At 66.3% G+C, this 56,108-nt stretch carries 53 protein-coding genes, 1 tRNA gene and 1 pseudogene (2 of these 55 only partly in view); 35 read left to right on the top strand and 20 right to left on the bottom strand.

The features are described from left to right. Positions 1–715 (bottom strand): annotated as a pseudogene (gnd, locus tag CXY78_RS06205) (phosphogluconate dehydrogenase (NAD(+)-dependent, decarboxylating)); it reaches 172 nt to the left of the window's first position. A 1,502-nt stretch (positions 716–2,217) separates the two neighbouring features. On the opposite strand from gnd, the gene CXY78_RS06200 reads away from it, so the two are divergent. After that, positions 2,218–2,622: a VOC family protein gene (locus CXY78_RS06200; protein ID WP_092341560.1), complete on the top strand. Its 405-nt coding sequence runs from the start codon at positions 2,218–2,220 to the stop codon at positions 2,620–2,622. A gap of 122 nt (positions 2,623–2,744) precedes the next feature. Here CXY78_RS06200 and CXY78_RS20975 read toward each other — a convergent pair whose 3' ends face one another. After that, complete coding sequence (locus tag CXY78_RS20975) at positions 2,745–2,900, bottom strand: hypothetical protein (protein WP_158252850.1); 156 nt, start codon at positions 2,898–2,900, stop codon at positions 2,745–2,747. An 83-nt stretch (positions 2,901–2,983) separates the two neighbouring features. Then, positions 2,984–3,298 carry a hypothetical protein gene (locus CXY78_RS06195; protein ID WP_104088598.1) on the bottom strand — a complete coding sequence of 105 codons (315 nt, stop codon included), beginning with the start codon at positions 3,296–3,298 and terminating at the stop codon, positions 2,984–2,986. A 133-nt stretch (positions 3,299–3,431) separates the two neighbouring features. Between CXY78_RS06195 and CXY78_RS06190 the strand changes: the two genes are divergently transcribed. From CXY78_RS06190 to CXY78_RS06180, 3 genes are all read left to right on the top strand, one after another. Continuing rightward, the gene (locus tag CXY78_RS06190) at positions 3,432–7,379 is read left to right on the top strand and encodes a Pls/PosA family non-ribosomal peptide synthetase (protein WP_104088597.1); all 3,948 of its coding nucleotides are present in this window, start codon (positions 3,432–3,434) and stop codon (positions 7,377–7,379) included. Positions 7,380–7,397: 18 nt separating this feature from the next. Further along, complete coding sequence (locus CXY78_RS06185; RefSeq protein WP_104088595.1) at positions 7,398–8,723, top strand: M1 family metallopeptidase; 1,326 nt, start codon at positions 7,398–7,400, stop codon at positions 8,721–8,723. Between the two features lie 709 nt (positions 8,724–9,432). Beyond that, a complete protein-coding gene (locus CXY78_RS06180) occupies positions 9,433–10,422 on the top strand; it encodes a hypothetical protein (RefSeq protein ID WP_092341564.1) in 990 nt (329 codons plus the stop codon). Positions 10,423–10,835: 413 nt separating this feature from the next. Here CXY78_RS06180 and CXY78_RS06175 read toward each other — a convergent pair whose 3' ends face one another. Beyond that, positions 10,836–11,444 carry a 4'-phosphopantetheinyl transferase superfamily protein gene (locus tag CXY78_RS06175; protein ID WP_158253280.1) on the bottom strand — a complete coding sequence of 203 codons (609 nt, stop codon included), beginning with the start codon at positions 11,442–11,444 and terminating at the stop codon, positions 10,836–10,838. Between the two features lie 89 nt (positions 11,445–11,533). Here CXY78_RS06175 and CXY78_RS06170 point away from each other — a divergent pair, with 89 nt between their 5' ends. The 3 genes from CXY78_RS06170 (at position 11,534) to CXY78_RS06160 (ending at position 16,615) form a co-directional block, all read left to right on the top strand. After that, a complete protein-coding gene (locus CXY78_RS06170) occupies positions 11,534–12,550 on the top strand; it encodes a magnesium and cobalt transport protein CorA (protein WP_092341566.1) in 1,017 nt (338 codons plus the stop codon). A 79-nt stretch (positions 12,551–12,629) separates the two neighbouring features. Beyond that, positions 12,630–16,400: an ATP-binding protein gene (locus CXY78_RS06165; RefSeq protein WP_104088592.1), complete on the top strand. Its 3,771-nt coding sequence runs from the start codon at positions 12,630–12,632 to the stop codon at positions 16,398–16,400. After that, on the top strand, positions 16,397–16,615 hold the full coding sequence (locus tag CXY78_RS06160) for a hypothetical protein (protein ID WP_092341568.1): 219 nt from the start codon (positions 16,397–16,399) through the stop codon (positions 16,613–16,615). Before CXY78_RS06165 ends, CXY78_RS06160 begins: the two co-directional genes overlap by 4 nt. Here the strand turns inward: CXY78_RS06160 and mscL are convergent, their stop codons facing one another. The 3 genes from mscL to CXY78_RS06145 form a co-directional block, all read right to left on the bottom strand. Then, positions 16,616–17,101 carry a large conductance mechanosensitive channel protein MscL gene (gene mscL, locus CXY78_RS06155; protein WP_233206106.1) on the bottom strand — a complete coding sequence of 162 codons (486 nt, stop codon included), beginning with the start codon at positions 17,099–17,101 and terminating at the stop codon, positions 16,616–16,618. It abuts the gene before it with no gap. A 4-nt stretch (positions 17,102–17,105) separates the two neighbouring features. Further along, the gene (locus CXY78_RS06150; protein ID WP_104088590.1) at positions 17,106–17,456 is read right to left on the bottom strand and encodes an FmdB family zinc ribbon protein; all 351 of its coding nucleotides are present in this window, start codon (positions 17,454–17,456) and stop codon (positions 17,106–17,108) included. A gap of 107 nt (positions 17,457–17,563) precedes the next feature. After that, positions 17,564–18,142 (bottom strand): 5-formyltetrahydrofolate cyclo-ligase, encoded by a 579-nt coding sequence (locus CXY78_RS06145; protein ID WP_092341571.1) that lies wholly within the window; start codon positions 18,140–18,142, stop codon positions 17,564–17,566. Between the two features lie 34 nt (positions 18,143–18,176). Between CXY78_RS06145 and galU the strand changes: the two genes are divergently transcribed. From galU to CXY78_RS06125, 4 genes are all read left to right on the top strand, one after another. After that, positions 18,177–19,070: a UTP--glucose-1-phosphate uridylyltransferase GalU gene (gene galU, locus CXY78_RS06140; protein WP_092341572.1), complete on the top strand. Its 894-nt coding sequence runs from the start codon at positions 18,177–18,179 to the stop codon at positions 19,068–19,070. A gap of 40 nt (positions 19,071–19,110) precedes the next feature. Next, positions 19,111–19,770 carry a GNAT family N-acetyltransferase gene (locus CXY78_RS06135; protein WP_104088588.1) on the top strand — a complete coding sequence of 220 codons (660 nt, stop codon included), beginning with the start codon at positions 19,111–19,113 and terminating at the stop codon, positions 19,768–19,770. 105 nt (positions 19,771–19,875) lie between these two features. After that, the gene (locus tag CXY78_RS06130) at positions 19,876–20,805 is read left to right on the top strand and encodes a hypothetical protein (protein WP_092341574.1); all 930 of its coding nucleotides are present in this window, start codon (positions 19,876–19,878) and stop codon (positions 20,803–20,805) included. A 100-nt stretch (positions 20,806–20,905) separates the two neighbouring features. Next, positions 20,906–20,981 (top strand) — tRNA-Ala (locus CXY78_RS06125). A 118-nt stretch (positions 20,982–21,099) separates the two neighbouring features. Here CXY78_RS06125 and CXY78_RS06120 read toward each other — a convergent pair. Then, positions 21,100–21,972, bottom strand: coding sequence for an IclR family transcriptional regulator (locus CXY78_RS06120; protein WP_104088587.1), 873 nt, complete (start codon positions 21,970–21,972; stop codon positions 21,100–21,102). 167 nt (positions 21,973–22,139) lie between these two features. Between CXY78_RS06120 and CXY78_RS06115 the strand changes: the two genes are divergently transcribed. Together CXY78_RS06115 and CXY78_RS06110 are read left to right on the top strand one after the other, a co-directional pair. Further along, a complete protein-coding gene (locus CXY78_RS06115; RefSeq protein WP_092341575.1) occupies positions 22,140–22,856 on the top strand; it encodes a CoA transferase subunit A in 717 nt (238 codons plus the stop codon). A gap of 11 nt (positions 22,857–22,867) precedes the next feature. After that, positions 22,868–23,515 carry a CoA transferase subunit B gene (locus CXY78_RS06110; RefSeq protein WP_092341630.1) on the top strand — a complete coding sequence of 216 codons (648 nt, stop codon included), beginning with the start codon at positions 22,868–22,870 and terminating at the stop codon, positions 23,513–23,515. Between the two features lie 50 nt (positions 23,516–23,565). Here CXY78_RS06110 and CXY78_RS20970 read toward each other — a convergent pair whose 3' ends face one another. The 3 genes from CXY78_RS20970 to CXY78_RS21570 all read right to left on the bottom strand — a co-directional run bounded on the left by CXY78_RS20970 (position 23,566) and on the right by CXY78_RS21570 (position 24,703). Next, positions 23,566–23,736 carry a hypothetical protein gene (locus CXY78_RS20970; protein ID WP_158252848.1) on the bottom strand — a complete coding sequence of 57 codons (171 nt, stop codon included), beginning with the start codon at positions 23,734–23,736 and terminating at the stop codon, positions 23,566–23,568. Then, the gene (locus CXY78_RS21575; protein WP_233206105.1) at positions 23,717–24,055 is read right to left on the bottom strand and encodes a serine protease; all 339 of its coding nucleotides are present in this window, start codon (positions 24,053–24,055) and stop codon (positions 23,717–23,719) included. Before CXY78_RS21575 ends, CXY78_RS20970 begins: the two co-directional genes overlap by 20 nt. A 126-nt stretch (positions 24,056–24,181) precedes the next feature. Then, positions 24,182–24,703, bottom strand: a complete 522-nt coding sequence (locus CXY78_RS21570) for a hypothetical protein (protein ID WP_233206104.1) — start codon at positions 24,701–24,703, stop codon at positions 24,182–24,184. Positions 24,704–25,210: 507 nt separating this feature from the next. On the opposite strand from CXY78_RS21570, the gene CXY78_RS06100 reads away from it, so the two are divergent. The 7 genes from CXY78_RS06100 to CXY78_RS06070 are packed head-to-tail and all read left to right on the top strand — an operon-like array spanning position 25,211 to position 32,762. Next, positions 25,211–25,930, top strand: coding sequence for a DUF969 domain-containing protein (locus tag CXY78_RS06100; protein WP_104088585.1), 720 nt, complete (start codon positions 25,211–25,213; stop codon positions 25,928–25,930). After that, a complete protein-coding gene (locus tag CXY78_RS06095) occupies positions 25,927–26,895 on the top strand; it encodes a DUF979 domain-containing protein (RefSeq protein WP_104088584.1) in 969 nt (322 codons plus the stop codon). Before CXY78_RS06100 ends, CXY78_RS06095 begins: the two co-directional genes overlap by 4 nt. A gap of 23 nt (positions 26,896–26,918) precedes the next feature. Beyond that, complete coding sequence (locus CXY78_RS06090) at positions 26,919–27,992, top strand: DUF2891 family protein (RefSeq protein WP_104088582.1); 1,074 nt, start codon at positions 26,919–26,921, stop codon at positions 27,990–27,992. A gap of 5 nt (positions 27,993–27,997) precedes the next feature. Next, positions 27,998–28,756: a LamB/YcsF family protein gene (locus CXY78_RS06085; RefSeq protein WP_104088581.1), complete on the top strand. Its 759-nt coding sequence runs from the start codon at positions 27,998–28,000 to the stop codon at positions 28,754–28,756. Between the two features lie 3 nt (positions 28,757–28,759). After that, positions 28,760–30,322: an urea amidolyase family protein gene (locus tag CXY78_RS06080; RefSeq protein WP_104088579.1), complete on the top strand. Its 1,563-nt coding sequence runs from the start codon at positions 28,760–28,762 to the stop codon at positions 30,320–30,322. A gap of 3 nt (positions 30,323–30,325) precedes the next feature. Further along, positions 30,326–32,056 carry a biotin carboxylase N-terminal domain-containing protein gene (locus CXY78_RS06075; RefSeq protein ID WP_104088577.1) on the top strand — a complete coding sequence of 577 codons (1,731 nt, stop codon included), beginning with the start codon at positions 30,326–30,328 and terminating at the stop codon, positions 32,054–32,056. 25 nt (positions 32,057–32,081) lie between these two features. Continuing rightward, the gene (locus tag CXY78_RS06070) at positions 32,082–32,762 is read left to right on the top strand and encodes a GntR family transcriptional regulator (RefSeq protein WP_104088576.1); all 681 of its coding nucleotides are present in this window, start codon (positions 32,082–32,084) and stop codon (positions 32,760–32,762) included. 147 nt (positions 32,763–32,909) lie between these two features. On the opposite strand, the gene CXY78_RS06065 is transcribed toward CXY78_RS06070, so the two are convergent. Next, positions 32,910–33,284: a DUF6855 family protein gene (locus CXY78_RS06065; RefSeq protein WP_233197441.1), complete on the bottom strand. Its 375-nt coding sequence runs from the start codon at positions 33,282–33,284 to the stop codon at positions 32,910–32,912. A 31-nt stretch (positions 33,285–33,315) separates the two neighbouring features. On the opposite strand from CXY78_RS06065, the gene CXY78_RS06060 reads away from it, so the two are divergent. The 14 genes from CXY78_RS06060 (at position 33,316) to CXY78_RS05995 (ending at position 48,218) form a co-directional block, all read left to right on the top strand. Then, positions 33,316–34,134, top strand: a complete 819-nt coding sequence (locus tag CXY78_RS06060) for an IclR family transcriptional regulator (protein ID WP_104088573.1) — start codon at positions 33,316–33,318, stop codon at positions 34,132–34,134. A 115-nt stretch (positions 34,135–34,249) separates the two neighbouring features. Further along, on the top strand, positions 34,250–35,431 hold the full coding sequence (locus CXY78_RS06055) for a 4-hydroxybenzoate 3-monooxygenase (protein WP_104088571.1): 1,182 nt from the start codon (positions 34,250–34,252) through the stop codon (positions 35,429–35,431). Positions 35,432–35,578: 147 nt separating this feature from the next. Continuing rightward, positions 35,579–36,076, top strand: a complete 498-nt coding sequence (gene aroQ / locus CXY78_RS06050; protein WP_092341579.1) for a type II 3-dehydroquinate dehydratase — start codon at positions 35,579–35,581, stop codon at positions 36,074–36,076. Beyond that, the gene (locus CXY78_RS06045) at positions 36,073–36,975 is read left to right on the top strand and encodes a shikimate dehydrogenase (protein WP_104088569.1); all 903 of its coding nucleotides are present in this window, start codon (positions 36,073–36,075) and stop codon (positions 36,973–36,975) included. The genes aroQ and CXY78_RS06045 overlap by 4 nt, the downstream gene beginning before the upstream one ends. After that, positions 36,975–38,852 carry a bifunctional sugar phosphate isomerase/epimerase/4-hydroxyphenylpyruvate dioxygenase family protein gene (locus tag CXY78_RS06040; RefSeq protein ID WP_104088568.1) on the top strand — a complete coding sequence of 626 codons (1,878 nt, stop codon included), beginning with the start codon at positions 36,975–36,977 and terminating at the stop codon, positions 38,850–38,852. The genes CXY78_RS06045 and CXY78_RS06040 overlap by 1 nt, the downstream gene beginning before the upstream one ends. Positions 38,853–38,907: 55 nt before the next feature. Beyond that, positions 38,908–40,263: an MFS transporter gene (locus CXY78_RS06035; protein ID WP_174774994.1), complete on the top strand. Its 1,356-nt coding sequence runs from the start codon at positions 38,908–38,910 to the stop codon at positions 40,261–40,263. A gap of 92 nt (positions 40,264–40,355) precedes the next feature. After that, positions 40,356–41,063 carry a TetR/AcrR family transcriptional regulator gene (locus CXY78_RS06030; protein ID WP_092341583.1) on the top strand — a complete coding sequence of 236 codons (708 nt, stop codon included), beginning with the start codon at positions 40,356–40,358 and terminating at the stop codon, positions 41,061–41,063. Positions 41,064–41,140: 77 nt separating this feature from the next. Further along, on the top strand, positions 41,141–41,950 hold the full coding sequence (gene pcaH, locus CXY78_RS06025) for a protocatechuate 3,4-dioxygenase subunit beta (protein ID WP_233197439.1): 810 nt from the start codon (positions 41,141–41,143) through the stop codon (positions 41,948–41,950). Further along, positions 41,943–42,506, top strand: a complete 564-nt coding sequence (gene pcaG, locus CXY78_RS06020) for a protocatechuate 3,4-dioxygenase subunit alpha (protein ID WP_092341584.1) — start codon at positions 41,943–41,945, stop codon at positions 42,504–42,506. The genes pcaH and pcaG overlap by 8 nt, the downstream gene beginning before the upstream one ends. Beyond that, positions 42,499–44,043: a lyase family protein gene (locus CXY78_RS06015; protein WP_104088567.1), complete on the top strand. Its 1,545-nt coding sequence runs from the start codon at positions 42,499–42,501 to the stop codon at positions 44,041–44,043. Before pcaG ends, CXY78_RS06015 begins: the two co-directional genes overlap by 8 nt. Beyond that, complete coding sequence (locus CXY78_RS22075; RefSeq protein WP_092341586.1) at positions 44,040–45,374, top strand: alpha/beta fold hydrolase; 1,335 nt, start codon at positions 44,040–44,042, stop codon at positions 45,372–45,374. The genes CXY78_RS06015 and CXY78_RS22075 overlap by 4 nt, the downstream gene beginning before the upstream one ends. A gap of 12 nt (positions 45,375–45,386) precedes the next feature. Further along, on the top strand, positions 45,387–46,181 hold the full coding sequence (locus CXY78_RS06005; RefSeq protein ID WP_092341587.1) for a CoA transferase subunit A: 795 nt from the start codon (positions 45,387–45,389) through the stop codon (positions 46,179–46,181). Continuing rightward, a complete protein-coding gene (locus CXY78_RS06000; protein WP_092341588.1) occupies positions 46,181–46,855 on the top strand; it encodes a 3-oxoacid CoA-transferase subunit B in 675 nt (224 codons plus the stop codon). Before CXY78_RS06005 ends, CXY78_RS06000 begins: the two co-directional genes overlap by 1 nt. Before the next feature lie 136 nt (positions 46,856–46,991). Next, the gene (locus tag CXY78_RS05995) at positions 46,992–48,218 is read left to right on the top strand and encodes an acetyl-CoA C-acetyltransferase (RefSeq protein WP_104088566.1); all 1,227 of its coding nucleotides are present in this window, start codon (positions 46,992–46,994) and stop codon (positions 48,216–48,218) included. 83 nt (positions 48,219–48,301) lie between these two features. Here CXY78_RS05995 and CXY78_RS05990 read toward each other — a convergent pair whose 3' ends face one another. The 5 genes from CXY78_RS05990 to CXY78_RS21850 form a co-directional block, all read right to left on the bottom strand. Beyond that, positions 48,302–49,126 carry a hypothetical protein gene (locus tag CXY78_RS05990; protein ID WP_104088564.1) on the bottom strand — a complete coding sequence of 275 codons (825 nt, stop codon included), beginning with the start codon at positions 49,124–49,126 and terminating at the stop codon, positions 48,302–48,304. A gap of 113 nt (positions 49,127–49,239) precedes the next feature. Then, positions 49,240–49,428: a hypothetical protein gene (locus CXY78_RS20700; protein WP_140425668.1), complete on the bottom strand. Its 189-nt coding sequence runs from the start codon at positions 49,426–49,428 to the stop codon at positions 49,240–49,242. 432 nt (positions 49,429–49,860) lie between these two features. Then, complete coding sequence (locus tag CXY78_RS05985) at positions 49,861–51,114, bottom strand: acyl-CoA dehydrogenase family protein (RefSeq protein WP_092341591.1); 1,254 nt, start codon at positions 51,112–51,114, stop codon at positions 49,861–49,863. Positions 51,115–51,420: 306 nt separating this feature from the next. After that, positions 51,421–52,290: a metal-dependent hydrolase gene (locus tag CXY78_RS05980; protein ID WP_104088563.1), complete on the bottom strand. Its 870-nt coding sequence runs from the start codon at positions 52,288–52,290 to the stop codon at positions 51,421–51,423. Positions 52,291–52,437: 147 nt separating this feature from the next. Then, positions 52,438–52,560 carry a hypothetical protein gene (locus CXY78_RS21850; protein WP_255408738.1) on the bottom strand — a complete coding sequence of 41 codons (123 nt, stop codon included), beginning with the start codon at positions 52,558–52,560 and terminating at the stop codon, positions 52,438–52,440. 179 nt (positions 52,561–52,739) lie between these two features. Here CXY78_RS21850 and CXY78_RS05975 point away from each other — a divergent pair, with 179 nt between their 5' ends. Next, positions 52,740–52,985 (top strand): hypothetical protein, encoded by a 246-nt coding sequence (locus CXY78_RS05975; protein ID WP_134505318.1) that lies wholly within the window; start codon positions 52,740–52,742, stop codon positions 52,983–52,985. A gap of 51 nt (positions 52,986–53,036) precedes the next feature. Here CXY78_RS05975 and CXY78_RS05970 read toward each other — a convergent pair whose 3' ends face one another. The 3 genes in view from CXY78_RS05970 to CXY78_RS05960 are tightly spaced (at most 10 nt apart) and all read right to left on the bottom strand, a layout consistent with a single transcriptional unit that may run on beyond the window. Next, positions 53,037–54,383, bottom strand: coding sequence for a threonine/serine exporter ThrE family protein (locus CXY78_RS05970; protein ID WP_104088561.1), 1,347 nt, complete (start codon positions 54,381–54,383; stop codon positions 53,037–53,039). After that, entirely contained in the window at positions 54,380–55,603 is a 1,224-nt protein-coding gene (locus CXY78_RS05965; RefSeq protein ID WP_233206103.1) for an acyl-CoA dehydrogenase family protein, read from the bottom strand. The genes CXY78_RS05970 and CXY78_RS05965 overlap by 4 nt, the downstream gene beginning before the upstream one ends. Positions 55,604–55,613: 10 nt before the next feature. Continuing rightward, on the bottom strand, positions 55,614–56,108 hold the 3' portion of the coding sequence (locus CXY78_RS05960) for a DUF4349 domain-containing protein (RefSeq protein ID WP_104088560.1). The gene runs 366 nt beyond the window's last position; the window shows 495 of its 861 coding nt (coding positions 367–861); its start codon lies off the right edge, out of view — the gene reads right to left on this strand; its stop codon occupies positions 55,614–55,616.

The raw sequence follows: 56,108 nt of genomic DNA, 5'->3' as shown, positions 1-56,108 counted from the left end.
CCGGAATCATCGACGTATCCTTCGATACTGGTCAGGGCCGGATCCTCCTCGAGCGCCTGAACGAGGAGCTCGAGCAGCCAGGACCGAACAACAGCGCCGCGCTGCCAGGCCTTGAACGTTCCGGGAACATTCTTGACGATGTCCTCGCGCTTGGCGAGTAGCTCGTATCCCTCGGCGTAGGCCTGCATGAGGGCGTATTCGATGCCTTATGCACCATTTTGGCGTAGTGACCGGCACCGACCTCGCCGGCGTGTACGAAGCTTTCCTCGCGCGGTCCGGCCGGACGCAGGGCGTCGAATACCGGCATGAGCCGGTCAACGGATGCCTGGCTACCACCGACCATAAGCGCAAAGCCGTTCTCCTGGCCTCAGACTCCGCCGGAGACACCGGCGTCGATGTAGTCGATTCCCTTTTCAGCGAGGAGGGCCGCGTGCACGAAGTCGTCGCTGAAACGGGAATTACCGCCGTCAATGACCAAATCACCGGTGCCCAAGAGCTCGCCGACCTCAGTAATGACGGCCTTCGTGATGGCGCCGGAAGGAACCATCACCCAGACGGCCTTGGGCGATGGGAGGGCATCGACGAGGTCTTGCAGGGTCGCGACGTCGGTGACGTCGGCGTTGCGGTCGTAACCGGTGACCTCCACGCCGTTTTCGCGGAGGCGGGTGCGCATGCTGGCGCCCATTTTTCCGAGGCCGATGAGGCCGATGTGCATGTTCATGGTGCTCATTTCAGCCGTGTCCTGTTGGGCCGAGATAGCTTGAGGTGTGCTCATCAAACGTATGCATAAAGATCGACGCCGTCGGGGATTCGGGTGTATTCGTTGTGCTCCAACACCACTGAGCCAGGCTACGCTTCCGTCCCCGGCTGTGGTGAGTGCAGTGAGAACGGTACGTTCGCCGGAATTGGACGCAAGCTCGTGGCGACCGCGCAGAAGAATCCTTTCGTTTAAGCCAAGGCACCGAACCGCAGGGTTACGAGATGCTGCGTTCAGCAAGTCCGCAACGCCAAAAGTTCCATCGAGTGTGAGCCCGAACATTTCAAGATCTTGGCCAAAATAGGCGCGGACCGTCGGCAACACCGTCTGCGGGAAGTCTTTGCGCAGCACTGCCCCGATAACGACAATTGGGCGGTGCATTTGCCGGCAACGGCATGCTGTCATGGGCGGGGGTATGTTGGGTGGTGATGCAAGCGGCATCCGAGCTGGTCGAGGTACCGCCGGTTTGGACCGCTCATCATGAGGAGATTCAATGTCGCATCAGGGTCATATACCGTGCGCAACGGGAGATCTCGAGATCCGCAGCCTATCCGATCATGAATGGCGTGTGGGTGATCGACGCTGCCACGAAAGGTCGCCCGAGAAGGTGCTGGGTTACATCGAGAAACGTGGTTCCGCTTATGAAGTCATGAACATAGAGACACCGCGACGACATGTCATGTTCGATCATTTCGAGTCAGCGGTCGCCTCATTTGCTTCAGTCTTCTCGACTTAGATTTTATTCATGGCCTCGATGCCAACTTGCCGATTCGCTCAGCTTCGGAGCGCGGTACCAACATGTCGACACTGCGACGCTCAGATGGAGCCGGAGCGCCTCAGCGCACCCTTCTTGACGCTAAGCAGCAGCCGTGTCAGAACACTTTCTTCGGCGAATTCTGCACCGAATACATTGCTTGTTGACATAACCATTAGTATCGACCGCAGCGCCCTGTGGGGACGCGTGAGGGTGATGAACTGAGGGGCTTTCTGATGGACCCAGCTTTGTTGTTGTGGATGACAACACACGTGTGGGGCTCGAACGGTTTAGAGCCGTCGACTGATCCCGCTGAACGTTTCCGTCGAGGGTACTTCGCTGGAGGATACACCGGTGCCGCGTAACGGCTGCGACGCTGGCAAGGTAACGCGTGACGCTTCGCAAGCGTGCCCACGATTTGCCCACACTTGAAAAAACTTTGAGTGAATCTGGATGCCTCATTGTGACTCAAAAACGTTGAATCCACGCGGCTCTTGACGCCATCGATGACACCGCGCGGACGGTTATTGGAGTTCGAATCCCTCCAGGGGCACCACGGGAACACTGCAAGAACCGCGTGATCACGGGACCCCCCCCCGTTAGGTGGTGCTTTGCCGTGATGCCCACATGAGCGCACACATGGTAAATATCGCTCCCGCTGTTGCTGCTGGGAGAGGTGCCCTGGCGTTCATGGAACGATGGTTGCATGGCAGCTGGCGTGCATCACATCGAGATTTGGGTCGTTGACTTGGACAGCGCCCGACATTCGTGGGGCTGGCTGCTGGTAGCTCTTGGTTGGTCCGTCGACCAGGAATGGAGCATGGGCATCTCCTGGCGATGCGGCGAGGTGTACATCGTGGTCACGCGACCGCCTGCCATCTCTGGCCGGGAGCATGACCGGCGACTTCCTGGACTGAATCACATTGCCCTTCATGGAGGGAGCACAGCTGATATTGACCGCATCGTTGGTCAGGCATCAGCCCACGGATGGAATGCGCTGTACGGCGATCGGTACCCCTACGCGGGAGGCCCCGACCACTACGCCGCGTATCTCGAAAATGAAGCCGGTTTCAAAGTTGAAGTCGTCGCGTCAACGCCGCGTAGCGGCTGAGACGTGCTGTACGGTTGGCCGTTTCTGCGGTGCGCTTGGGTCGGGCATCCGTTTGGAATATCGTGCCGAAATCGAGCAGGAGATCAAGGACCGCAGGGGCCGGCCGGGCACCGATCTCGGGGTCAGGAATCCACGGGGCGTTGCACCGTGATCGGTGAAGTCTCCGGATCGGCAACGGCAGCGCTGGCGTCCTGCGCAACGTGATGCAGCTCGTCGTAGAGATGAACGGCCGACTCTTCTTTCAGGCGCTCCCACGTGGAGTTCGATACATGCTTCATGGTTCAGCGCTCCGTTCGTCCCCCGACGGGATCAACGCTTATTATCCTCGCCCGCCAACGGGAATTGAGCCGGGAGAAGACACTCAATGCCCCGGGAAGACACCCCGAACGGCCGCGAACATGGGCGTACGCCGTCCGACAGACTGGGGAGTGCCAGATAATTCGGCTGCGATGGATGCGTGACCCCCGTGCGTATTCGTCATCACCGCCGACTTGGCCCGCAGGCTCGTGAGATAGGGCTCATTGGCGACCTGGCTGTACGAGTGGTTCTCGAGCACAACGATCACGACGTGAGCGGGTCGCGGCGGAGTCATGGCGAACGCCGCCTCCGGCTGGCCAGCCCAGAGTCCAACGCACAGCAATGCCAGCAGGGCAGCGGATGCGAAAACTCGTTTCATGAAAACTCCTCACGCAAATACTATTCCCGGGCTGAGCGGAGAGCGCCGCACAGTTCACCCGTCCGTTACCCGCGAGTTCTAGACTGATACTTTCGCGGCGTGCCGTACTGCCACGACCTGAACGAGGAGGCGTGTGAGCGAGCACCAGCACAGCCCAGCGGGCGCCAGCGGGCACTCCCAGTCGGTGCTCGCGGCAGGCCACCGGGCCAAGCCGGCTCGCACCCTGGCCGACATTCTTGCGGTAACCGCAGCGCAGCATCCGGATGCTTTAGCGCTGGAAGACGCGGCCGGCACGATCAGCTACCGCGGCCTGCTGCGGCGGGTGCAGGCCCAAGCCAACGCGCTGAGCCTGGCCGGCGTGCGACGCGGCGACACCGTGGGCATTCGCATCCCCTCGGGCACCCGTGACCTGTACGTGTCCATTCTGGCGACTCTGTTCGTGGGTGCCGCCTACGTTCCGGTCGATGCCGACGACCCCGAAGAACGCGCCCGGCTGGTCTTCGCCGAGGCACACGTGGTCGGCATCATCGGCGAGAGCAGTGTGTTCGCGCCGCGTGACGGCCTCGACCTGCAGTCCCTGCGCGCTCGCCGCATCGAACCGCAGGAGGATCCCGCGCTGGTGTTTCCGACCGCGAATATTCCCTCGCCCGACGATGATGCCTGGGTCATCTTCACCTCCGGCTCGACCGGCGTGCCCAAGGGCGTCGCCGTCACCCATCGCTCGGCGGCCGCCTTCGTCGATGCCGAGGCCGGCTTGTTCCTGCGATCTGAACTGATCGGCCCCGCAGACCGGGTGCTCGCCGGACTCTCGGTGGCCTTTGACGCGAGCTGCGAAGAGATGTGGCTGGCCTGGCGAAACGGCGCCTGCCTCGTGCCGGCCCCGCGCTCCCTCGTGCGCAGCGGCGCCGACCTTGGCCCCTGGCTGATCACGCACGGCATCACCGTGGTGTCGACCGTGCCGACCCTCGCCGCCCTATGGCCGGAAGAATCGCTCGAAGCCGTGCGCTTGCTCATCTTCGGCGGCGAAGCCTGCCCGCCCGAACTGGTCGCTCGCATTGCCACCCGCGGCCGCGAAGTCTGGAACACGTACGGCCCGACTGAGGCCACCGTCGTCGCCTGCGGCGCCCTCGTCGACGGCGTTGGCGAGATGCGTATCGGCCTGCCGCTCGACGGCTGGGACCTCGCCGTCGTTGACGCGCGCGGCGAGCGGGTTTTAGAGGGTGAGATCGGCGAGCTCATTATCGGCGGCGTCGGCCTGGCCCGCTACCTCGACGCGGCCAAAGACGCCGAGAAATATGCGCCGCACCCTCAGCTCGGCTGGGCGCGCGCCTACCGTAGCGGCGACCTCGTGCGCTTCGACCGCGCCGGCCTGGTGTTCGCTGGGCGCGCCGACGACCAGGTGAAACTCGGCGGCCGACGCATTGAACTCGGCGAAGTGGATGCCGCCCTCAACGCCCTGGACGGGGTGGCCGGCGGCGCCGCCGTGGTGCAGATCACCCCGGCCGGCAATCACGTCCTCGTCGGGTATATCGCGCTCACCAGCGCGAACGCTCCGCTCGACCGGAAGGCCGCTCTAACCCGGCTGCGCGAGGAACTGCCCGCCGCGCTCGTGCCACTTCTCGCCGTGGTCGACGCGCTGCCCACCCGCACCTCGGGCAAGGTTGACCGGGCGGCGCTGCCGTGGCCGCTCCCGGCCTCGGACGACGACGCGGCCGCGCTGTCACCGACGGCGGCGTGGCTGGCCGAGGCGTGGGCATCCATTTTGGGGGTGCCGGTGACCGGGCCCGACGACGACTTCTTCGCCCAGGGCGGCGGCTCACTCTCGGCCGCCCAGTTCGTGTCGGCCGTACGCGCCCGCCATCCTGAAACCACCGTCGCCGACCTCTACGACCACCCGCGCATCGGCTCGCTCGCCGACGAACTCGATGCCCGCACCCCCGTCACACCCCCGGTGCTGCGGAACGTTTTGCCGACGCCGGCCCGCAGCCAGCTGGCCCAGACGGTGCTCGGCATTCCGCTGCACGTGTTGAGTGGCGCGCGCTGGCTGGTCTATCTGGCCATTGCCAACAACCTGCTGAGCGTGAACGGTGCCAGCTTTGCCCCGACGCTGTCGTGGTGGTGGGTGGCCCTCGGGTTTGCGCTGTTCGTCACCCCGCCTGGCAAGATGCTCATCGCCGTGATTGCCGCACGGCTGCTGCTGCACGACGTCATGCCGGGCAACTACCCGCGGGGCGGGTCGGTGCACCTGCGGCTCTGGCTGGCCGAGCAGATCGCGCTGCTCGTCGACGCCGCAAGCCTGGCCGGCGCGCCCTGGATCAGCTACTACGCCAGAGCACTTGGCGCAGAGATCGGCCCCGACGTCGATCTGCACTCGCTGCCGCCGGTGACCGGACTGATGACCATCGGTGCCCAGGCTTCGATCGAACCCGAAGTCGACCTGGCCGGGCATTGGATCGACGGTGACGTGCTGCGCATCGGCCACCTGCACGTCGGCGCAGATGCTCGCATCGGCTCCCGCAGTACCCTGCTCGGTGGCGCCCACGTAGGTAACGGCGCCGAGATCGACCCGGGCGCCGCCGTCTCGTCGCGGGTGCCGGCGGGGGAGCGCTGGGCCGGTTCCCCGGCGCGTCGGGTGGGCTCAGCTCGCCGCCCGTGGCCGGCCGAACGACCGCCGCGGGCCAGTCGCTGGCTCGGCGCCTTCGCGGCCGGGTCGGTCGCGATGATCGCGATCCCCACGGTCGCCCTCGTACTCGGCACGCTCATCGTGGGTGCCGTCGTCGGTCACGCGGACAGTCTCGCCGTGGCCGTGTTGCGCGCCGCCCTGATCATGCCGGTCGCCGTCATCGCGGGCGGTCTCGTCTACGCGCTGCTCGTGATCGGCTTCGTGCGCGTCCTCGGCGTGGGCCTGCGCGAGGGCTACTACCCGGTGCGCAGCCGCATCGGCTGGCAGGTCTGGATGACCGAACGCATCCTCGATGGCGCCCGCACCGTGCTGTTTCCGGTCTATGCGAGCCTGCTCACCCCCACCTGGCTGCGCCTGCTCGGCGCCAAAGTAGGAGCGGACGTCGAGGCATCGACCGTGCTGCTGCTGCCGTCGCTCACGACCATCGCGCCCGCCGCGTTTCTCGCCGACGACACCATGGTGGCCTGTTACGAACTCGGCGGCGGCTGGATGCACATCGGCCCGGCCAAAGTTGGCCGCCGGGCTTTTCTCGGCAACAGCGGCATGGCCGGTCCCGGCCGCACGGTACCGCGCAACGGACTCGTCGCGGTACTCTCCTCGACCCCGCGCAAGGCCAAGCGTGGGTCGAGCTGGCTCGGCAACCCGCCCTCGCGACTGCGTCGCAAGCAAACGGATGCCGACGACTCCCGCACCTTCCACCCTCCCGTGCGCCTGAAAGTAGCCCGATCGCTGTGGGAACTCCTGCGCATCGTGGCCGGCTTCACCAGCGCCTGGATCGCGTTGCTCGCGCTCACCCTGCTCGACCTGCTCTGGCTGCAGCTCGGCCTCGGCGCGGCGATCGCGCTGTCCGGCGTGGTCATGCTCGCCGCCGGCGCCGTGGCAGCCGGGGTGACAACGGTGGTCAAGTGGATGCTGGTAGGGCGGATCGACGCGTCGGAGCATCCGCTCTGGTCATCGTTCATCTGGCGCAACGAGGTGTCGGACAGTTTCGTCGAGATGGTCGCCCGCCCGTGGTTTGCCGAGAAGGCCTCCGGCACGCCAGCGCTCGCCGTGTGGCTGCGCACGCTGGGGGCTTCGGTGGGGCGCGGCGTCTGGTGTGAGACGTACTGGTTGCCCGAGGCAGACCTGGTGCGGCTGGGCGACGGCAGCACCGTCAACCGCGGCTGTGTCGTGCAGACCCACCTCTTTCACGATCGCATCATGCAGCTTGACGCGGTGGAACTCGCCGACGGATCGACGCTCGGGCCGAACGGCGTCATTCTCCCGGCCGCGTCGATTTCAGCTGGGGCGACCGTGGGGCCCGGCTCGCTCGTGATGCGCGGCGAACGGGTACCCACCGGGTCGCTCTGGTCTGGCAACCCGATCACGCCGTGGCATCAGCCGCCGTGGCAATGGTGAACGTGGAATAGTGGACCGATGGCCCCTGTGCAGACGACCTACGGCTCGGCCAGCGCTGGCGACCCCTATATTCCCACCGGCGGCAACGGCGGTTACGTTGCCGAACACTACGATTTGAACTTGTCCTACCGGGTGGCTACCAACCGGCTGAACGCGACCGCGATCATCACCGCGCGCGCCCTCATACCCCTCGACCGGTTCAGCCTTGACTTCGCCGGGCTGAGCATGGAGAAGGTCACGGTCAACGGCGAGCGGCCGACCAAAGTGACGCACAGCGCCCGCAAACTCGTGATCAGCGTTGCCACTCGGGTTGAGGCCGGGGCGGTGTTCGAGGTGACGGTGCGCTATCGCGGGGCGCCGCATCCGGTTCGCAGCGCCTGGGGCGACGTCGGCTGGGAAGAACTCGACGACGGCGTGCTGGTCTCCGGGCAGCCGTGCGGGGCCGCATCCTGGTTTCCCTGTAACGATCATCCGAGTAACAAAGCCACCTATCGCATCGAGATCGCCTGCGAATCCGGCTACACCGTGGTGTCGAACGGGGTGTTGTCGGCCAGGTCGAGCCGGTCGGGCCGCACCAGCTGGACCTTCGATGTGCGCGAGTCGATGGCGACCTACCTCGCCACGGTGCTGATCGGCCGCTACCGTCGCCGCGACCTCGCCGCAGCTCCGGTCGCGCACAGTCTGTTCTTTCCGGCCCAGCTTGCGACCCGGGTCGGCACCGACTTCGCTCGCCTCACCGAGATGATCGCGTTCTTCGCCGACCGGTTCGGCCCGTACCCGTTCGCGTCATACTCGGTCGTGGTGACCGACGACGAGCTGGAGATCCCCCTCGAGGCGCACGGCCTGGCCGTGTTCGGCAGCAACCATGTCGACGGGGAGCACGGCAGCGACCGCCTGATCGCCCACGAGCTGGCACACCAGTGGTACGGCAACAGCCTCACCGTGGCCCGCTGGCAGGACATCTGGCTGCAGGAGGGTTTCGCCTGCTACGCCGAATGGCTCTGGGAGGAACAGCGCGGCGGTCGCACCGCCGACTCCCTTGCCGTACTGCACCGCGGCAAGGTGGCGGCCCTGCCGCACGACATCGTCGTCGGCGATCCCGGCCCGCACGCCATGTTCGACGACCGGGTCTACAAACGCGGCGCGCTCGCCCTCCACGCGATTCGCAAATCGCTCGGTGACGAGGCCTTCTTTGCCGCCCTGCGCGCCTACACCGCGGCCCGGCGGCACGGTCAGGTCTCCACCGAGGACTTCGTGGAGTTCTTCTCCGAACACACCGGCAGCCGGGCGATCGGCGGGTTTGTGGCCCGCTGGGTGCAGCAGAGCGCGCTGCCGAGTCTCTAGCCGAGCCTCGTGGGCGTGGGCGTGGTTGCCCTGCGCGGGAATTCGAGGTTGGCCGCCTCGACGGCGCCGAGGTGCTGACGTGCGCCAGCGCGGTCAGCTGCGGGGTTTGCTGCGCCGGTGCTGCGCCGGTGCGCGGGTGTTCGATGCCCGCCCACTCTGAGGTGCTGAGGTGCCGTGCGCGGGTGCTGCGCCGGTGCGCGGGAGTTCGAGTGAGGTGCTGGCCCCCGCAGCGTGGGCTACGCGGGTGTTGCGCCGATTCGCGGGAGTTCGGGCTTGGCCACAACTCCAGCGCGACGCGATGGGCTGGACCTGCGCCAGTGCGCGGGAGTTCCGCCTGCCGCGCACTGGCGCAACTCCCGCGGCGGCGTGAAACGGACGGCCGCGAACGGCCGAGGGCCGGCATCCGTCGCCAGACAGATACCACGCCGGTGCGGCGCCCCTCCACAACGTGGGCGGCTCTGCACGAAGACGGCGAACGCTCACCTGCAGCGCAAGACGGATGACTCGGGTCGGCCAGACGCGGGCATCCGTCGAATGCGAGCTTCACGAGAAGGGTGGCGGCCGGGCGCGACTCCTCCACAGGCGGGCGTGAGGCCGGTTATTGGCCAGAATGAAGATCTCTGGCCCGCTGTGTTCGCCGTCCGGGCACGCTGGCTCTATGTCTCAACCGAGCTTCGACCCGAGCGCGAGCCTCAGCCTGACATCCCGAATGAGCACCAGTCCCGATCCCGGCGACGGCCTCATCCTCGCATCTGACCTCGGCAACGCTTTCGGCGTCGACTTTCGCCTTCGACGCGAGTCGTCACGCGGCCGACTGCAGCGAGTGAGCCGCGGCCTGTACTATCCCAGCGCGCGCTGGGATCAATTGCGCGACGACGAGCGCTACCTGATCCGGGTGCGCGGGGCAGCCCTCACTCGTCGCGGTCAGGCGGTGCTCTGCCACCAGTCGGCCGCCGTGCTCTGGGGGCTGCCGATGCTCGTCGGCTGGCCGAACGAAGTGCACCTGCTCGTCGAACGAGCCTCCGGCGGACGCTCGGATCCGGGAGTCCGCTGTCACGCACTCGGTGTGGATGCCCGGGACGTCACTACAACCGATGGACTGCTCGTGACGACCATCGAACGCACGGTGGTCGATCTGGCCGCGACCCTCGATCTGAAATCCGCCGTGGCATTGGTCGACCGCGCGCTCTATCAGGACCGATTTGGACGCACCCCAACCCTGACCACCAAAGACGCACTCCTCGCCACCCTCGAGCGGATGCTTCCCTTCCGCGGTTCGCGCCGCGCCCGCGCGATCATCCAGTTCGCGACGCATCTCTCGGGTTCGCCAGCGGAGTCGGCCAGCCGGGTGAACATCGCCCTGAGCGGATTTCCTGAGCCGGAGTTACAGCATCCGTTCATCGTCGATGGCAAGGAGTGCGAGACGGACTTCTACTGGCGCGAGATCGACAGCGCGGGCGAGTGCGATGGCAAGGTCAAATACTTCAACCCGGAATATCTGGCCGGCCGCTCTCCTGAGCAGGTACAGTACGACGAGAAGCAGCGCGAGGACGGGATTCGGCGCCAGGTACACGGATTCGGCCGGTGGCCGGCCTCGGTCGGGATGAGCCAATTCTCCTTGCGTCGGCGGCTGCTGGAGCTTGGATTGCGGCCTGGGCCACAGCGCGTTCTGCGCGGCCTCGAACGCCCCTCGTCGTAGCGGATTTTCTCGCCCGGCGCCTCAGCTCCAGCGTCACGCGACGGGCTCGTGTTGCGCCGGTGCGCGGGAGTTTGATATCGGGCCGCTCGGAGGTACCGAGGGAGCTGCGCGGGTGTTGCGCGGCTGCGCGGGAGTTGAGCCGGTACGCGGGAGTTCGACGTCGCGCCGCTCGGACCTGCCCAGGGGGCTGCGCGGGTGTTGCGCCGGTGCGCGGGAGTTCCGGCGGAGGGGCGCCCGTGCAGCGTGGGCTACGCGGGTGTTGCGCCGATTCGCGGGAGTTCGGGCTTGGCCACAATTCCAGCGCGACGCGACGGGCTGGACCTGCGCCAGTGCGCGGGAGTTCCGCCTCCCGCGCACTGGCACAACTCCCGCGGCGGCGTGAAAGGGATGGCTGCGAGCGGAAAGAGTGAGTTTTAAAGCATCGAAAGGCTCGGGGCTCTCGGACCGAGCAAGGCCAGGGTGCCCACCAGACCGGGGCCCGCGTCGAAGCCCACGACGTGCACCCGGCTCAGATCGAGGGTGGCGGTCGGCCAGCTCAGCAGAGCGGATGCCCCACCCGGCCCCAACGCCACGGTCACCTCGCGCGGGTCCACCGTCAGCCCCTCGCCGGAGAGCTTGAGCAGAGCCTCCTTGGTGGTCCAGAGCGCGGCGCGCGCCCGATCGCGCTCGTCGACCGGCAGCTCCGCTAGGGCGGTGCGCTCGTCGGCGTTGAACGCGACGTCGTCGAATCCGGCCCGGGCGACCGAGGCCACGCTCTCCAGGTCGACCCCGATCGGTCCGACCTGCGACACGGCAACGACAACGGTGCGACCGGCGCGGCTCAGGCTCACGTGCACCCCGCCCGGTGTCAGCACGCGAGGCCGCCCATGCGCGCCGCCGCAGCGTTCGCAGCGTTGTTCGATGGTGACGGCCGCCAGGTCAACGGCGCAGACCCGGGCGACAGCGGCGGCGAGTAGTAGCCGGTCGGTCTGGGGAAGCGGCGCGCGCGGTTGTAACAAGAGGGAAAAAAACGTTTGCGGCACGATCTAACCGTACCCGCCGGCAAAACTGCACCGGCGTTACCGCGCAGCTACGCCGAGTGGCACACTGGTAGATCGGAGAAGGAGAGCCAATGGCGCTGGTGGACAACGCGGTCTACGTGGACGGGCACCGGGTTGCCACGCCGCCGAGCCTCGACGAGACCTTCGAAGTGATGAAAGAGAAGAAGGGCTTCGCCTGGATCGGGCTGTACCGGCCGAGCGAGGAGGAAGTGCGGGCCGTCGCGACCGAGTTCAGCCTGCACCACCTGGCCGTGGAGGACGCCCTCAAGGGGCACCAGCGGTCGAAGATTGAACGGTACGCAGACATCCTGTTCATTGTGTTGCGCCCGGCCCGCTACATGGACGACGAAGAGCGCGTCGAATTCGGTGAGCTGCACGTGTTCGTCGGCCCCGATTTCGTGGTGACCATTCGCCACGCCGAATCGCCCGACCTCGCCCTGGTGCGGGAGCGGATGGAGAGCACCCCGCACCTGCTCGCCCTCGGCCCGGAGGCCGTGCTGTACGCCATTCTCGACCAGGTCGTCGACGAATACGGGCCGGTCGTGGCCGGGCTGGAGAACGACATTGACGAGATCGAAGACCAGCTGTTCGACGGCGACCCGGAGGTCAGCCGACGCATCTACGCACTGTCCCGCGAGGTGATCGAGTTTCAGCGGGCCACCCAGCCGCTCGTGAGCATGTTCGAGGCGATGCAGCGGGGCTTCGACAAATACAACGTGGACCTCGAACTGCACCGGCACCTGCGTGACGTGCTCGACCACACTCTGCGCATCGTGGAGCGCGGCGACGCGTTTCGGCAACTGCTGCAGAACGCTCTGACCGTACACAGCACCCTGGTGGGCCAACGCCAGAACGACGAAATGCGGCACCTGTCCGAGACGAGCCTCGCGCAGAGCGAAGAAGTGAAGAAGATCTCCAGCTGGGCGGCTATCCTTTTCGCCCCGACCTTGGTCGGCACCATCTACGGCATGAACTTCGACAACATGCCCGAGCTGCACTGGCCGCTCGGCTATCCCTTTGCGATCGCTCTGATGCTCGCCATGGGGTTTACCCTGTACACCGTGTTCAAACGGCGAGGCTGGCTGTGAACGGCCAGATTGGGGCACAAACACGCGAAACCCCGGCCGCCTCAGGGCAAACCGGTGATTTGCCAATTAGGGTATCCCTGTGTGGCACCTCGATAGAAAACAAGACGACGACGACGTGCTTTCCAAGTACCTGGACGTCGTTCCCGTCGACCCTCAAAACGTGACGAGTCCACACAACCTCAGTCTGGGCGATCCGGCGTTCACCGCCGGTAACATCGCCGAGCCGGTCTGGCAGCGCTGGCGCGACGAACTCGCCGCGCTCGGCGGCCGCTCCCCGCTGCTGCACTTCACCGATGAAGCCCGCACCCGCATCGAGCTGAGCGCCACGCATCCCGGCGGTCTGCCGCAGTTCATCATCGGCAAGACCACCCTGCTGTCCAACCTCATTCGCGATGAGCTTGCGCTGCGTAACGCCCGCCTGGCCGCGAACGAGATCACGCAGAAGGGCATCGAACTGCGCTCCATGCGCGGCCTCGAATCGGTCAATCTCGCCATCGGCCTCGCCGAATGGCGCTATCAGGATGTGGACTACAGCGCCCCGGTGCTGCTGCGCCCCCTCGCCATTCGCCGCTACGGCCGCGACTACGAACTCAAGCTCAAGGGCCAGCCCTTTCTCAACCCGGAACTCGCCCGTGCCCTGAAGGACCAGTTTCAGATCGTGCTCGACGCCGACGCTTTTGTGGCGCTCGCCGTGACTAACGGCGCGTTCAAACCGCAACCGGTCATCGACCGTCTGCGCGGGTTGACCTCACACCTGCCCTGGTTCAACGTCGTGCCGCGCCTGGTGGTCTCAAGCTTCGCCGACGTGGGGCGGGCGCTGGCCGCCGACGCGTCGAACCTTGACCATCCGCTGCTCGACGCCGTGGCCGGCAACAAGACCGCCCGCCGCAACATCGAGACGGCGTACAACCCGGTGGTTCCGATCGGACAGGATGCCAGGCCGCCGGCCACCGACACGCTGCTCGGCGACGCCGACTCCGAGCAGGAGAACGTTGTCGCGCAGATCGCGGCCGGCAACTCCCTCGTCGTGAAAACCCTGCCCGGTACCGGCGGCACTCAGACCATCGTCAACGCGATCGGCTCGCTCGTGGCCCAGCACAAGCGGGTGCTCGTGGTGAGCGCCCGCCGTTCGAGCCTCGACGGCATCCACGGCCGCCTCGTGCAGGTGGGCCTGCCCGGCATCGCCGTGACCCCGCGCACCCTGCGCCGCGACCTGATCCAATCGATCACCCGCAATGAGAAGGCCGCCCAGCCGCGCGTCGGCGACGTCGACGACGCCCTTGTGCGCCTCCGCAAGGTGCTGCTCGACTACCGGTCGGCGCTCACCCGCCGCGACTCGGCCCTCGGAGTCTCCGTGCTCGACGCGCTCGGTGAACTGGCCCGCCTGGCCCAGCTGCCCGAGCCGCCGTCGACCACCGCCCGCCTCGACCGCCAGGCCCTCGAACTGCTCGCCCATTCCCGGTCAGCCGCTGCCAACACCCTGATCAAGGCCGCCGTGCTCGGCGAGTTCCGCTACGGTCCCGGCGACTCGCCCTGGTACGGTGCCTCGTTCACCTCCACAGCGGATGCCTCCAACAGCCACCAGCTCGCCAAACGCATCAACCAGATCGAACTGCCGCGTTTGCTTGAACGGGCCAACGGCCTCATCGGCCAGACCCGGCTGCGCCCGTTCGAGACCATCAACGAGCTCGGCATCTACCTGCGTCTGCTGCTGGATATTCGCGAAACGCTCGACAAGTTTCAGCCCGGGGTTTACGACCGGTCGCTCACCGAGCTGATCGCCGCCACCTCGTCGCGCCGCGAATCGTCGGAGATGAGTTCGGCCAGCCGCAGAAGGCTGCGTAAGCTCGCCGAGGAATACCAGCGCCCCGGCGTGCGGGTCAACGACATGAACGAGAGCCTCCGCCGCATCCAAAGCCAGCGCACGCTCTGGCAGCGCTATGCCGCCGCCGGTGTCACGCCCGAGGTGCCGGTCGGCATCAACGATGTGCACGTCGCTTTTCAGCGAGTCTCCGAAGACCTCGGTCTGCTCGACGTTCCGCTCGGCACGATTGGCACGACGCGCGCTCTCGCCGGGCGCCAAATCAATGAGCTCGTGTCGATGATTTCCGGCCTCGCCGCCGAGAGCGAGGTGCTCGCGAACCTGCATGAGCGCACCGCACTGCTGGCAACGCTGCGCGAGCACAACCTCGACCCGCTGATGACCGATTTGTCCCAGCGACATGTCTCGGAGGAGAACGTCGCCGCCGAGCTCGAGCTGGCCTGGTGGCAGTCCGTGCTCGAGATCATGCTCGCGAGCGACCGGGCGTTGCTCGGCGCCAACACTGCGGTATTGGACCGCCTCGAGGCCGATTTCAAACTCGTCGACGAGGCGCACGCATCCGCTACCGGCAAGCTTTTGGCCTGGCTGCTCGCCGAAACGTGGAAGATCGGCGTCGTCGACTTTCCCGAGGAAGCCGACCAGCTGCGCCGCCTGCTGCGCGCCGACCGCGCCACCCCGGCCCGGCTGAACGAAGTTGCCCCGCACCTCGGCCGCGTCCTCGCCCCGGTCTGGCTGGCCTCGCCGTATGAGATCGCCGGCATCAGCGACCAGATCACCTTCGACACCGTGCTGCTCGTCGACGCCGGCGCCACAACCCTCGCCGAAAACGTCGGCGCGATTCGCCGCGGCCGCCAGATCGTGGCGTTCGGCGACCCGGTCACCCAGACCCCGTCGGCCTTCGAGACCGGTATCGCCGGCTCAGGGGAGACGGCCGCGCCCGAGGTCTCGGTGGACGCCCTGCACGCCGACTCCGCCCTGGCCCGCCTCGGCGAACTGCTGCCGACCCTCACCCTGACCCGCAGCTACCGGGCCGGCGGCGAAGACCTCGCCGAACTCGTCAACCACCGTTTCTACGGCGGACGCATCGACTCCCTGCCCTGGGCCGGCAGTTTTCTCGGCCACGGCAGCCTCACCATCAACTATGTGGCCGGCGGCCGCGGCATGCCCGACGCCGACAGCGGTGCCATCGAGAGCGTCGACGCCGAGGTTGTCAAGGTCGTCGACCTCGTGCTCGACCACGCGTCAAAGCGCCCGCGCGAATCGCTCATGGTGATCACCGCGAGCACCCGGCACGCCGTGCGCGTGCAGCAGGCCGTGCTCGCCGCGTTCGCCAAGCGCACCGACCTCTCGGACTTCATTTTGAAGGACCGCAGCGAACCGTTCACCGTGCTCACCCTCGAGCAGGCCGTCGCGCAAAGCCGCGACCGGGTGATCTTCTCGATCGGCTACGGCCGCACCCCGCACGGTCGCCTGTTGTCGAACTTCGGTTCGCTCGGCGAGCCCGGCGGCGAACGCCTGCTCGCGATCGGCATGACCCGCGCCCGCCGCGCGCTCGACATCGTCTCGTGCTTCCGGCCGGCCGACATCGACGAGGACCGCCAGCGCCACGGCATCCTCGCCCTGTCCCAGGTGCTCAGCGAAACTGAAGCGCGGCGCGACGAGGTGCAGGTGCCCGACGCGAGCGAGGCAATGCTGGTCGACCTCGGCGGCCGCCTCGAAAAGCTCGGCCTCACCGTGCGCCTCGGCCACCGCGGCAAGCTCGCCCTCGCCGCGTCCTACGGCACCCGCGCGATCGTCGTCGAAACGGATGCCGTCGTCGGCCGCGCCAGCCTGCGCGAGTCCCTGCGGCTGCGCCCCGAAGTGCTGCGACGCCTCGGCTGGCACTACCTGCGCGTGCACAGCTTCGAGCTGTTCAGTAACCCCGACGCCGTTGCCGCGCGCGTCGCTGCGATCGCCGGTATGCCCAAAACGGATGCCGCTCCCTTTTCGACCGGCGACCCGATCGCTCCGAAGCGGCCTGGCGCGTGAATGCTTCTGACGGTGTGCCGCCTCTCGGAACGGCTCGTCAGCCGATCGTGAAGGCCGCAGGCAAGGCTCGGCGCGCCAAGCTGCTGCCGGCACCGGACACCGACCCCAACCCGCACCCGCCCGTGCTGCGCGAAGAGGGCGGCGTCGCGCACACCGGAAGTGCGCCCAGCGCCAACGAGTCGCAACTGCGGCAGGATCGCCCGCCGCACTGGTAGTTAGTGCTTGGGGCCCTGGTCAGCGGCGGCGTTCTTGGCCAGAAGATCACGGATCTCCGTGAGCAGGTCGAGCTCGGTGGTGGGGTCCACGACGACGGCCGCGGGAATACCCGCGTTGCGGCGGCGGTCCTGCGACTCCTTCAGCTTGTTGAGCGGCAGCACGAAGACGAAATACACCACGGCAGCGATCAGTACGAAGTTGATGATCGCTGCGATGACCGCTCCGAGCATAAGCGTCGGCGGATTCTCGCCGGAGCGCAACGGAATCGGCAGGGCTTCGGCGAGGGTCGCGGCATCGAATAGCGCGGCGATCAGTGGGTTGAAGATGTTAACGACGATGGCGGTAACCACGGCGGTGAACGCCGTGCCGATGACGACCGCGACGGCGAGGTCGATGACGTTGCCGCGCATGATGAATTCTTTGAAACCGTTGATCACGGGGTGCTCCAATCGAATGACTTGGGAGACCGTCTTTGTCAGCGCCATCTACCTAAGACGCCTTCGCGGCCGGAACGGAGGAGGACGGTGTCGACGACTTGGCGGGCGTGCTGTCGGGCTTCTTCTCGGATTTCTTCTCGGCCGGCTTACTCGCCGACGAGTCGGACGTGTCGGCAGACTTCTCGGCCGGCTTGCGATCGAGGTTGGGATTGGACCGCTTCGAGTCCGACTTGGAGTCGTTGCTGTAGAAACCGGAGCCGCTGAAGGTCACGCCGATCGAGGAGAACACCTTGCGCAGCTTTCCCTGGCAGGTCGGGCACACCGTGAGCGAGTGGTCGGTGAAGGCCTGCTGGATATCGAAGGCGGTGTCGCACTCGGTGCAACGGTAAGAGTAGGTAGGCACTGCATCTCCAGCTGGTTGAGCCGACAGGCAAACGCCTGCCAGTACTAAGGTTATGCGCGCCCAAGGGCCCGCACGTTCAGAATGCGCGTCATGAGCGGTAAAAACGGTCAGAAAGCGATGATTCTGGTCGGCGTTACGAGGCCGTTGACCGGCTGATCGTGCACCTCGCGAGGAACTTCCTGCAGATATTCACTGTCGAACACCACGGCGTAGACCGGCGGGCACTTCTCCATCGATCCGAGGGTCTTGTCGAAGTAGCCGCGACCCCAGCCCATGCGCAGTCCGTCCTCACCGACGGCCGCCGCCGGAACGATGATGAGGTCGACATCGTTGATGGCGATCGGGCCGAGCAGGGTTCCGACGGCTTCTGGCACCCCCGAAATGCCGGTGAATTCTTCCTCACCGTCGCCGACGGTCCAATCGAGCAGGCCGTCTTCGCGTGAAATCGGAAACAGAATCCGGATGCCTTCTGCCGTGGCCCAGTTGAGAAAAGGTCGAGTATCTGGCTCGTTGCGAGCTGATAAATAACAGGAGATCGACCGCGCCGACAGGTCGAGCACGAGGCTTTGCAGGTTTTCGGTGAAGCCGGCCGTGGCGGCCTCGCGTTCCGAGGAGGTCATGTTCTGGCGGCGTTCGCGCAATTCCGCTCTCAGCGCACGCTTGTAATGACCTGTGTCGGAGTCCATATAAGGCATCCTACTTGCCACTAACCTAGTGCCCATGGGTACCCCGATAACTAAAGCCGTCATTCCCGCAGCTGGACTCGGAACACGCTTCCTCCCAGCGACCAAGGCCATGCCGAAGGAGATGTTGCCGGTCGTTGACAAGCCGGCGATTCAATATGTCGTCGAAGAAGCCGTCGCGGCCGGCCTCAGCGACGTACTGATGGTTACCGGTCGCAACAAGAATGCCCTGGAAAACCACTTCGACCGCATGACCGAACTTGAGGCCATGCTCGAACGCAAGGGCGACCAGACCCGGCTCGCCAAGGTGCGCGAATCCAACGAACTCGCCGACATCCACTATGTGCGTCAGGGCGACCCGCGCGGACTCGGCCACGCCGTGCTGCGCTCGCGCATGCACGTGGGCAACGAGCCCTTCGCGGTGCTGCTCGGTGACGACATCATCGACGCCCGCGACCCGCTGCTGACCCGCATGCTCGAGGAACAGGTCAAGCGCGGTGCCAGCATCGTGGCTCTGCTCGAGGTGGACCCCTCGCAGATTCATATGTATGGCGCGGCCGCGGTCGAGTCCACCGACGATCCCGACGTCGTGCGCATCACCGGCCTGGTCGAAAAGCCGAGCGCCGCCGATGCCCCCTCGAACCTCGCCATCATCGGTCGCTACGTGCTGCGCCCCGAAGTCTTCGATATTCTGGAACACACGGCGCCCGGCAAGGGCAACGAGATTCAGCTCACCGACGCCCTGCAGGAGATGGCCGTCAACCCCGAGTCGACCGGCGGCGTATATGGCCTGATCTTTCGCGGTCGGCGCTATGACACCGGCGATCGGCTCGATTACATCAAGGCCATTGTGCAACTCGCCGTCGATCGTGAAGATCTCGGTGCCGACCTGAAACCGTGGCTGCGCGAATTCGTCGCCACGCTCGACTAAATCATCACCCAGCTTCCATTCCAGAACAGACAGGCGAACCGTGCCGATCGCAATTCCGACCCTTCGTGAGGGCGCCATCACCCTGCGCCCCATCCGCTTGCGCGATGCGCGCACCCTCGAGGGCGAATTGCTGGCCAACCGGTCGTGGCTGCGCAAGTGGGAGGCGACCAATCCGTACGCGCCGATGTCCTTCGACACGCGGGCGAGTATCCGTAGTCTGTTGACGCACTCACGGTCGGGCCACGGTCTGCCGTTCATCGTGGAGCAGGACGGTGAACTGGCTGGCCAGCTCAACGTCTCGTCGATCACTTGGGGATCGCTGTCGTCGGCGACGATCGGATACTGGGTGAGCGAGAAATTCGCTGGCCAGTCGGTTACTCCCACGGCCGTGGCCCTCGCCACCGATTACTGCTTCTACCAGCTCGGCCTGCATCGCATGGAAATCTGCATCCGCCCCGAGAACAAGGCCAGCCTGCGCGTCGTCGAGAAACTCGGCTTTCGGTACGAGGGACTGCGCCGCCGCTATATCCACATCAACGGCGACTGGCGCGATCACTTTTGCTTCGGTCTGGTCGCCGAGGAACTCGGCCAGGGCGTCATGCGTCGCTGGCAGGATGGCCTGGTGCCAGCGGATGCCGCGAGCGTCACCACGGCAGATCTCGAGTCGGCCGCGCATCCGGTGCGTGTCATCACCCGATGACGGTGAAGAATTTCCCTGTTCGGGGGCAGGATCAGTGCATTAAGTTGGGTGACACACCGAGAGTAATCCTCGGCGGATGCGCCCGCGCCTCTTACCGTTGTCAACATGAGTAGTGAGGCATTGGGCGGCGGGGTCATGGTGGCGGTGGCTGCCGTGCTCTGGGTTGCCTATCTGATGCCCACCTGGTCGCGGCGCAAGCAGTATCAGGCGACCGAACGAAATGCGGTGCGATTGCAGCAGACACTGCGTATTCTGGCGGAAACAGCCGAGGTTCCTCAGCAAGTGCGGCTTGAGGCGACGGCTCGCACCGTGGCTGAGCAGCAGCGGGTTCTGGCCCGGGTCGAGCAGTCCGAACGGGTTGAAGCGCAGGCGGTAGCGGATGCTGCTCGCGACGTTCGCCGCGCAGCCGCCGCTGTGGCCGCCGCAGCCACACCGCGCCTGCCGGAGTCGCCGGTGAAGAAACTCCGCCGGCTTCGACGCTTTCGCGGCTTGGTGTCGACGATTCTGCTGGCCGGCCTCGTGCTGGCTGGATCAGGAATCGCGCCCGCTCTGGCGGGTTCGTTCACCGCGCTGGTCAGCGGCGGAGTCGTCATGGTCGCCGCGTTCGGCATCCTGGGCCGCCTGGCCACGGTCGCCCGCTCTGCCCGCATCGTGCGGCTGGAAGCCCCGGTTGAGCTGCCAGTGCTGATCGGCCAGACCTTTGAACCCGTTCAGCTCGAAGAGACTCCGGTCGCCGCAGCCACTTGGACGCCCCAGCCGCTGCCACGCGCGCTGCACCTGTCGCGCGGATCCATCGCGCAGACGGCGATGGCATCCGTTGAAGCGGCCAATCAGCTGCGCAAGGCTGCCGCCGAAGCGGAGGTAGCCCGCCGCGCCGCCGCGCTCGCCGAGGAAGCCAACCGGGCGGTCACGCCCTTGGTGCGCCCCGAGCCTGCCGCGGTGCCGAGTCGATTCGCGTCGATGGGTATCGTCGGTGAGACGGAGCCGGGCATGACCGACCTCGACGCCGTACTGCGACGCCGTCGCGCGGTTTAGTTCGCCGCACTCGGGCGCCAGGCGCGGTCTCGAAATCGTGCCTCACGCTTGAAAGCGGTGAAACTGTCGCCCAGCCCGTGATATTCTTCAAAGGCAGTTTGGGGCTTTGGCGCAGTTGGTAGCGCGTCTCGTTCGCAATGAGAAGGTCAGGAGTTCGAATCTCCTAAGCTCCACCACACTGTAAGAAAAGTCCCGGCTTCGGTCGGGACTTTTCTCGTTCCCCGACCAGATTGCTGCCCGCTGCGGGTGGAGGGCCGGGCGAATGGGGCAGATTCCGTCGTCTCGCGTCGTTGGCTAGGTGAGTGGTGGCCGCTGCAGGGTCTGGGTGATGCGGCTGGCCTCGTCGAGCAGCAGCTGGCCGAGCACCTTCTGCCGTTCGGGCTTGAACCGTGGCTCGATTCCGGTGAGTGAGAGCGCCCAGCCCGGTCGTCCGCTGCGGTCGAAGATCGCTGCGCCCATGCCCCAGCTGCCCTCCAGAATGAGTCCGGGGTTGACCGCGTAACCGGTGACCCGGGTGCGTTCCAGATTGGCGCGGATGCTCGCGGGTGAATGCTGGGCGCCCCAGCGAGCCGCGATGGTCTCGGTTTCGCCGAGACCAGTGTCGGCGAGGAGGGCATCCACTTCGGCGTCGGGCAGGTAGGCCAGAATCGCCATTCCAGCGGATGCGACCCCCAACGGAAAGCGCACCCCCTCGTGCAGCACGAAGGAGCGTATGGGGAAGCTGCCCTCCTCGCGGAGCAGGCAGACGGTTTCAGCGCCGCGCCGGATGGAGAGGAACGCGCTTTCGCCGGTCTCCTCGGCGAGGCGAACGAGACTCGGTCGGGCGAGTTCGTCAATCGGGTAGCGGGCGGCGGCGACCGTTCCCATGACGAAGACCTCTGGTCCGTAGTGCCAAGTGTGCCGCACGGCGTCATGGTCGAGCAGCCCCTCGGCGGCGAGCGAGGTGAGCAGTCGGTGCACCGTGGGCCGGGTCAGGCCGGAGTCCCGCACGATCTCGGCCAGGGGAGTGCCCGAAGGGTTTCGTCCGACCAGGCGCAACAATAGGGCAATTCGCGCCACGACCTGAGCGCCCTGCACGGGCTGGGCCAGCGGTGGCTGCTGGGCCGGGCATGGTGGCTGCGTTGTGTGGGCCTTCCGAGGCTCGCGGGCGGGCGACTGACCAGTCATATCGACTCCTTTGTCCATAATGTGGATGATTAGCAGCCTACTGTTCATGGGGTGGATTCTCATAAAACTAGCAATTGACAGGGCCTGTTGCGCCTGAATACCATGACGTTACGTGCCGATGTCCACAACATGGACTCCACAGGATCATCACTCAACGAGGAGACAGCATGTCTAAGGTTCAGGCCAGCGCGAGCGAGGCGCTGCAGGATGTACTGCGCGACGGGATGGTGCTCGCGGTCGGCGGATTCGGCCTCAGCGGAATTCCGGCCGATCTCATCGACGCGGTGCGGGCATCCGGTGTGAAAGATCTCACCGTCGTCTCGAACAACATGGGCGTTGACGGCAAGGGGCTGGGCGTGCTGCTCGAAGCCGGCCAGGTTCGCAAGGTCATCGCCTCGTATGTGGGTGAGAACAAGCTGTTCGCCGAGCAGTTTCTGGCCGGCGTACTCGAGGTGGAGTTCAGCCCTCAGGGCACCCTCGCCGAGCGGCTGCGGGCTGGCGGCGCGGGTATTCCCGCGTTCTATACCAAGACCGGTGTTGGCACGTTGATCGCCGAGGGCAAGCCGCTCGCCGACTTCGACGGCGAAACCTACCTGCAGGAACGCGGCATCGTCGCCGACGTCGCGCTGGTGAAAGCCTGGCGCGCCGACACCCTCGGCAACCTCGAGTACCGCTTCACTGCCCGCAATTTCAACCCGGTCGTCGCGACCGCGGGGCTCGTCACCATCGCCGAGGCGGAGCTGATCGTCGAGCCAGGAGACATCGACCCGAACCACGTGATCACCCCCGGGGTGTACGTGCAGCGCCTGATCCAGGCCTCGGCGCGGGTCAAAGACATCGAACAGCGCACCGTGCGCAGCCGGCCCGTGCTGGCATCCGCTTAAGGAGAATGACCATGGCTTGGACCAGAGACGAAATGGCCGCGATCGCGGCGCAGGAACTGAGCGACGGCGACTACGTGAACCTCGGGATCGGCATTCCGACGCTCGTGGCCAACAACCTGCCCGAGGGAATCCACGTGACCCTGCAGAGCGAGAATGGCCTGCTCGGCATGGGGCCGTTCCCCTTCGAGGGCGAGGAAGATGCCGACCTGATCAACGCCGGCAAGCAGACCGTCACGGTGCTGCCCGGGGCGTCGATCTTCGACTCGGCGACGTCGTTCGGCATGATCCGCGGCGGCCACGTGAAGGTCGCCATTCTCGGCGCCATGCAGGTCTCCGGGCTTGGCGACCTCGCCAACTGGACCATCCCGGGCAAGATGGTCAAGGGGATGGGCGGCGCAATGGATCTCGTGGCCGGCACCCCGCGGGTGGTGGTGCTCACCGAGCACGTCGCCAAAGACGGCACGCCGAAGATCGTCACCGAGTGCACCCTGCCGCTGACCGGCGTGCGCGTCGTGGACCGTATCATCAGCGACACCGCCGTCTTCGACGTCACGCCGACCGGCCTCGTGTTGCGGCAGCGAGCCCCGGGCGTGAGCTTGCAGGACATCGAGGACACTACCGAGGCCGCGTTTACGGTTGAGGAACTGGCTCCGGTCTAGTCGCCAAATCTGAAGGCCCCGCTCAGGTTCTGGGCGGGGCCTTCAGATATTCAGGATTCCGGTTCGTCGGTGTCCTGTTCGCGCGACCCGTCTGGGTTCAGGCGGATGCTGCGCGGCCGGGCCGCGCGCATCCGCTCGTCGTTCCAATCGTCAGTCTCGGGGTCGAGCTTTTGGCGGGCCACGTCGGCTGCGTCGCTCGGATCAAGCGGATGCTGCGACATAGGTATTCTCGATGACCGAGCCCCAGTACGGGCCGAACATGGTGTTGGCGATGTTGTTGTAGCCGAAGCTGTTGACTGAGTTTTGCAGGCCGCTGGAGCCGTTGCCGATCATCCACGGGCCGCCAGAGGAGCCGCCGGTCATGTCGCACGGGATTCCCTGTGACTGGCTCTGGCCGTAGGGGTCGGCGCTGGCGGTGCCGTAGCAGGACTGCAGGGTCTCGCCGGTGAAGGGCGGGGCCGCCGGGTAACCGTAGGCGGTGTAGGTGAGGCCGCGGCTCTGGTTGAACGTGACGCCCGAGGCTCCGACGCTGTCGCTCAACGAGGTTCCGGTGGGCGAGGCGACGATGGCGAAGCCGGTGTCATAGCTGATATCGCCGTTATTGCTCCACTGGGTGGGAGCGTAGAGCTCGGTGGCATTCCATTGGCCGAACGGTGCCGAGCCGTTCTAGTAGGCCGGCACGAAGATGAGGCGTGAGGCGAAGTTGCCGGGACCTTCATTGACGCAGTGCCCGGCAGTGACGACGGTGTTCTCGTTCGCGGCCGAGATGGAGTTGCCGGAACAAACGTAGTCGGTGCCGCCGAGGGTGAAGAAGATCTTGCCGATGTGCGAGATGGGGGAGACCTGGGTGGCCGTGGGCGACTGGTCGGGGTCGGCCTGCTGCGGGGCCACGAGCGAGGTGGTTCCGGCTGCGACGGCGCCGATCATGCCGGCCGCGACGTTGTCCTGCACCAGTACTTCGCCGGGGATGGCGGACTGCATGCGCTCGGCGGTCCAGTAGTCGCCGCCCTGTTGAGTCTGCGGGACGACCCAACGGTCGACATCCGCAGACGTTGACGTGGTCGTAGTCAGTGACCCCGGCGCGATGGCGGCTGAGGCTGCGCCGGCCGACAGAAAACCGCCGGTACCGACTAACGTGCCGATCAGGAGCGCCGAGAGGGCGCCGGTCTTAACTTTGCTTCGCATCATGTGCTTCACTCCAGTTATCGATCGCATCCCGCGGACTGTATTGCCGTAGGTATTAATACAATATTGAGGAGTGCACTCCCTGTCTACCCTTTATGGGTCACACCCATTAGGGGGTCGATGATCTGGGTCGGCATTTGTTCGCGTGCTCGGGTGTCGGTGGCAGTTGCCATGCTAGGTGCATGTCGGACGGGCTACGATTTTGACCCCGATCAAACATTGTCGACGTCTACGTGGGGAACCTGTGGGGGTAATCCGTGCTTCACGGTGGCGCCCGCAGCTAAGCCGGGCGCAAGCGCACCGTGAGAACTCTTTTAGATTTGAAGCGATTGCGCGAGGGGGCTCGACAGAACTTGCGGCCAAAACCTTGTGGGATTGTTCAACAATTCGGTAGGCTCTGGAAAACGCTGATCGGGCATCCGCTCTGAAATGGCGAGCAATACCCCCGGTGATCACGGGTTTATTTGGCGTACCCGGATACCCGGGTACGCGGGCGCTACTGGGAGAAATATGCTCGTACTGATTGGTGTGCTGCTCGTCATCGTGGGGTTTGCCATTCGCATGAACCCCCTGGTCGTGGTCACGGTCTCTGGGATCGTCACGGCTCTGCTCGGCGGGCTGACGCCGCTGGAGATTCTGGATGCCTTCGGAACGGGCTTTGCCAGCAGTCGCTCGGTGACCGTTTTCGTGATCGTGCTCCCGGTTATTGGACTGATCGAACGCTTCGGCCTGCAACAGCAGGCCAAACGACTGATTTCCCGGCTGTCGCGGCTGACCACGGGCCGGGTGCTGATCGGCTACCTCGTTATTCGCCAGGCCACGGCGGCGCTCGGCCTCAACAGTGTCGGCGGCCACGCGCAGACCGTGCGCCCACTCATCTTTCCGATGGCGGAGGGCGCGGCCCTGCGGCGCTACGGCACGGTTCCCGACCCGATCAAGGAGAAGATCAAGGCGCATTCGGCCGCGACCGACAACGTCGGCGTGTTCTTTGGCGAAGATATCTTCGTGGCCGTCGGCTCGATTCTGCTGATCACCACCTTCGTCGATGCCACCTATGGTCTGCAGCTCGACCCCCTGCACGTTGCCGTCTGGGCGATCCCGACCGCCATCGCCGCCCTGCTCGTGCATGGATTCCGGCTGCTTCGACTCGACAAACAGCTCGACCGCGAGGTGCGCGCCATCGAGGCCGCCGACAACGTCCAGATCATCAACGCAGGAGGCACGGCATGATTGGCGTTGAAGCGGTTTACTGGTTTGTCGGCGCGCTCTTTCTGGCCTGGGCGCTGCTCATCGCCGGCGATGCGGGCCACCCTCGCCGCTGGGGAAGCTCAGCCTTCTGGGGCCTCCTGGGCCTCTGCTTCTTCTACGGCACCTGGGTGCAGAGCGAACAGGCTCCCGGCTGGATTCTCGGTATCGCCGTCATCGTCATGGTCGTGCTCGCGAGCACCGGCCGGCTCAAAGACGGCCGGGCACGCACGACCACTGCTGAGGAACGCGATGTCTCCTCTCGCCGATTCGGCAACAAACTGTTCATCCCAGCACTGACCCTGCCGGTCGTCACGGTGCTCATCGTGCTGCTGGCCCCCTACATCTCCATCAACGGACAGCTGCTGATCAGCCCGGTCAACACGACCCTGGTCGCTCTCGGAATCGGTTCGCTCGCGGGCGTGATCGTCGGCCTGTTCATTCTGCGGCCGCGCCAGCTCTTCACCCCCATTCTCGAAGGGCGTCGGATTCTGGAGTCGATCGGCTGGGCGGCACTGTTGCCGCAAATGTTGTCGACTCTGGGCATCCTCTTCACCAAGGCCGGCGTGGGCGTGGCCGTGGGCACCCTCGCGACCGTCGTTTTGCCGGACGGCTCGCTGATCGCCGCCGTGCTCGTCTACTGCGTTGGCATGTTCCTGTTCACCGTGCTGATGGGCAACGCCTTCGCGGCATTCCCGATCATGACCGCCGCCATCGGCTGGCCGGTACTCGTGCAGATCTTTGACGGCAACCCGGCCGCCGTCTTTGCCATCGGCATGCTCTCCGGATTCTGCGGCACCCTGGTCACCCCCATGGCCGCCAACTTCAACCTGGTTCCCTCAGCCCTGCTGGAGATGAAGGATAAGTACGGGGTGATCAAGGCGCAGGTCGGTACCGGCGTGCCCATGCTCGGCGTCAACGTTGCCCTGATGTACTTTCTCGCGTTCTAAACCGCACAACGAAGTGGAGCACCATGCCCGACGCATCAACCGTTCTCGACGCACCCGCACTGCTGGCTGGGCTGGCACCGACCTACGCCGATGTCGTTCTCGACAATCTGGCCAGGCCCTACCCGCACTCGGCGCACCACACCACGCATTCAGCGGATGATCGACCAACGCCCGAGCAGATCCACCCGTCGTTCTACACCTCGTTCGACTGGCATTCCTGCGTGCACATGCACGCCCTGGGCGTGATGCTGCTCGAGCACGGTCTGGACAGTGAGCGGGAGGCTGCCCTCCGTCAAGCGATCGGCGCCAACCTCACGGTGGAGAAGCTGCGCGTCGAGGGCGCGTACCTGCTCGCCAACCCCAGCTGGGAACGCCCATACGGCTGGGCCTGGCTGGTGCGGCTCGCGGCCACCTGCGCGGCGTCGACCGACGCCGAGATTCGCGGGTGGGCATCCGCTCTCGATCCGATCGTCGACACTGTGGCCGAACTGTTCGTGGCCTGGGCGGGCAAGGCCGAATGGCCGGTGCGTCACGGTCTGCACACCAATACGGCTTTCGGGCTTGGCTTGATGCTCGACGCTTTTCGAGCCCTCGGCCGCGCCGACGCTGCTGCGGCCTGTGAAACCGCGACCCTCGCCTGGTTCGAAGCGGATGCCGACTGGCCCGGCGACTGGGAAATGAGCGGCCAGGACTTTCTTTCCGCCGGTCTGAGCGAGGCAGACCTGCTGCGCCGGGTGCTGGCGCCCGAGCAATTCGACGCCTGGTTCGTGTCCTTTCTGCCCAGCTTGACGGCCGATTCACGCATCGTGCGCCCGTTTCGGGTCACCGATGAAACCGACGGCTACCTCGTGCACCTGCACGGGCTGAACCTCTCCCGCGCCGGGCAGGTGGCACGCATTCTGCGTGCGCTGGGTCGGGCGCCGGAGTCGGCACCAGCAGTGGCGGCCCTGACCGCGGCCAGGGAACCGCTGTTGCGGGCCGGACTCGAGGCCGTCGTCGCGCAGGAGTTCATGTCCTCGCACTGGCTGGCGACCTTCGCCTGGGATGCGCTGTTGTCGGCATCCGCCCTCGTGAAGCCGACCGATACGGCAGCATAGAACCTATGGCAACGATCGATCTGAACAGCGACGTCGGAGAATCTTTCGGCAACTGGACCTTCGGCGACGATGCCGCCATCATCGCTTCGGTCACGAGCGTCAACGTGGCCGGCGGATTCCACGCCGGCGACCCGACGACTATTCGTGCGACCTGCGCTGCTGCCGCCGCTGCTGGCGTGACGGTGGGCGCGCACCCCGGCTATCGCGACCTGGCCGGTTTCGGCCGCCGGTTCATCGAGATGGATGCGGCTGAGCTCGGCAACGACGTGATCTACCAGATCGGCGCGGTGCAGGCCCTCGCCCGCGCGGCCGGCACGCGGGTGCAGTACGTGAAACCGCACGGCGCCCTGTACAACACGATCGCTCGTCACCCGGTGCAGGCCCGCGCCGTGGTCGACGCCGTGCTCGCCGTCGACCCGGCCCTGCCGCTCATGGTGCTGCCGAACAGTGAGATCGAACGAGTTGCCCAGGCCGCGGGCCTGCGCACCGTGGCCGAAGCCTTCGCCGATCGTGCCTACAACCCCGACGGCAGCCTGGTGTCACGCACGCTGCCGGGCGCGGTGCTGCACTCGGTCGACGCGGTGACGGCGCAGGTCGTGCGCCTCGCCCTCGAGGGCACCGTCGTCGCCGTCGATGGTTCGGTCATCGCGGTGCCGGCAGCGAGCATCTGCCTGCACGGCGACACCCCCGACGCCGTGCGGCTCGCCGCAGCGGTGCGTTCCGCGCTGTTGGCCGCCGGCGTGTCCATCGCCAGTTTCGTTTAGCGGATGCCGACCCCCATTCGATCCATCCGGGCCGTGGGTGAGCGGGCGGTGCTCGTGCAGCTCGGCACGCTCACCGAGGTCCTCGGATTGTATGAGGCGCTGCGTGAGCATCCGCTGCCCGGGCAGGTCGATGTCGTCGCGGCCGCTGAAACCGTGCTCGTGACGGCCGACTCGGCAACAGCGGCCCGCAGCTTTGCTGCCCGGCTGCGCGCGATAAAACCGCGCGCGATTCAGGCCGGGAACGACGGGCTCGTGACCATCGACGTGATTTATGACGGGGACGACCTCGCCGAGGTTGGCGAGCTCACCGGCCTGAGCCAGGGCGGCGTGATCGCGGCGCACACCGGTCAGCTGTGGACCGCCGCGTTCGGCGGCTTCGCCCCCGGCTTCGCGTACCTCGTCAGCGACGACCGCCTGCGCGTCTCCCGGCGCGCCACCCCGCGGAAGGCCGTGCCGGCCGGCGCGGTGGCGCTCGCCGACGGCTATTCGGCCGTGTATCCGCGGGTCAGTCCCGGCGGCTGGCAGCTGATCGGCCGCACCGACGCCGCCCTGTGGAACCTCGACCGCGACCAGCCGGCCCTGGTGCAACCCGGCAACCGGGTGCAGTTTCGTGCCGTGCGTGAGTTCCTGCGCGTCGCTCCGACGGCCTCGACGGCCTCGATGGCGGAGGCACAGCGCCCCGGGGACCTCGTCGTCGTGCAGCCCGGCCTGCAAACCACCGTGCAGGATCTCGGCCGCCCCGGCCTCGCCCACCTCGGTGTGGCCGGCGCCGGCGCCCTCGATCGTGGCGCCCTGCGCCGCGCCAACCGGCTGGTCGGCAACCCCGGCTCGGCCGCTGTGCTCGAAAACGCCCTCGGCGGCCTCGTGCTCGAAGCCCGTACCGAGCAGGTACTCGCGGTGGCGGGGGCATCCGTTCTGATCACGATCAGTAAAGCGGATGCCGCCCCCCGCGTCGTCCCCACCGACGCCCCGTTCGCGCTGCACGCCGGCGAACAACTCAGCCTGGGCACCCCGCTCGGGGGCGTACGCAGCTATATCGCCGTGCGCGGCGGCCTGGACCTGCCGCTCACGCTGGGCAGCCGTTCCACCGATTCGATGTCCGGCATCGGACCGGCGCCCCTCAGGGCAGGTGCCGAACTGCCGGTGCTTCCGGCCCCGCCGACCAGCGTGGTCGGTGCCGCCGAACCGTCGCCGGCCCCGCCGGCCGAGGTCACCGTGCTGCGGTACGTGCCCGGCCCGCGCGCCGACTGGTTCAGCGCCGACACGCTCGCCGATTTCGATCGCTCCGAGTGGAGCGTCACCGCTCAGTCGAACCGCATCGGTCTGCGCCTCGACGGGCCGGCGCTGGAACGTGCGCGGGATGGCGAACTGCCGAGTGAGGGCACCGTCTCCGGCGCCATCCAGCTGCCGGCGTCTGGTGTTCCGGTGTTGTTTCTCGCCGACCACCCGGTCACCGGCGGCTACCCGGTGCTCGGCGTCGTCCTGCACGCCGACCTGGACCGGGCGGCGCAGCTCGGAACCGGCGCGCGCATCCGCTTCACTCCAATTCCTTCAAACGAGAGCTGAACCGTGCAGAAAGTACTCATCGCCAACCGTGGCGAAATCGCCGTGCGCATCATTCGCGGCTGCTCAGATGCCGGGCTCACCTCCGTCGCTGTCTACGCGGATGTCGACGCCGACGCCCTGCACGTGGGTATGGCCAACGAGGCCTACGCGCTGGGCGGTGACAGCCCAGCTGACACCTATCTCAATGTGCCGAAACTGTTGGCCATCGCCCGGCGGGCCGGTGCCGACGCCGTGCATCCCGGCTACGGTTTTCTCTCCGAGAACGCCGATTTCGCCCAGGCCGTGCAGCATGCCGGGCTGATCTGGATCGGCCCGAGCCCGGCGAGCATCCGGTTGCTGGGAAACAAGGTGTCGGCGCGCGAAATCGCCGTGCGAGTCGGCGCTCCGCTCGTGGCCGGCTCGAACGGCACCCTCGAGACCGCTGTGGAGGTGCGTGCCTTCGCCGAGGAACACGGCCTTCCGGTCGCCATCAAGGCGGCGTTCGGCGGTGGCGGCCGCGGAATGAAGGTGGTCTGGGAGCTGGACGCGATCGAGGAGGCGTTCGACTCCGCCGTGCGCGAGAGCATGGCCGCGTTCGGTCGCGGCGAATGCTACGTTGAGCGCTTTCTGAACCGGCCCCGGCACGTCGAAGCGCAGATTCTGGCCGACGGGCACGGCGGGGTGATCGTCGTCGGCACCCGCGACTGCTCGCTGCAGCGCCGCAACCAGAAATTGGTCGAGGAGGCGCCGGCACCGTTTCTCACCGCTGACCAGCGGGATCTTATTTACACCTCGGCGAAGGCCATCTGCCGTGAGGCCGGATACGCCGGCGCCGGCACCGTGGAGTATTTGCTGGCCGAGGACGGCAGCATCTCCTTTCTCGAGGTGAACACGCGCCTGCAGGTGGAGCACCCGATCACCGAAGAGACCTCCGGCGTTGACATCGTGCTTGCCCAGCTGGCCATCGCCGCCGGCGGAGAGCTGCCGGTTGCCGAAGACCCGGTGCCGCGCGGCCACTCCTTCGAGTTCCGCATCAACGCCGAGGACCCGGGCCGCGGCTTTCTGCCCGCGCCGGGCACCGTAACCACGTTCACCGTACCGACGGGGCCGGGAATCCGGGTGGATGCGGGCATCCGCTCTAATGATTTGGTGGCGCCGCAATTCGATTCGCTGCTCGCCAAGCTCATCGTGACCGGCGCCGACCGGCCGCAGGCCCTGCGCCGGGCGCGCCGGGCGCTCGCCGAGTTCGAGATCGCCGGGCTGCCGACCGTGCTGCCCTTTCACCGCGCCGTCGTCGACCTGCCGGCGTTCACCGGGCCTGACCGGCTCGGCGTGTACACGAGCTGGATCGAGACCGAATTCGCCGAGCAGCTCGCGGCCGACCCCTCGCTCGCCCCGGCCGCCGCGCCGGTGGGCCGCCGCACCATCACGATCGAACTCGACGGGCGTCGGGTGGCGCTCGGGCTGCCAGAGAGCCTGCTGGGCGGCCTCGTGCACGGCGCTCCCGCTGTCGCGGCGCCGGTGATCGACGAATCCGACCCGGCCGAGCTCCACTCCGGCATGGTCGGCACCGTGGTCAAATGGCTGGTCGAGGAGGGCTCCACGGTGGCCGCGGGCGATCCTCTTCTGGTGCTCGAAGCCATGAAGATGGAATCGACCGTCGTGGCGCACCGCTCGGGAACGCTGGGCGGTGTGCTCGTGGCCGCGGGAGACAACGTTGCCCTGAACGAGGCCATCGCTCGCATCGATACCTGAGCGGCCCAATCGCTACTCTGGGGGAATGACTCTCGACCAGATCTTTGCCGACCTGCGGCGTCAGGGCGCGAAGGTGCGCCACGCCGAGACCGGCAGCTGGGCCGCGGAGGTGCTGCGCGGGCGCATCGCCGCCGGGCAGTTGGTTCCCGGTACGAAGCTGTCGGAGGAGCGGCTCTGCGATCTCCTCGGCGTCTCCCGGAACACCCTCCGGGAGGCCTTTGCGACGCTCGCCATCGAGCACATGGTGGCGCGCATCCCGAACCGGGGTGTGTTCGTGGCACGACCGACCGCCGATGACATCCGTGAGATCTACCGGGTGCGGCGCTTTCTGGAACCGGCGGCGTTGTTATGGTCGGCCAGCCCCACAACGGATGCCCTGCACGCCGCGATCGAGCGCGCCCGCCTGGCCCGGTCACGGAGCTCTGTGGCCGATATGGCCGGCGCCAACCAGAACTTTCATGCCGGCGTCGTGGCGCTGGCCGGCAGCGAGAGATTGAGTCGGCAGATGGCTCAGGTGCTCGCGGAGATGCGGCTGGTATTTCATTCCATGGTCGCTGACCCGCTGTTCCACGCGCCCTATGTTGACGAGAACGCGGGAATCCTCGAGCGTTTCGAGGCGGGTGCGCGCACCGAGGCCGCCGCGCTCATGGTCGAGTACCTCGAGCGGGCCGAGCGGCAGCTGCTGGAGGCGCACGCGCGCGCGTAGGGCCAAGCGGGGCATCCGCTCTGGGGTGGTCGGGGTTTCGTGGCCGGGCGCAGGTTTCGTGGCTGGGCGCAGGATCAAACCTTCGCCAGGCGAGCCAACGTGCGCCCAGCGCCGACGCTCGCCCGGACGGCCGCGACCCGACAGTGCTTAGAGCGCGCGCATCCGGTTATTGCGCGGGTTGTGCTCGCCCTCGGCAAGGCCGAGGGCTTCGAGCAACGGCGGAACGTACATGCCGAAACGACCGCGAAACCCGTTCTTCAGGCCGTACCAGCCTCCGACCGGGTTGCTCTCCGCGCGACCCCAGGCCTCGACGGTGTCGGGCTTGGCCGCCTTCTTCTCGTCGGCGGTGCCCAGCTCGACCCAATCACCGTTCTCTGTGAGCATGGCGTGCAGGTCCTCAATGCAGCTCAGTCGATAGGAGAGCGTCGTGGACCCGACCTTGCAGATCAGTGCCGGCAGCCAGGCCGGCCGCGCGGCGCACAACGGGTGGAGCGCATGCCGGTAACCACCGACGGGTTCCATTCAGTGGAAGCAACCGGTAGCGTGGCGGGTGATGAGCGGAAAACCAGCACAGAAACGCACGAGCGGCGCCGAGAACGGCGTAACGGTCGACGATCGTTCCGTCGCGGCGCGACTCTTCGCCATCCTCGACGCCTTCGCCACGCCCGCCGGGGCGACGTCCTTCACACTCTCCCTCACGGCGATCGCCCAACGCGTCGGCCTTCCCCTCTCGACCACTCATCGGCTGGTCGCGGAGTGGGTCGGCTGGGGCGGCCTGACCCGCCAGGACAATGGCCAGTATTCGCTCGGCATGAAGTTGTGGGAGCTGGGCGTGCAGACTCCGACGGCCCGCAACCTGCGCACGATCGCGCTGCCCTATCTGGAAGACCTCTACGAGACGACGCGGGAACACGTGCACCTCGCCATTCTTGACGGGCGAGATGCTCTCTATTTGGAGAAGCTATCCGGGCACCACGCTGTTCGCCTGACCTCACGGGTGGGTGCGCGTCTGCCGCTGCACTCCACCGGGGTTGGCCTCGTGCTCCTGGCACACGCTCCAACCGATGTCGTGCAGGACTATCTGGCAACGAGTCTGGAGCGCTTTCTTCCCGGCACGGTGACAGAGCCGGACGCCGTGCGCCGACGACTGGCCGAGATTCGTCTGACCGGCGTGGCCCGCATGTCCGAGGAGATGACGCTGGGCTCCAGTTCGATTGCCGCTCCGATCCGGGATCGGACCGGGCTGGTCGTGGCCGCCGTGTCGATCGTGATCCGCACCACTGACACCGCCAACCCCGAGCAGGAGCGGGCCGTGCGCGTTGCCGCGCAGGGTGTCAGCCGTGCCCTCGGCTACCGGCGTGCCCAGCAGTAGCCACCCAAAGCCCATCGACAACTCAACTTTCACTGAGTGGAATACGTCCATTAGCGTCTGGCCCAGACCGGCACACTGATCGCAACACCCCCTGTCATCGTCGCTAGGAGAACCCGTGCCCCACGAAACAACCCGCGTCGCTATCATCGGCGCCGGTCCAGCCGGACTTCTCCTGAGCTGGGCCCTGCGTGATGCCGGCATCGACTCGATCGTCGTCGAAAACCGCTCGCAGGACTACGTGCAGGGGCGCATCCGCGCCGGCGTGCTGGAACAGGGCTCGGTCGAGACCCTGACCCGCCTCGGGCTGGGTGACCGCCTCGCATCCGAGGGCCTGCAGCACGACGGAATCTTTCTGCAATATGCCGGTGAGCGACACAATGTGAACTTCAACGAGCTGATCGGCCGCACGGTCACCGTCTACGGCCAGCAGCAGGTCGTGAAAGACCTCGTCACAGCCCACGAGCAGGCCGGATCGACGATCTACTACGAAGCCTCCGATGTGGCCGTCGACTCGCTCACCACGAAGAACCCGAGCGTGACCTTCGTACACGATGGCGAAGCGCACACCATCGACGCCGACTTCGTGGTGGGTGCCGACGGATTTCACGGCATCTGCCGCGCGTCGATCCCTGCCGAAGAAATCACCCTGTTCGACCGCAGCTACCCCTACGCCTGGCTCGGCATTCTCGCTGACGTGGCACCGTCCTCGGACGAACTCGTCTACGCGCTGCACGAAGATGGTTTCGCGATGCTCTCGATGCGCTCGCCGGTCGTCTCCCGGCTGTACCTGCAGGTCGATCCGGCCGACGATATCAAGAACTGGTCGGACGACCGCATCTGGGAAGCTCTGCAGACCCGGCTCGGCACGCCCGGCTGGACCCTGAATCAAGGCCCGATCACCGACAAATCGATCACCCCGATGCGCAGCTTCGTGGCGTCGCGGCTCGCCTACGGCAACCTGTTTCTAGTCGGCGACGCCGGCCACATCGTGCCGCCGACCGGCGCGAAGGGCCTCAACTCGGCCATCTCCGACGTCACCCAGCTCGCGAGCGCGCTCACCGCCTTCTACGCCCAAGACGAGACGCTGCTCGGTCGGTACAGCGAGACCGCGCTGGCCCGGCAGTGGCGGGTGCAACAGTTCTCCCGCTGGATGACCGAGATGCTGCACACCAGCCCCGGCGATCTGCAGACCGGCGCGTTCGATTACCGCAGCCAGCTCGGCCAGCTCGACTACGTCACCCACTCGCCGCTCGCCCAGTGCATGCTCGCCGAGCAGTACACCGGCCTCCTGCTTTAATCTTGCCCCTGCTCGGACCGCGAGACGCCTGCTCTTGGTCACATTCGAGTCGAACCTTGCCCGGGGCCTTGACAAGAAGGTCCACCATTTCCATAATGTACTAACTAGTCCGTACTTAATAAACCTCATAACCAAGGACATGAATCAATGACGATTTCCGACCGGCCCGAACGCCCGCTCGTGCTCGTGGTGAACGGACCGAACCTGAACCTGCTCGGTTCCCGAGAGCCGGCGAAGTACGGCACCACCAGCCTCGCCGACCTCGAACAACGAATTTCCGGTACGGCTGAGCGGGTGGGCGTGGACGTCAAATTCGTGCAGAGCAACCATGAGGGCGTGTTGATCGACGCGATCCACGCCATGCGTCAGCGCGCAGCGGGAATCATTATCAACGCTGGCGCATTCACCCACACGTCGGTCGCAATCCGCGATGCGATCTCGGCCGTGGCCTTGCCGATGGTCGAGGTGCACCTTACTAACGTGCACGCCCGTGAACCGTTCCGCCGCCACTCCTTCCTGTCTGACATCGCAGAATCTGTAATCGTCGGCGCTGGTCCCAAGGGCTACGACTTTGCCCTGGAGCTGCTCGCTAGCCGGGTAGCCCAAGTGGATGCCTTCCACAACACGGCAGGGGCTGTCGAATGACTGCGCCGACCGAATTTCTCGTCGGGCTCATCGGCGAGGGCATCACCGCATCGTTGACCCCGCCGATGCACGAGCGCGAGGGTCGCCACCTCGGCTTCGACTACGAATACCGCATTCTCGACCTGCTCGAATCGGGACGAGCGCCGGAAGAGGTCGGCGCGATACTAGCGGAAGCGCGCGAGCAGGGCTTTGCAGCCCTCAACGTGACGCACCCCTGTAAACAAATCGTCATCCCGTTCCTCGACGAGCTCACTCCGGCCGCCGAACACATCGGTGCCGTGAACCTGGTGCTCATCGAGAGCGGTCGGCTGATCGGTCACAACACGGACTGGACCGGGTTTCGCTCAGCCCTGCTCACCGGACTCCCCGATGCGCGGCGCAACCGCATTGTGCAGTTCGGTTCCGGTGGTGCCGGCAGCGCCACGGCCTACGCGCTGCTGACACTGGGCGTGCACCGGCTCGCGATCGTGGACGTGCTGCCCGAGCGCGCACAAGCCCTGGTCAACGCCTATGCTCCGCTGTTTCCCGACCAGGAGGTGTGCGTGAGCACCACGGATTCCCTGCACACCGATCTGGCCACCGCCGATGGCGTCGTGCACGCTACCCCGACCGGTATGAAGGAACACCCCGGACTTCCCGTCGACGTGACCGCGCTCGCCGCGACTGCGTGGGTCGCCGACATCGTCTACCGCCCGATCGATACTGAGTTGTTGCGAGCGGCACGCTCGCTCGGCCACGAGGTGCTCGACGGAGGACGTATGGCTGTGGGCCAGGCCGTCGACAGCATCCGCTTGATCACCGGTTCCGAACCCGACGCAATACGCATGCGCACGCATTTCCTGGAACTGCTCGGCGACGGCGCGGCCTCACGCGTCGTTGCGGCCTGGGGGCGGGTCTGATGCGCTCCTCTATCGCGACCGTGTGCATCAGCGGGTCGCTCGGCGACAAGCTCACGGCCATCGCCGATGCCGGATTCGACGGTTACGAGCTGTTTGAACTCGACCTGGTCACGAGTCGGATGTCACCGGAGGAGGTCGTGGCCCGCTCCGCCGACCTCGGCCTCTCGATCGACCTCTACCAACCGTTCCGTGATTTCGAAGGAGTCGCACCAGACCAACTCGCTCGCAACCTCCGCCGCGCTGATCACAAATTTGAGCTCATGAACCGTCTTGGCGTTGACACCATGCTGCTGTGCTCCAATGTGGGCACCGCTACTCTCCCCGGGGAATCGGTTGCCGTCGACCAGCTTGGAGCTTTGGCGGTGCTGGCCTCACAACACGGCGTGCGCGTCGCCTACGAGGCGCTCGCCTGGGGAAAATTCGTCTCCACCTACGACCACGCCTGGCGCCTGGTCGAGCAGGTCGACCACGACGCCCTCGGCGTCTGCCTCGACAGCTTCCACATTCTGTCCCGCGGAAGCGATCTCGGCGCGATCGCAACCATCCCGGGTGAGAAGATCTTCTTCTGCCAGTTGGCGGATGCCCCGCTCATGAACCTCGACGTGCTCAGCTGGAGCCGGCACTTCCGATTGTTCCCGGGCGAGGGCAGCTGGGACCTCGCTGATTTCGTGGCCCGAGTTGTGCACGCCGGATACCAGGGACCCCTCTCCCTAGAGGTCTTCAACGATGTGTTTCGGCAGGGCGACCCCGGGGTTACCGCCCGAGACGCCCGGCGTTCCCTCGTGTTGCTCGAGGACGCGGCCCGCGCGGCCCGGCTCCCGCTCGCTGTGACGGAATCTGCCGTGACTGATGTTGTGCCTGCTCCTGCCCTCCTTGCCGGGCTGCCCCGCGTCGATGCCAGCCGCGGCTTCAGCTTCATCGAGGTGCAACCGGGCAATGGATCCGCAGTCGACGACCTCCTGACACAACTCGGCTTCATCCACCGGGGCAAGCACCAGCGCAAGAACGCCCAGCTCTGGTCGCAGGCCGATGTGCACATCATCGTGAACGGCGACCTCGAGGGGACGCGACCGCGCGTCGCGGCCATTGGGTTCGAGGTCTCCAACGTCCAGTGTGCGTCCGCCCGGGCAGTCGCCCTGCGCTCACATCTGCTGCCCCGGGACCGCGCCACTGACGAAGACATTCTCAACGGTATCCTGGCGCCTGACGGCACGGAGGTGTATTTCAGCGAACGCGCCGGCGAGACCCCTGGTTGGCTGGCTGAATTCGGCCCGGGTGCCAGCGTCCCGACCGCGTCTTCGACTCTGCCTCACACCGGCATCACACACGTGGATCACATCGCGCTGGTGCAGCCTTGGCAGCGCGCCGACGAGGCCGTCCTCTTTTATCAGAGCATCCTCGGCCTCACCGTGTCCGACAGCCTCGACCTCGCCGGCGAAGCCGGGCTGGTCCGCAGCCGCAGCCTCGTCACAGCCGACCGCGGCATCCGTCTCGCTCTCAACGTGACGCCGCTGCAGCCAGGGGAGACGGAGGTTTACCCCAACCACGTTGCACTGCACACGAACGATCTCGTCGCGACAGTTTCTGTGCTTCGGGCCAGGGGCACCCGACTGCTGCCGATTCCACAGAACTATTACGAGGACCTCGACGCCCGGCTTGACCTGGGTGCTGAGAGAGTCGAGACTCTGCGCTCGCTTGAGATTCTCTTCGACCGTGACGACCGGGGCGATTTTCTCCACGTCTACACGATGCCGATCGGCCAGGTCTTCTTCGAGATCGTGCAACGAACCCGGGGCTACGACGGATACGGCGCAGCCAACGCCCCAGTGCGGCTTGCGTCGCAACGCGCCGAGGAGCGGGGGAGACCGACCGACTAGGACCGTTCCACCCGGCACCGACCACACTCAGACATAACTGACAAGAGGATCAATGATGACCCCTGGATCAACCCCGAGCACCGCACCCGCCGTCACAAAGGCCAACCCGCGCCGCGCCGCCGCCGCAGCCTGGATCGGCAGCGCTCTCGAATACTACGATTTCTTCATCTATGGCACCGCTGCGGCACTGGTCTTCGGCCGCGTATTCTTCCCCGACAGCAACCCGCTGGCCGGCACCCTGCTCGCCCTGGCTACCTTCGGCGTCGGCTACCTCGCCCGCCCGATCGGCGCCCTCGTTCTCGGTCACCTCGGCGACACCGTCGGGCGCAAGAAGGTACTCGTGCTTACAGTGCTGCTCATGGGAATCTCGACAGTGCTAGTCGGGTTCCTCCCGAGCTACGAGCAGATCGGCGTCGCCGCACCCGTACTGCTCGTGCTGCTGCGCCTCGCCCAGGGGTTCTCGGCTGGTGGAGAGCAGGCCGGTGCGAATTCCATGTCGATGGAACACGCCCCTGACCATCGCCGCGCGTTCTTCACCAGCTTCACGCTCAGCGGCACCCAGGCCGGTCAGATCTTCGCCACCGCCGTCTTCATTCCTGTGGCGCTGCTGCCCGAGGCCCAATTGCTCAGCTGGGGCTGGCGAATCCCGTTCTGGATCAGCGCCATTGTTATCGTCGTCGCCTTCCTGATTCGCCGCACGCTTGACGAAACCCCGGTATTCACGGCGGAAGTCGCCGGGGGTGTCGTCGCCGAGGTTCCCGTGCGGGTACTGTTCCGCGACCACTGGCGCGGGGTCCTGCGCGTTATCGCGGCAGCCCTGATCGCGTCGGTCAGTACCATTTTCACGGTCTACGCACTGAGCTTCGCGGTGAACACCGTGGGCCTGGACCGAACCACCATGCTGTGGGTCGGCGTGCTCGCCAATGTCGCCGCGCTCGGCACGATTCCGCTGTGGGCTATGCTCTCCGATCGGGTCGGACGAAAGCCCGTTTTCATCGCAGGCTCGCTGGGCTGCGCGGCGCTCATGTTCGCCTATCTCTATGCCATCGCGATCGCGAATTATCCACTCATTTTTCTGGTCGGAATCGGCATGTTCGGCTTTGTCTACACCGCTACCTCGGCCGTCTGGCCGGCGTTCTACGCCGAGATGTTTCCGGCTACCGTGCGTTTGTCGGGGATGGCCATTGGAACCCAGATCGGATTCGCGGTCGCCGGTTTCGCCCCCACCATCGCGATCGCAGTGGCGGGCGACGGAGCCAACGCCTGGTTCATCGTGGCCGTGATTACGGCGATCATTTGCATCATCAACGTGATCGCCGTCGCGACGGCAAAGGAAACCTTCCAGACGCCGATGAGTCAGCTCGGGCTGAAGCAAGTTAGCACTGAGCAGGCATCGCGGGTCACTGTGTAACAGTGCACCCCGCGTAGGGTGGGGGAATCGGCGGCTGCGTCGGCCGATTCCCCCACCGGAGAACGGATTCGGCGAGGGTACGAAGGAGCACTATGACCGCGATCACACCGGCGGACGGCGGAAACCGCCGCGATCCGGAACGCACGAAACGAGAGATCCTCGAAGTCGCTACCGCTGAATTCGCCGCTAGCGGATTCGCCGGAGCCCGCGTCGACCGCATCGCGGAATTGACGCGCACCACCAAGCGCATGATCTATTACTACTTCGAATCGAAGGAAAGCCTGTACCTGCAGGTGATGGAAACGGCCTACGCGCTCATTCGAACGGTCGAACGCGAACTCGATGTCGCTGAGTTGTCACCGATAGACGGTTTACGCGCGCTCGCAGAGTTCACCTACGACCACCACACCAGTCACTCGGATTTCATTCGACTCGTGAGTATCGAAAACATCCATCGCGCCCAGCACATCAGCAAGTCGACGGTCATTCACGATCTCAACTCGACCGCGATCGATGCCCTACAGGACCTGCTCCGCCGTGGCGCGGTTGCGGGGGAGTTTCGCACCGACATCGACGCGCTCGACGTCCATGTCATGATCAGCGCCTATTGCTTCTTTCATGTGTCCAACCGCTACACGTTTCGCACCCTATTTGGGCGTGACCTGCTCGAACCCGAGCGGCATTCCTACTACCGGCGGCTAGTCGGCGACATGATCATCGCAACTATGACCGACTTGCAGCGTCCCGATCTGGTGCCCCCTTCACTGGGAAGCGACCTGCCGGGACCAAACTTCCACTGAGCGGAAGCTCGCCTCGCCGAGGGTTATCCCTCGGCCAGACTCATGTTATCCACCTGTCACCGTTGCTAGGAGAAACCGTGCCCCACGACTTCGTTTCGGCCCCTACGCCGGGCTCTGGCCGTGAATCTCAGGATTCCATCACCATTGAGATCGAAGCGATCGAAGCGGATGCCGCCGCCCGCGTCGCCGCCGGCGGCTCACCCGAGATGCAGCCCCGCCGCGACTACGCCCCGTACCGCAGTTCCCTGCTGCGTCACCCCACCCACGAGCTCGTGCGCGTCGACCCGGAAGAGGTCGAGCGTGTCTCACCCGCCTTCGGCCACACCGACGTGAACGTGCTGGAGAGCGACCTCACCATCCAGCACGCCGGCGAACCGATCGGCGAACGCATAACAGTGAGCGGCCGTGTGCTCGACGGCGAGGGCCGCCCGGTGCGACACCAGCTGATTGAACTGTGGCAGGCCAACGCCGGCGGACGCTACGTGCACAAACGCGACCAGCACCCAGCGCCGCTCGATCCCAACTTCACCGGAGTCGGCCGCGCCATCACCGGAGACAGCGGCGAATACTCGTTCACCACCATCAAGCCCGGGCCCTACCCGTGGAAGAACCACCTGAATGCGTGGCGACCTGCCCACATCCACTTTTCACTATTCGGCACCGCGTTCACGCAGCGCCTGATCACGCAAATGTACTTTCCCGGCGACCCGCTGTTCGCCCTCGACCCGATCTACCAGTCGATAGCGGATGCCGACGCTCGCGCCCGCCTGGTCGGGCAGTACGACCACAGCCTGAGCGTGCCCGAATTCTCGCTCGGCTACAACTGGGACATCGTGCTGACCGGCCCGAAGTCCACCTGGATGGAAAGCGAAGACGCCGATGAATAAGCTCCAAACACCGTCGCAGACCGTCGGCCCGTTCTACGGCTACGCCCTGCCCTATGCGGGCGGACCTGAACTGGTTCCCGGGTACCATCCCCGCGCCATCCGCTTTCACGGAACCGTCACCGACGGCGCCGGCGAGCCGATCCTCGACGCCCTGCTCGAGATCTGGCAGGCCGACGAGAGCGGCACGCTCGTGCGAGAGCTGGGCAGTCTCGACCGCGACGGCTTCACCTTCACCGGGTTCGGCCGCTGCGCGACCACGATCGCCGGGCACTACACCTTCACGACGCTCAAACCGGGGGCGGCCGGCACCGCAGCGCCGTATATTCTGGTGACGGTCTTCGCTCGCGGAGTCACCCACCACCTGTTCACCAGGGCCTACTTTGCCGAGGATGCCGCGCTGCACGCGACGGATGCCGTGCTCAGCAGCCTGCCTGCTGACCGCCGGAACACACTCATCTGTGTCTCAGAGGGAATTGTCGGGGGAGCCGAGTCATACCGCTTCGATATTCGCGTTCAGGGCGAGAACGAGACAGTATTTTTGGACTTTGATGACTAATTTCACCTTTGATGTCGGGCTGCTCAATCCGCTGAGCCACGGCACCCGCGAGTCTGAGCTCACGAGCGATCAGGCCTGGTTGCAGGCGATGGTCGACGCCGAGCTTGCGCTGACTCGCGCGCTCGTCGACGCCGAGCTGGCCCCCGAATGGATGCTCGCAGTCTGCGACGCGCTAGCGGATGCCAGGCAATTCGACCTCCGCGCCATCGCTGCCGAAGCCAGAAACGGCGGCAATCCGGTGATTCCGTTTGTGAAACACCTCGGCCGCGCCGCCGAACGGGTGCGTGCCGGGGCGTCGGACCACCTTCACGTTGGCGCGACCAGCCAGGATATTCTCGACACCGCCGCGATGATCGTGGCCCGCAAGGTCATCTGCGAGCTCATCCACCAGCTCGATTCCTTCGGCGCCGACCTCGCCGACCTCGCCGACGAACACCGCGGCACCGTGATGAGCGGCCGCACCCTCGGCCAGCAGGCCTCGCCGACGAGCTTCGGCTTCGTCGCGGCCGGCTGGCTCGACGCCGTGCTGCTGATCGTCACCCGTCTCGAAGGCATTCGTGACTCCCTGCCGGTACAACTCGGCGGAGCCGTCGGCAACCTCTCCGTGCTCACCGAAATCGGCCGCGCCAGGCGCAGTGAAACACCAGCCTCGGAGATTCTCGACACTGTGCTGGAGCGGTTCGCTGACCATGTCGGCCTAGTCGTGCCGCGCCTCAGCTGGCACACCAACCGGGTCGTCATCTCCGAACTGGCGTCCGTGCTGGCCGCCGCGACCGGGGTCGCCGGCACCTTTGCTCTCGACGTGTCGGTGCTCTCCCGCAACGAAATCGCCGAGGTGAGCGAACGCCTCGCCCCCGGCCAGGGAGGCTCCAGCGCTATGCCGCACAAGCGCAACCCCGTCTCAGCCGTGCTGATCACTGCGGCGGCGTTGCAGACGCCGGGTCTCGCATCCACTCTCTATGGAAGCATGCTCGCTGAAGACCAGCGCCCGAGCGGGGCCTGGCATGCCGAATGGCAGTCGCTGCGGGTGCTCGAACGGCTCACGATTTCGGCGGTGACCGGTGCCGCGTCGCTCGTCGCTCGCCTCGACGTGGACCCCGATCGCATGCGCGCCAACCTCGACCTGACCGACGGACTTGTGTTCAGTGAGCGAGTCACCACGATTCTGGCCGAAACCGTCGGCAAGACCACGGCGTTCGCGCTAGTCGAACGCGCGTCCCAGGAGGCGTTCGCTACCAACCGGCCGCTGCAGGTTGTCCTCGCGAGCATCCTCATCACCGAGGGCTGTTCCGACGAACTGCGCGCGCAGATCTGGGCGGCCTTCGACTATGAGGGCCAGCCCGGCCAATCGGCGGCCGGCATCGACCGCGTCGTGCGCGCCTTTCGCCAGCGATCGGATGCCGCCGCACGGCGTGCCCGGGCGGCCAACTCTACCGATATGGTCGAAGGAGACGACGCGAAGGTGGGCGCCCCCGCTCGCTCGAACAATGCTCGCTCGAACAATGCTCGATCCAACAATGACGTGAGGACCGCATGACCCAGCCCGTCATTCACTGCACCATCGAGCCGGCGCGAAACGGAGACGCCAACGCGCCACTGATCGTGCTCGGCCCCTCGCTCGGCACCACCACCGGCCTCTGGGCCACCGTCGTGCCGGCGCTCGCCGCCACCCACCGGGTGCTGTGTTACAACCTGCCCGGGCACGGGTTCAGCCCGAAGGCGTCGGCCGCATTCACCCTCGAGGAGGTCGCCGACGCCGTCGTTGGCCTCGTCGATTCCCTTGGTGTCGACACGTTTCACTACGCCGGAATCTCCCTCGGCGGCGCCATCGGCCTCGCCCTCGCCGTGAACCACCCAGGCCGCCTCGTGAGCCTCGCCGTGTTCTGTTCCGGCGCAAAAATAGGTTCGTTCGAGGCCTGGACCGAACGAGCCGCCGGGGTGCGGGCGAGCGGCACCCCCTCGCTCATCGCCGGCAGCGCCTCCCGCTGGTTCGCCACCGACTTTCTCGGCCGCGACCCCAAGGCCGGCGCGCACGCCCTCAACCAGCTGCTCGACATCGACGACGAATCCTACGCACTCGCCTGCGAGGCGCTCGCCGTTTTCGACCAAACGGATGCCCTCAGCGGCATTCGCACGCCCGTTCTGTGCGTCTCGGGCGAGTTCGACGAGGTGACACCGACCGCGCAGCTCGAGGAGCTGGCTGCCCGCATCCCGGGCGCTACATCGGCCGTGATCGCCGGGGCCGCGCACCTGCCGTCGCTTGAGCGGCCGGCCGAGGTCGGCGCGCTGTTGGCGGAGTGGGTGGCGGGAGTATCGGCTACGCCGGGCCCGGCCGGTGCTGGTCGTGCCTCGGGTACCGGTTCTGGTGGAGGCGTCGGTTCTGGTGCCGACGTCGGTTCCGCGGCGCCGCGACCCACCACCGCGGCCGAGCCGCTGCCGGGAGGCCGCACCGCAGCATCCGCTTATGACGACGGCATGGTCGTGCGCCGCGCGGTACTCGGCAACAAGCACGTCGATGCGGCGACCGCCGCGATCACCCCCGAAACCGCCGTGTTCCAGGACTTCATCACCCGCTACGCCTGGGGCGAAGTCTGGACCAGGCCGGGCCTCGACCGGCGCACCCGCAGCTTTCTGACCATCGCCGCGCTCGTCACCGGCGGGCACGAGGGCGAGCTCGCGATGCACGTTCGGGCCGCCCTGACCAACGGGCTGACCCGCGCCGAAATCAGCGAGGCGATTCTGCACACCGCAATCTATGCGGGCGTACCGGCCGCCAACGCCGCATTCGCCGTGGCCCGCGAGACCTTTGCCGGGCTCGATGCGGCTGCTGATACCTGCACCGACGACACCACTATTCGGCCCAGCTAAGGACTTCGAACCATGGACAAGACCTATCCCTCCGCTGCGGCTGCCGTCGCTGACATTCCCGATGGTGCGTCGCTCGCCGTCGGCGGGTTCGGCCTGGTCGGTGTACCGATCGTGCTCATTCGTGCGCTGCTCGCGCTCGGCAGTACCAACCTGCACGTTGCGTCGAACAACTGCGGCGTCGATGGGTGGGGGCTCGGCGAGCTGCTCCGCGAGGGCCGGATCAGCCGGGTTATCGCTTCGTACATCGGTGAGAACAAGGACTTCGCCCGCCGCTACCTCGGTGGTGAGCTCGAGGTTGAGCTCACCCCGCAGGGCACTCTGGCCGAGCGGTTGCGCGCTGGCGGCACCGGAATTCCGGCGTTCTACACGGCGAGTGGCGTGGGCACCATGGTCGCCGACGGCGGACTGCCGTGGCGCTACGGCCCCGGCGGCGAGGTCACCGTGTCATCGCCGCCGAAGGAGACCCGGCTGTTCTCGTCGCTCGGCAGCGAGAAGGAATACGTGCTCGAAGAGGCCATCGTCACCGATTACGCCCTCGTGCGTGCAGCCAAGGGCGACCGGCACGGCAACCTCGTGTTCGAGAAATCGGCCCGCAACTTCAACCCGGTGGCCGGCATGGCCGGCCGCATCACCATCGCCGAGGTCGACGAACTGGTCGAACCCGGCCAGATCGACCCCGACGAGGTGCACCTCGCCGGCATCTACGTGAACCGCATCGTGCAGCTCGGCGCGGTGGATGCCGCTGATCTGCCGATTGAGAAGACGACGACGCGGCCGCGACCGTCGACGGAAACTGGGGCGAACTGATGGCTCTCACGCGTAACGAGATGGCTGCCCGCGCCGCCCAAGAGCTCGCCCCGGACTCATATGTCAATTTGGGCATAGGCCTCCCGACGCTGATTCCGAACTTTCTCCCCGACGGTGTGCACGTCGTGCTGCACTCCGAGAACGGTGTGCTCGGCGTGGGCCCGTACCCGTGGGAGGGCGAGGCCGACCCCAAGCTCATCAATGCCGGCAAAGAGACCGTCACGGTCAACCCGGGAGCGGCGTACTTCGACTCGGCGCAGAGCTTCGGCATGATCCGCGGCGGGCTGATCGATGTGGCCGTGCTCGGCGCCATGCAGGTGAGCGTGGTCGGCGATATCGCCAACTGGGCGGTGCCCGGCAAGATGATCAAGGGCATGGGCGGCGCGATGGACCTCGTGCACGGCGCCGACACCGTCATCGTCGTCATGGAACACACGACCAGGACCGGCGAGTTCAAGATCAAGAAGGTCTGCGACCTGCCTCTGACCGGCAAGGCCGTCGTCACGCGCATCATCACCGATCTCGCCGTGATCGACGTCAGCCCTGACGGCCTCGTGCTGCGCGAGGTCGCGCCTGGCGTCACCGTCGCCGAGGTACAGGCCGCCACCGAGGCCACCCTGCTCGTGCCGACCCCGCCGACCACCATCACGACCCTGATCGGCGCTGGCACGTGATGCTGCTCGCCGCGACGACCGTCCGAAACACCCGCACCGCCCTGTGCGGGTTGCCCGCCCGGTGTGCCCGTCGCGACCGGGGCGCTGTGCCAGCCCGGAATTGCTTCACCACCACCCTCAGCAACGGAGCCGCCGCATGACCACCACCACCACCCTCCGCCAGGTCGTCATCTGCGAACCGCTCCGCACGCCGATCGGCCGGTTCGGCGGCGCGTTCAAGACCGTCGCCCCGGCCGACCTCGCTGCGGCGGTCATCGTCGCGCTGCTGGAACGCACCGGACTCGACGGCGCCCTCGTCGATGACGTCATCTTCGGCCAGGCCTATCCCTCGGCCGAGGCCGCGCCCGTTGCCCGGGTCGCCGCCCTCAACGCTGGCCTGCCCGTCACCGTCGGCGGCGTGCAGGTCGACCGCCGCTGCGGCAGCGGCCTGCAGGCCATCCTCGACGCCGCGATGCAGGTGCAAACCGGCGTCAGCGATCTCCTGATCGCCGGCGGCGTCGACGTCATGAGCCAGGCCCCGCTCTACACTGTCGATTCCCGCTGGGGCCTGGCCGGAACCGCCGGCGTGCTGCTGCGCGACGCCCTCGGCCGTGGCCGCGAGACCGCCGGCGGACGCAACTATCCGGTGCCCGGCGGCATGCTTGAAACCGCCGAGAACCTGCGCCGCGACTACAGCATCGACCGCGTCGAACAAGACCAGCTCGCTGTGGAATCCCAGCGCCGCGCCCTGGCCGCCGTCGCCGACGGCCGCTTCGTCGACGAGATCGTGCCGGTCACCGTACCCGGTCGAAAGGGCCCCGTCGTCGTCTCCGTCGACGAAACTCCGCGCGACACCACCCTCGAGGCCCTCGCAGGCCTCACACCGATCATGGGCAAAACGGATGCCGCAGCCACCGTCACCGCCGGCAACGCCAGCGGCCAGAACGACGCCGCCGCCGCGTGCATCGTGACCACCCCGGAGCGGGCGGCTGAACTCGGGCTGACTCCGATCGTGCGGCTTATATCGTGGGCACGCGCCGGAGTCGAACCATCCCGCATGGGCCTCGGCCCGGTGCCCGCGACGAAGCTCGCACTCGAGCGCGCCGCGCTCACTCTCGCCGACATGGACCTGATCGAACTCAACGAGGCCTTTGCCGCTCAGGTGCTCGCCGTCAGCCGGGAGTGGAACTTCGTTCCCGAAGACTGGGCCCGCACCAACGTCAATGGCTCGGGCATCTCGCTCGGTCACCCGGTCGGCGCGACCGGCGCCCGTATCCTCGCCACCGCGAGCCGCCACCTGCAGCGCACCGACGGACGCTACCTGCTCGAAACCATGTGCATCGGCGGTGGGCAGGGCCTGGCGGCCATCTTCGAACGCGCCTAGCAGCATCCGCTTCGCCGAGGTGTGAGTTTGAGCCCGAAATTTGCTCAAAATGACCCCAGACTCACACCTCGGCGAGCGGATGGCTACCAGCGGGCGCCGCGTGCGGCCAGCGCAGCGCGCACTCGGCGCAGAAGTTCCTGCCCGCCGTACATGAGGTCATCATCGGTAATGCGAACCATGCGCCAGCCCTGGTCTTCGGCCCGCTCGCGTCGCGTGATGTCCTTACGGAATTGCTTCGGGTCCGTGCGGTGACCGTCGCCTTCATACTCGACGCAGACCCGAAATCGCGGCCAGGCCAGGTCGACGCGGGCCACAAAGTAGCCGTCGGAGTCCCGAATGACAAAATTGACCTCGGGTTCTGGAATGCCGTCATCCACGATGAACAGGCGCGTCTTGGTCTCCTGGGGTGAATCGACCGCGGCGCGTGCGAGACTCGCGGCTTCCCGCAGGGCGCGGCATCCGCGTCGTCCGGTGAGTTCGGCCGCGACAACTTTCAGCTCCTCGGGTGTGTGGATGGGATTTCGACCCCGGCAGAGAAAATCCGCAGCAGCGACGAGTTCGACTCGCCTGAGCGTCGGGGCGACATCGATCCAGGTGTGCAGGAGCGACGTCACCCGAAGGCCCTCGACCTGGCCAATGACGAGCACCTCCCGCTTGTGCCCGACGGTCCCCACCATCTGCGGAGCCCGGGCATTCTGCGGCACGCTGACATGCAGGCGTCGGTCTGTTTCGAGCCGATAGGGCAGCCACATTCCCTGGATTACGGCAGCCGTCGCGTGGCTGAAGACGTGAGTCGCGGGCATCCGTTGTGAGTAGGCCTTGGTCAATTCGAGAACGGATGCCGGTTGCGCGTGATCAGCACGCAGACGTCGATAGGGCAGGGCAGCACGATCATGCGGAGTGGACATAGAGGAATAGTGTATTGAATCGGGATCGCGCATATTCGTTATGCACCGGCAGCCTCTGATTCGCCGCCGAGGTGTGAGTTTGCGCCCATTCTCGGCCAAATTCGGGCTAGCACTCACACCTTGGCGAACGGATGCTTCAGACCACGCCGACATCGAGGTTGATGTAGCCCAGATACCCCGTTGCGGTCATCATCGAAGCCGACCTGGGCGGTCAGTACGGTGGCCTTGTTGACGTGCACCTTCAAGTGGATGTGCACGGTGCGGTCCCGATACCAGCCTGGCCAGATCGTCGTGAACTGCACGATCCCGTTGGCGTCGGCGACCTGGGCCCCGCGCAGATAGGTGCCGTCGTCGCCGGGCGTGGCCTCGGAATCGCCCTCGGTGTAGCTGCCGTCGGTCGTGGCACCAGACCCGCCAGAACCAAAGCGAGGTCGTTGCGAATGGAATCCACGTCGAAGTAATACGGCCCGGCCGTGCGCGACTCGGTCTCAGTGCCGCAGGATGACCCGACCGCGTCGAGCTTGGCCACGATGTCGCCGGCCGCGCTCGTCGACGGGGTCAGTGTTGCCGTGCCGCTCGAGGTCGCCGCCGTGGTCGCTGAGCCGGGCTCGGCCGTGCTGCACGCGGTGAGCAGGGCACCGAGTCCGATCGATCCGCCCAAGCCGAGGGCCCTTCGGCGGCGTTGTGAGGCGGCCAGCGGCATCCGTCTTGGGGATCTCCGGGCCCGCAAAACGCTACTGGAACGCGGAGATGCCGGTGATGGCGCGGCCGACCACGAGGGTGTTGATTTCGTAGCTGCCCTCGTAGGTGTATAGCGCTTCGGCGTCGGCGAAGACGCGGGCCATGCCGAAATCGGTGGAGATTCCATTGCCGCCGAACACAGAACGGCCGAGCGCCACGGACTCCCGCATGCGGGCGCTGGAGGAAGCCTTGGCCAGCGCGGCGTGCTCGGGCCGCAGCGTTCCGGCCTGCTGCAGCTGGGCGATGCGTACCATCGTGCCGAGCGACGTCGTCGCGTTCTCGAGGATGCGTACGAGCTTCTCCTGCACGAGCTGGAACGAGGCGATCGGCTTGCCAAACTGCTGGCGCTCGAGGGCATAGCGCAGGGCATGGTCGTAGGCGGCGAATTGCAGCCCGACGGTCTGCCAGCCGACCCACACGCGGGAGTTGGTGAGCAGCCGGTTGGTGTCGCGAAAGCTCGAGGCTCCCGGAAGGCGGTCGCGCTCGGCGACCACGACATTGTCGAGGGTGATCGTGGCGTTCTGCACGATGCGCAGGGCGATCTTGTTTTCGATGGCCTCGGCCTTGTAGCCGGGCAGGGTGGCGTCGACGATGAAGCCCTTGATCTGGTCGTCGGCGGTGTCGCGCGCCCAGACCAGCACGTTGGCGGCGAAGGTTCCGCTGCCGATCCAGCGCTTGACGCCGTTCAAGGTCCAGCTGGAGCCGCTGCGCGTGGCGGTCGTCTCCATATTGCGCGAAACGTCAGAGCCGTGCTCCGGCTCGGTGAGGGCGAAGGCTCCGATCTTGCGCAGGGAGACGGCGTCGTCCAGGTAGCGTTCGTGCTGGTCGTCGGTGCCGAGCTGGGCAATGGCCGCCGCGAACAGTCCGCTATGCACGCCGACGAAGGTGGAGATGGAGGCATCTACCCGGGAGAGCTCGAGGGTCATGAACCCGTGCAGCAAGAAATTGTTGCCGCGGGCGCACAGCTCAACCAGGTTGAGGGAGGTGAGCACGGGAATGATCTCGAACGGGAAAGTCGCGTTGTTCCAGTGCTCGGCCACGACCGGGCGGATCTCGCGTTCGAACACAGCACGGGCCTGGGCTACGAGCTGCTGTTCCTCGGGGGAGAGCAGGTCCTGGTAGGAGAAGAAGTCGGCGGTGGGGCCGGTGAAGAAAGCGGGGCTGGCGGCATCCGTTTCGGGGTAGGCCGTTGCGTCGTCTATGCCGCGGGTGGCGGCGATGTCGGTGCTGGCAATGACAATGCTCATGGCTGGTCCTCTCTGACCTGGTACACCTTAATTGTGCGCCAATGAGCCCAATTGCGCAATCTCTCGCCTGAAGACCGTGCATAATGCAAAAGACTTGGGGGAGGAGGCCCGCCAGATTGCCCTCTCTGCGCGAGTGGACCAAGCGCCCAATTGTAAGCCCCCGAGGCGGGCGCCAGGAGGTGATCGCCGAGGTGCGTCATCGACCCGTGAGTTTCGTGCGCCGAGGTGTGAGTTTGAGTGCGAATTTTGCTCAAAATGGCCTCAGACTCACACCTCAGCGAGCGGATGGCTACCGCGCGCGACCCGCTAGCGCGTCGCGGAGGTGTTCATAGTCAAAACGTCGGTGCCGTCCAGGTCGTGCAGGCCCAGCGTCACGTTCACGACACCGAGGGTGCTGAGCGACGAAACGTGGGTGCCGCCACAGGGGATTCGCACGCTCGTGCCCGGCAGCTCGCAGACCCAGTAGCGGCGATCGGTCAAAAGGTCGCCGTCGCGGTCGATGTGCACCGCGGCTTCCGTTGATGTCCAGTCCAAGAGGGTCGCGTTGATGGCTGCTTCGAGCTGGGGCAGCGCCTCGGCGAACCCGTCCACGGAGAAACCCTTTTTGCGCAGCGACTTGCCGAGCCGGTAGGTGTCGACCGAGGCGTTCGGCCCGATCAGCGACTCGTCGATGGCGAGGCCGTCGAAGTCGGGATGGCCCAGGGCGTCGGGGCGCACCTCCTTTTTCCAACGGTCGGCGAGTGCGAGGTTGAGCGCGAGCGAGGCGAGGTGGCAGCTCGTGTGCCCGGCGCTCGTACTGTCGCGCAGGCCCTCGTCGACCTCGACGGTGACGGTGTCGCCGGCCGACAGCCCGTCCGTCTCGACCACGTGCACGACGACGAAGGCCCAGCCGGGCGTTCCCTTGCCCACCGGAATGTCCTCGCCGATATACAGCGCTGACCCGTCGGTGGCGCCCACGATGCAGTCTTCGACCGGCCAGAAGGCGGCGCCGTGGTGCAGCAGGGCGAGGTCGGGGCCCTGGTCGGGCCAGCCCGCATCGACCGGATGCACGGGTGTCACGTCGAGCAGAACCGCAAACCCGCCGCCCGGCAGCAGCTCGGAGTGCAGAATGGTCGCCTGGGCGTCGACCGCGCCACCCGGGTAGAGCACACGGGTGTCTTCGGTGGGCAGGGTCATGGCTGGTCCTTTCACTGTGGCAGACGGCGCGTCATCCGAGCGGATGCTGCGGCGCAAGCGGGTACATCAACCCAGCGGATTGAAGTGGTGCGAGAAAAAAAGAGGTGCCGCCACGATCGTGGCGGCACCTCGTGCGCTGGTTGGAACCTAGCTCTTGCGGGCCCGAGAAGCGGTCTCTTCAGACTTCGCCTTCTTGTCGGCCCTCTTTTCCTTGAGGGACTTGTCGGCAACCTTCTTGGTTGCATCCTTTTTCGGTGATTTGTCAGCCATTGTGTACTCCTTCGCGCCGAGCCGTGGGGCCCCGTCACCTTGAGAATACGCGGGTTTAGCGCAAACGGCATCTTGCGGCACGGCTCAGCCGGCCAACCCGCCGGCAGCCCTGTGCACGACTGCCGGTGTGTCGTATGCTGTCGCTCTACCGAACCGTTTCTCGTCGAAAGGTCACCCTCATGAGCCATAGCGCCACCTACCGTGCAGTTCTCTTTGGACCGAACCCGATCGCCGCCGGAACCGAAGTGGAGCTGGAATATATCGACGGTGCCTACCAAGACGTCGTGGTGCTCGAGTCGGTCGAAGATACGGAAACGATCACCCGCACCTACAGGCGCGGTCGGGAGACCGAGGAGCCCATTCCGTACCGGTTCGTCGAAGAAGACGTCGCCGAAGACGACGGAGAGGCCGACGTTCCCAACTGACGCGAGTGGCGGCATCCGCTTTCACAGCGGATGCCGCCACTCGTTCGAAAGTTAAATGCGCTTGGTGGAGTCCCGGCCGAGCCGCACCGGCAGGGCCATGAGCGGTCCGACGAAGCGGCGCTGCAGGCGACGAGCCGGACCCCAGACGATCTGCACAACGTACTGCGACAGAAGAGCGCCGGCCGCGAGTGCCATGGCAATGCCCGCCGCGGTGAGCAGCGAGAGCAGCCCATTGATGTCGCCCTCCGAGAGCTTCAGCAGTCCGCGAAACAGGGTGAGCCCGGGAACGAGTGGTACCAGGGCCGTCACCATGATCACGAGCGGGGGAGTGCGCACCATGCGCGCGGCGACCGCGGCGAGCAGGCCGACGCCGAGGGCGCTCGCCGCTGACCCCCAGACCAGGCCAAATCCGCCGGCCATCGCGGCCACGAACAAAAACTCAGCGAGGGCGCCGAGCACACAAACCACCCAGATCGCCCGCCACGGCACCTGAACGGCGAGCGCAAACCCGATAACGATCACCACGGCAGCCACCAACAGCACCGGCAGAACGGCCAGGGTCACGATCGGGTTTGAATCGATCTCGAGAACCAGGCCGAACCGCGCCAAAAAAAGCGCCGAACCGGACACCCCGGTGACCAGGCCGGCCGTGATCAGCAGCGCCTCGACCAACCGGGCGGTGCCGGTGAGGTAGAACCCCGACAGTGTGTCGTGCACGGCGCCGAAGGTGGTGACGCCGGCCAGGAGCATGATGATGGTGGCGACGACCACGAGTGAGGGGCTCGCGGTGGGGTCGATCACGCCCACGATCGCGGCGACGATCGGGCCGACCGCACCGCCGACCACGGTCTGGTAGAACAGCGGAACTTGCCGGTGGTCGAGCACCGAAGTGATCCAATCGATGATCCAGGTGGCGATGAACGCGGCGATGATCACCGTCGGCCCACCGCCGATCAGCACGGCAGCGCCCGCACCGACCAGGCTCCAGCCGATGCGGCGCCACTGTTTGGGCACCTGAGGCTTCGAGCTGACGATGGTCGCCAGAATCTTGCGCGCCTCGGCCACCTCGATCGGCTTCTCGATGATGTCCGCGATCAGCTCCGAGGTGGCGGTGAGCTTGGAGTAGTCGAGGGTTCGGTATTTCACGTTGCGGCTGCGGGTGATCGACTCGTGCGTCGCCGGGTCTTCCTGCGTGAGCGTGATGATGGTGTGCGTGATGTTCGCGTCGGTGCCCTTGAGCCCGTAGGCACGGGTGAGCGCGATCATCGCGGCGGTCGCGTCTTCGGCACCGGCTCCGGCGGTGAAGATAACTTCCGCGAGTCGCATGGTGAGGTCGAGAACGGCCCGGGTATAGCCGGAGTGGTCGAGGGTGATGGCGGTGGTCTTGCTGAAGGTCATGGGGTGGGCAGATCAATCGGGCCGAGAACGGATGCTGCGGCGGTGGCGTGCGCGGAATCCGCGTCGGAGGGGTGGAAGAAACCGGCGAGCACGTCGCGGTAGAGCCGGGAGAGTTCGGAGGTCGTGTTGTAGGCCTGGCCGCCGGCGACTTGCACGGCGGTGTCCACGACGAACTTGGCGTTCTGTGTGGCCCGGTATTTGAGCCCGGACAGCTGCGCGAACCAGGCCGGTCCGACCGTGAACGAAAGCTCGTCGACCGCGCGGGCGAGGGCGTCGATTTGCGGGTAGATGCCGTCCATCGCGATGACGAGGTCGCCGACCCGCCATCGGGCCACCGGATCCTGCGCATGCGTGCGCCCGTCGTTCTTCAGCGAGGTGCGCCGGTGCGCTCCCGCGACGGCGAGCTCCAGCGCGCGCCGGCCGATTCCGGTGTAGACCGCGGAGAGCAGAATCTCGAAGTTGGCGAAGATTCCGGCCACGAGCGGGTCGCCGTTCGGACCGACCGGCAAGCGTCGCACGACCCGGTCGGGGCGGGCCAGAGCGCCGTCGAGCACGGTGCTCTGGCTCTGGCTGGCGCGCATGCCGAGGGTGTTCCAGTCATCTTTGGAGCGGATGCCGGCATCCGCTTTCTCGAGAAACGCCCAGACGATCGCGGGGTCTGACGGGTCGGTCGAGTCGAGTCCGAGGGTGCCGAGCCGGGTCCAGGCGGGGGACAGCGACGTGAAAACCTTGGTGCCGGTGAACCGGTAGCCGCCTTCTGGCGTAGGGCGGGCGTCCGTTTGGGAGCCGAACAGAACCAGGTCGTTGCCGGGTTCGCTCACGCCGAAGCCGAAGATTTCGCCTCGGCCGGCCTCGTCGAGCAGAAAGTCGAGCGAGCGGTCGCCCTGGGCGTGCAGGCCGCGGGCGACGCCGGTCCAGACCAGGTGCATGTTCACGGCGAGGGCGGTGGCCGGGGCGTGCGCGGCCAGTCGGGTCTGCTCGCGCATGATCTGCTGCAGGGTGAGTCCGAGTCCGCCGAACTCTATCGGCACCAGGGCGCGCAGGTAGCCAGCGGCGACGAGCGCTTCGAGGTCTTCGGTGAAGAACGCGTTGGCCTGGTCATACCCGGCAGCCCGCGAGCGGATGCCCGCCAGCAGCTCGGCGGACAGCAGCGATTCGTCGCTGGAGGGTACAAAAACGGGCGCCGCGGGCAGGGCTATAGCAGGGAGAAACTTGGTCACACAGACAAGCCTATGCAGCCTTGCGGCGCCGCGCGAACATGCGCACGATCAGAAGCACAATTGTCCCCACAATCGCCAGCAGGACCAGCCAAGGCAAGGCAACTCCGAGGCCCACCAACAGGCCGCCGAGGGCGGTCACGAGGGCGGTCCAGCCGGCGATGATTCCGCTCCAGAAGGTGTCGGGACCGCTCGCGGCGACGGTGCCCTCCGCGACCAGTTCGAGCTGCACGGTGGAGTAGTCGATCTGGTCGGCGAGGTAGTCGCGCTGGGACTGCAGGCTTTCCAGCTCGCCCTGGCGACTCGACAGGGCACTTTCGATGCTGATCAGGTCGGCCGTGGTGGTGGCCGACGCCATCAGCGCCAGCAGCCGGTCGACCGAGGTGGTCAGCGCGGTGATGCGGGCGTCGAGGTCCTGGCTCTGCTGGGTCACGTCCTGCGCGGTGAGCGTGACGAAGTTGAGGGTGCCGAGCTTTTTCAGCTCGGCCAGGGTGCGGTCGAGTTCGTC

The sequence above is a fragment of the Cryobacterium sp. N19 genome (assembly GCF_002929595.1).
GTDB lineage: Bacteria > Actinomycetota > Actinomycetes > Actinomycetales > Microbacteriaceae > Cryobacterium > Cryobacterium flavum.
This window is presented reverse-complemented; position numbering and strand designations above follow the sequence as displayed.

What these genes read in the sequence shown, in the direction of transcription:
- CXY78_RS06200 (WP_092341560.1), top strand. Translation starts at nt 2,218, where the DNA reads ATGGCAGCTGGCGTGCATCACATCGAGATTTGGGTCGTTGACTTGGAC.
- CXY78_RS20975 (WP_158252850.1), bottom strand. Translation starts at nt 2,900, where the DNA reads ATGAAGCATGTATCGAACTCCACGTGGGAGCGCCTGAAAGAAGAGTCG.
- CXY78_RS06195 (WP_104088598.1), bottom strand. Translation starts at nt 3,298, where the DNA reads ATGAAACGAGTTTTCGCATCCGCTGCCCTGCTGGCATTGCTGTGCGTT.
- CXY78_RS06185 (WP_104088595.1), top strand. Translation starts at nt 7,398, where the DNA reads ATGGCCCCTGTGCAGACGACCTACGGCTCGGCCAGCGCTGGCGACCCC.
- CXY78_RS06180 (WP_092341564.1), top strand. Translation starts at nt 9,433, where the DNA reads ATGAGCACCAGTCCCGATCCCGGCGACGGCCTCATCCTCGCATCTGAC.
- CXY78_RS06170 (WP_092341566.1), top strand. Translation starts at nt 11,534, where the DNA reads ATGGCGCTGGTGGACAACGCGGTCTACGTGGACGGGCACCGGGTTGCC.
- mscL (WP_233206106.1), bottom strand. Translation starts at nt 17,101, where the DNA reads ATGGCGCTGACAAAGACGGTCTCCCAAGTCATTCGATTGGAGCACCCC.
- CXY78_RS06145 (WP_092341571.1), bottom strand. Translation starts at nt 18,142, where the DNA reads ATGGACTCCGACACAGGTCATTACAAGCGTGCGCTGAGAGCGGAATTG.
- galU (WP_092341572.1), top strand. Translation starts at nt 18,177, where the DNA reads ATGGGTACCCCGATAACTAAAGCCGTCATTCCCGCAGCTGGACTCGGA.
- CXY78_RS06130 (WP_092341574.1), top strand. Translation starts at nt 19,876, where the DNA reads ATGAGTAGTGAGGCATTGGGCGGCGGGGTCATGGTGGCGGTGGCTGCC.
- CXY78_RS06120 (WP_104088587.1), bottom strand. Translation starts at nt 21,972, where the DNA reads ATGACTGGTCAGTCGCCCGCCCGCGAGCCTCGGAAGGCCCACACAACG.
- CXY78_RS06115 (WP_092341575.1), top strand. Translation starts at nt 22,140, where the DNA reads ATGTCTAAGGTTCAGGCCAGCGCGAGCGAGGCGCTGCAGGATGTACTG.
- CXY78_RS06110 (WP_092341630.1), top strand. Translation starts at nt 22,868, where the DNA reads ATGGCTTGGACCAGAGACGAAATGGCCGCGATCGCGGCGCAGGAACTG.
- CXY78_RS20970 (WP_158252848.1), bottom strand. Translation starts at nt 23,736, where the DNA reads ATGTCGCAGCATCCGCTTGATCCGAGCGACGCAGCCGACGTGGCCCGC.
- CXY78_RS21570 (WP_233206104.1), bottom strand. Translation starts at nt 24,703, where the DNA reads ATGATGCGAAGCAAAGTTAAGACCGGCGCCCTCTCGGCGCTCCTGATC.
- CXY78_RS06100 (WP_104088585.1), top strand. Translation starts at nt 25,211, where the DNA reads ATGCTCGTACTGATTGGTGTGCTGCTCGTCATCGTGGGGTTTGCCATT.
- CXY78_RS06095 (WP_104088584.1), top strand. Translation starts at nt 25,927, where the DNA reads ATGATTGGCGTTGAAGCGGTTTACTGGTTTGTCGGCGCGCTCTTTCTG.
- CXY78_RS06090 (WP_104088582.1), top strand. Translation starts at nt 26,919, where the DNA reads ATGCCCGACGCATCAACCGTTCTCGACGCACCCGCACTGCTGGCTGGG.
- CXY78_RS06085 (WP_104088581.1), top strand. Translation starts at nt 27,998, where the DNA reads ATGGCAACGATCGATCTGAACAGCGACGTCGGAGAATCTTTCGGCAAC.
- CXY78_RS06080 (WP_104088579.1), top strand. Translation starts at nt 28,760, where the DNA reads ATGCCGACCCCCATTCGATCCATCCGGGCCGTGGGTGAGCGGGCGGTG.
- CXY78_RS06070 (WP_104088576.1), top strand. Translation starts at nt 32,082, where the DNA reads ATGACTCTCGACCAGATCTTTGCCGACCTGCGGCGTCAGGGCGCGAAG.
- CXY78_RS06065 (WP_233197441.1), bottom strand. Translation starts at nt 33,284, where the DNA reads ATGGAACCCGTCGGTGGTTACCGGCATGCGCTCCACCCGTTGTGCGCC.
- CXY78_RS06060 (WP_104088573.1), top strand. Translation starts at nt 33,316, where the DNA reads ATGAGCGGAAAACCAGCACAGAAACGCACGAGCGGCGCCGAGAACGGC.
- aroQ (WP_092341579.1), top strand. Translation starts at nt 35,579, where the DNA reads ATGACGATTTCCGACCGGCCCGAACGCCCGCTCGTGCTCGTGGTGAAC.
- CXY78_RS06045 (WP_104088569.1), top strand. Translation starts at nt 36,073, where the DNA reads ATGACTGCGCCGACCGAATTTCTCGTCGGGCTCATCGGCGAGGGCATC.
- CXY78_RS06040 (WP_104088568.1), top strand. Translation starts at nt 36,975, where the DNA reads ATGCGCTCCTCTATCGCGACCGTGTGCATCAGCGGGTCGCTCGGCGAC.
- CXY78_RS06035 (WP_174774994.1), top strand. Translation starts at nt 38,908, where the DNA reads ATGACCCCTGGATCAACCCCGAGCACCGCACCCGCCGTCACAAAGGCC.
- CXY78_RS06030 (WP_092341583.1), top strand. Translation starts at nt 40,356, where the DNA reads ATGACCGCGATCACACCGGCGGACGGCGGAAACCGCCGCGATCCGGAA.
- pcaG (WP_092341584.1), top strand. Translation starts at nt 41,943, where the DNA reads ATGAATAAGCTCCAAACACCGTCGCAGACCGTCGGCCCGTTCTACGGC.
- CXY78_RS06015 (WP_104088567.1), top strand. Translation starts at nt 42,499, where the DNA reads ATGACTAATTTCACCTTTGATGTCGGGCTGCTCAATCCGCTGAGCCAC.
- CXY78_RS22075 (WP_092341586.1), top strand. Translation starts at nt 44,040, where the DNA reads ATGACCCAGCCCGTCATTCACTGCACCATCGAGCCGGCGCGAAACGGA.
- CXY78_RS06005 (WP_092341587.1), top strand. Translation starts at nt 45,387, where the DNA reads ATGGACAAGACCTATCCCTCCGCTGCGGCTGCCGTCGCTGACATTCCC.
- CXY78_RS06000 (WP_092341588.1), top strand. Translation starts at nt 46,181, where the DNA reads ATGGCTCTCACGCGTAACGAGATGGCTGCCCGCGCCGCCCAAGAGCTC.
- CXY78_RS05995 (WP_104088566.1), top strand. Translation starts at nt 46,992, where the DNA reads ATGACCACCACCACCACCCTCCGCCAGGTCGTCATCTGCGAACCGCTC.
- CXY78_RS05990 (WP_104088564.1), bottom strand. Translation starts at nt 49,126, where the DNA reads ATGTCCACTCCGCATGATCGTGCTGCCCTGCCCTATCGACGTCTGCGT.
- CXY78_RS05985 (WP_092341591.1), bottom strand. Translation starts at nt 51,114, where the DNA reads ATGAGCATTGTCATTGCCAGCACCGACATCGCCGCCACCCGCGGCATA.
- CXY78_RS05980 (WP_104088563.1), bottom strand. Translation starts at nt 52,290, where the DNA reads ATGACCCTGCCCACCGAAGACACCCGTGTGCTCTACCCGGGTGGCGCG.
- CXY78_RS21850 (WP_255408738.1), bottom strand. Translation starts at nt 52,560, where the DNA reads ATGGCTGACAAATCACCGAAAAAGGATGCAACCAAGAAGGTTGCCGAC.
- CXY78_RS05975 (WP_134505318.1), top strand. Translation starts at nt 52,740, where the DNA reads ATGAGCCATAGCGCCACCTACCGTGCAGTTCTCTTTGGACCGAACCCG.
- CXY78_RS05970 (WP_104088561.1), bottom strand. Translation starts at nt 54,383, where the DNA reads ATGACCTTCAGCAAGACCACCGCCATCACCCTCGACCACTCCGGCTAT.